Raw genomic sequence first — 57,671 nt, 5'->3', positions numbered from 1 at the left:
CTTGCTTGCGGATCTGCTCGATATCCGCCAGGTCCAGTTGATCGCGGCCCAGCACGATCAGCTCGCCAAGGGGCTGGAGGCGTATTTGCAGCTCACGAGAAACTTGGCCGTATTGACCAGTAATGAGGACTTTCATGGGAAAAGGTCGGCTTCCAGCAGTGGTTTGCCAGCCTGGTCCTTGGCGGACAGTTGTGGCGTATCGGTCAATTGCCAGTCGATAGCCAGCGTCGGGTCATTCCACTGGATACTGCGCTCGGCGCTTGGTTGGTAGTAGTCCGTAGTCTTGTACAGGAATTCGGCGTAGTCGCTCAGCACCACAAAGCCATGGGCAAAACCCTCCGGTACCCACAATTGGCGATGGTTCTGCGCCGACAGGCGTACGCCTACCCATTGACCGAAGTTTGGTGAACTACGCCGAATGTCTACCGCTACGTCTAGTACCTCACCTGCTGTAACCCGAACCAATTTGCCCTGGGTGTGTTCGAGTTGGTAATGCAGACCGCGTAGCACACCTTTTTGCGAGCGCGAATGGTTGTCTTGTACAAACTGGCGTGTTAGCCCGGTGGCTTCTTCGAAGGCGCGTGCGTTGAAGCTTTCGTAAAAAAAACCGCGCTCGTCGCCGAACACTTTAGGTTCGAGGATCAGGACGCCGGGCAGTGAGGTTTCAATAACATTCACTGACTCTCTCCTGCTAATGAGTAGAGGTATTGGCCGTAACCAGTCTTGCCAAAATACTTGGCGCGTTCCAGCAAATGGTCGCGATCGATCCAGCCGTTTTCGTAGGCGATCTCTTCCAGACAGGCCACTTTCAGGCCTTGGCGGTGTTCGATGGTCTGTACATAGGTGGAGGCTTCGAGCAGGCTGTCATGGGTGCCGGTGTCCAGCCAGGCGAAGCCACGGCCGAAGCGCTCGACATGCAGGTCGCCACGCTTGAGGTACGCGTTGTTGACATCGGTGATTTCCAGCTCGCCCCGTGGCGAAGGCTGGACCGCCTTGGCGATCTTGATCACATCGTTGTCGTAGAAATACAAGCCGGTTACCGCATATGACGATTTGGGCTTGGCCGGTTTTTCTTCGATGGACAGTGCTCGACCGTTCTTGTCGAAGTCGACCACGCCGAAGCGCTCCGGGTCCTTGACCCAGTAACCGAACACGGTGGCGCCACTCGGGCGTTCGGCGGCGGTGCGCAGTTGCTCGCCAAAATACTGGCCGTGGAAGATGTTGTCGCCCAGGATCAGGCACACCGGGTCTTCGCCGATAAACGCTTCGCCGATGATAAACGCTTGGGCGAGGCCGTCCGGCGACGGTTGTTCGGCATAGGTAAATGTCACGCCGAACTGGCTGCCGTCGCCCAGCAGGTTGCGGTATTGCGGCAGATCCACCGGGGTGGAAATCACCAGGATGTCCTTGATACCCGCCAGCATCAGCACCGAGATCGGGTAGTAGATCATCGGTTTGTCGTAAACCGGCAACAGTTGCTTGGACACACCCAGGGTAATCGGGTGTAGACGAGTGCCGGAGCCGCCGGCCAATACGATGCCCTTCATCATGCAATCAAATCCTTTGTGTCTGTATTGCCAAGGCGTTCGCCTTGGTAGCTGCCGTCCTGGACCCGGCGGCACCACTCCAGGTTGTCGAGGTACCACTGCACGGTCTTGCGCAGGCCGGTCTCGAAGGTTTCTTCGGGCACCCAGCCCAGTTCGCGCTCGATTTTGCTGGCGTCGATCGCGTAGCGCTGGTCGTGGCCTGGGCGATCCTTGACGAAGGTGATCAGGTCGGTGAATTGAGCGACGCCGGCCGGGCGCTGCGGGGCCAGCTCTTCCAGCAGGCCGCAGATACCACGCACCACATCAATGTTCTTTTGTTCGTTATGGCCGCCGATGTTGTAGGTTTCGCCTACTTCGCCTTCGGTCACGACCTTGAGCAGGGCGCGGGCGTGATCTTCGACGAACAGCCAGTCGCGTACCTGCAAACCATCGCCGTAGACCGGCAGCGGCTTGCCCGCGAGGGCATTGAGGATGACCAGCGGAATCAACTTCTCCGGGAAGTGGAACGGCCCGTAGTTGTTCGAGCAGTTGGTCAACAGCACCGGCAAGCCGTAGGTACGCTGCCAGGCGCGAACCAGATGGTCGGACGCGGCCTTGCTCGCCGAGTACGGCGAGCTGGGCGCGTAGGGCGTGGTTTCGGTGAACAGGTCATCAACGCCGTGCAGGTCGCCATACACTTCGTCGGTGGAAATATGATGAAAGCGAAAGGCGCTCTTGGCCGGCTCAGCCAGTTTCTGCCAGTAAGCGCGGGTTGCCTCCAGCAGGCTGTAGGTGCCGACGATATTGGTCTGGATAAAATCCGATGGACCGTCAATCGAACGGTCGACATGGGACTCGGCAGCCAGGTGCATGATCGCCTGCGGCTCGAACCGCGCCAGTACGGCGCTCACGGTGGCCTGGTCGATGATATCGGCCTGGACGAACTCATAGCGGCTGTTGGACGCGATGCTGGTCAGCGATTCCAGGTTGCCAGCGTAGGTGAGTTTGTCGAGGTTGAGCACTTCGTGCTCGGTGTGCTGAATCAGGTGGCGGATCAGGGCGGAGCCGATAAATCCTGCGCCACCGGTGATAAGAATGCGCATGTCGGAGGGCCTTTTCCTTAGACGGACATTAAGCGAATGAAGCATAGCTTGAGTTGTGCGGCGGGGAGGCGCAAGTCCTGTATCGGCGGGGGTTGCCTAACCCACCCCAACAATGGCGATATACACGTCTAAAAAAAGAGGCCAAGACCATGCTACTCGCCACGTTGATCCACCGCGCCAGCCTACCCTGCCCGCACGTAGGCACCGACCGGGCGGCGCGATTGCTCGAGCAGTATTACGGCCTCACTGGCACTTTGCAGTCACTGGGCAGCCAGCAGGACCTCAACTATAAAGTCGACAGCCCACGTGGCCGGTTTGTTCTGAAAATCTGCCGAGGCGACTACGCCGCCGTGGAATTGCAGGCCCAGCACGCGGCGCTCAACACCCTGCACGGTGTGCGCGTGCCCAAGGTGATCAAGGCGCTCAACGGCGAAGAACTGCTGACGGTGACCCTCGACGGGCAAACCCTGCACCTGCGACTGCTGGACTATATCGACGGCCAGCCCCTGACTCACCTGCCGCATCTGGGCCGCGACGTGTTTGCGGGCTTCGGTGACCTGTGTGGCCGAATGAGCCAGGCACTGGCGTCTTTCACCCATCCAGGCCTGGATCGCACCCTGCAATGGGACCCGCGTCACGCCCTGGACCTGATCATCCACCTGCTGGGCACCCTGGAAGACCTGCCCCACCGCGCCGCCCTGGAACGCGTCGCCGTGCAGGTTGAAACGCACCTGCGACCCCTGGCCGATCGCCTGCCGTGGCAAGCGGTGCACATGGACATCACCGATGACAACGTTGTTTGGCAGCGCGATGCCCAACGCCATTGGCAGATTGAAGGCGTGATCGACTTCGGCGACCTGGTGCACACCTGGCGCATCGCGGACCTGTCGGTGACCTGCGCCGCCTTGTTGCACCACGCCGACGGCGATCCGTTTGCGATCTTGCCGGCGATCCAGGCCTGTCACGCGGTGATGCCATTGCAACACGAAGAATTGCAGGCGCTGTGGCCGTTGATCGTCGCGCGTGCGGCGGTGCTGGTGCTCAGCAGCGAACAGCAGCAGCGTCTGGACCCGGATAACAGCTACCTGCTGAAAAATGCCGAGCATGAATGGGAAATCTTCCATGTCGCCACGTCGGTGCCTTTTGAATTGATGGAGGCGGCGATACTGGGCTGCGTCGGCCACGCGCCGGCCCCCATCGCCAGTCAAGGCTTCGCGCCTTTATTGCCGGGGCTGGTCGGGCGCGAGTTCGCCCTCATCGACCTGGGCGTACTCAGTCCGCATTTCGAAGCGGGTAATTGGGAGGAACCCGGGATTGATCGCCGGTTGTTGGATGAGGCCGCGAAGGTGCACGGGCTCGCGGCCAGCCGTTATGGTCAGTATCGGCTGTCACGCACGCGCCCCGACAGTGCTGTCGAACCCGAGACATTTCCCCTTCATGTCGAACTGCATCTGCCTCACGGCACGGTGCTGGAAGCGCCGTTCGCCGGGACGTTGCATCAGGATGTCGAGGGGCTGGTGAGTGTGCAGGGCGTGGAATCAAGCCTGCGCCTGTGGGGTCTCAAAACGGTGTTGAAGCCTGGCGCGCTATTGGTTGAAGGCCAAGTGATGGGTGAAGTGCAGGCGCCCCTGACGGTGCAGTTGTGCCGTGCTGACCTGACCCCTCCGTTGTTTTGCACGCCGTCGCGTGCCCAGGCCTGGCAAGCGCTGTGCCCATCGCCGGCCACGCTGCTGGGGCTGGCCTGTGATGCCGAGCCGGAGCTGGACCCCGAGGCCCTGCTGGCGCGTCGCGATGCCAGTTTTGCTCGCTCGCAAAAGCACTATTACGTCGATCCACCGCGTATCGAGCGCGGCTGGCGCAACCATTTGATCGACATGCAGGGCCGGTCTTACCTGGACATGCTCAACAACGTGGCTGTGCTCGGTCACGGCCACCCGCGCATGGCCGCGGTGGCAGCACGGCAGTGGTCGTTGCTCAACACCAACTCGCGTTTCCACTACGCAGCGATTGCCGAATTTTCCGAGCGTTTGCTGGCGCTGGCACCGGACGGCATGGACCGGGTGTTCCTGGTCAACAGCGGCACCGAGGCCAACGATTTGGCGATACGCCTCGCCTGGGCCTACAGCGGCGGGCGCGACATGCTCAGCGTGCTGGAGGCGTATCACGGCTGGTCGGTGGCGGCGGATGCGGTGTCCACCTCGATTGCCGACAACCCCCAGGCACTGAGCAGCCGTCCGGATTGGGTGCACCCGGTGACCGCGCCGAATACCTATCGCGGGGAATTCCGCGGGCAGGACAGTGCGCCGGACTACGTACGAAGCGTGGAACATAACCTGGCGAAAATTGCGGCGAACAAACGCCAGTTGGCGGGTTTCATCTGCGAGCCGGTGTACGGCAATGCCGGGGGGATTTCTCTGCCGCCGGGTTACTTGCAACAGGTGTATGGGTTGGTCCGCGCCCAGGGCGGCGTGTGCATCGCCGACGAAGTGCAGGTGGGTTACGGTCGCATGGGCCACTTCTTTTGGGGCTTTGAAGAGCAGGGCGTGGTGCCGGACATCATCACCATGGCCAAGGGCATGGGCAACGGTCAGCCGCTGGGCGCGGTGATCACTCGCCGTGAAATCGCCGAGGCGCTGGAGGCCGAGGGGTATTTCTTCTCGTCGTCGGGGGGCAGCCCGGTCAGTTGCCGTATCGGCATGGCGGTATTGGATGTGATGGAGGAAGAAAAACTGTGGGAAAACGCCCAGGTGGTGGGAGGGCATTTCAAGGCACGCCTGGCAGAACTGATCGACCGTCATCCGCTGGTCGGTGCGGTGCATGGGTCGGGTTTCTATTTGGGCCTGGAGTTGGTGCGCGACCGGCGCACGCTGGAGCCGGCCACCGAAGAAACCACCTTGTTGTGTGATCGCCTGCGGGAGCTGGGGATTTTCATGCAGCCCACCGGTGATTACCTGAACATCCTCAAGATCAAGCCGCCGATGGTCACGTCCAAACGCAGCGTGGATTTCTTTGTCGACATGTTGTCGAAAGTGCTGGATGAGCAATTGTAGTTAGTCGATTGTTATCGACTACTTATCGTCATATTTGTCGATCATCATGTTAATTGGCTTTTAAAGCCGATTTTTATCCGTTATAAAGTCCGCCCATACCCCCATTCGGAGTCCTGATCGCCATGACCACCCTGCACAGCACCCCCCGCGCCGATGGCTTCCATATGCCTGCCGAATGGGCGCCACAGACGCAAACCTGGATGATCTGGCCCGAGCGCCCGGACAACTGGCGCCTGGGCGGCAAGCCTGCGCAGGCGGCGCATGTGGCGGTGGCCAAGGCCATTGCGCGCTTTGAGCCGGTGACCGTGGCGGTTTCCGCCGGTCAGTACGAAAACGCCCGTGCGCGCCTGGATGTGCCGAATATCCGCGTGGTGGAAATGTCCAGTGATGACGCCTGGGTGCGTGATACAGGCCCTACGTTCGTGATCAACAACAGCGGTGAAGTGCGCGGCGTGAACTGGGATTTCAACGCCTGGGGCGGGTTTAACGGTGGCCTCTATGCGCCGTGGAACCGTGACTCGCAGGTCGGCGGCAAGATCCTCGAAATCGAACGCGCACCGCGCTATCGCACCGAAGGTTTTGTGCTGGAAGGCGGTTCGATCCATGTCGACGGCGAAGGCACCCTGATCACCACCGAAGAGTGCCTGCTCAACCGCAATCGCAACCCGCACCTTGACCGCGCCGAGATCGAAGCAGTGCTCAGCGCCAACCTGGCGGTGGATAAGATCATCTGGCTGCCGGATGGCCTGTTCAACGACGAAACCGACGGCCATGTGGATAACTTCTGCTGCTACGTGCGCCCCGGCGAGGTGCTGCTGGCCTGGACCGACGACGCGCAAGACCCCAACTACGCACGTTGCCACGCTGCAATGGACGTACTGCAAAGCAGTACCGACGCCCAGGGCCGCGCGTTCATCGTGCACAAAATGCCGATCCCGGGGCCGCTGTACGCCACCGAGGAAGAGTGCGCCGGTGTCGACCCGGTGGACGGCACTCAGGAGCGCAATCCTACCGTGCGACTGGCCGGTTCCTACGTGAACTTCCTGATCGTCAACGGCGGCATCATCGCGCCAAGCTTCAATGACCCGTTGGACGATGAGGCCAAGGCGATCCTGCAGAACCTGTTCCCACAACACGAAGTGGTGATGGTGCCGGGCCGCGAGCTGTTATTGGGCGGTGGCAATATCCATTGCCTGACCCAGCAGCAGCCAGCCCCGCACAACAACTGAGTGCACGGTTCTGTCATAAACCTTGAGTAAGTTAGCCGCTCACGCAGCAGCCGAGAGCGCGCTAATGAACGCCCAGACCCACCTGATGTACACGCGCACGTTCCACCCCTTGCGGGTCAACGTTGATGCGATCCATGCGCTGGCGCTCTGGTTGAAGGCAAATGGCTCGCGGCAGATCAGGCAGCCGGAGTTGCGCAGTGTGATGAGTGAGCGCTATCCGGCGGGGTTGTTCACCGAGGATGAAGTACAGGCGTTGTGCGATCTGCTGAAAAACTAAGCTGCACTGAGATAAAAATGTGGGAGGGGGCATGCCCCCTCCCACATTTGTTTGCATTGGCCAGCAAATATGTTTCTAAATATGTTTTTCAGGTCGCTGGCGCGTGATTCACGTCGTTTTCAGAACCGCTATAAGTCCTTGCTTAGAATTATTTCGCCTAAATACAGACGATTCGCGAAATTGACACATAGTTCCGGGCGCGACTAGGATTGCGTCCAACGCCTGTGGCTAACCGCCATGACTCATCCAATTAAAAAAGGCTCGCGGCCTGTTAAGTCGTCCGCGGGCCTTCTTTTTTCCGGAAAGAGTCGACACCAGAAAAGCAACATGGAGCCTGGTGTCGTAGCGCGTACTCAACCAGAAATAAGGAATACAAGAAAATGTTGAAGCAACGGATGAGTCTGATCGCTCTGGGGATTTTGAGCGCATCGACAGCAATGGCCAACGACCAGGATCAATCCAAGGGTTTCGTTGAGGACAGCCACCTGAACATCGCTGCACGTAACGCCTACATCAGCCGCGATTACAAAAACGGCAAGCAAGACAAAGCCGAATGGGGTCAAGGCTTCATCGGTAAGTTCGAGTCCGGCTTCACCCAAGGCACCGTCGGTGTGGGTGTGGACGTGATCGGTCAATACGCGATTCGCCTGGACGGTGGCCGTGGCCGCGCTGGCGCGGGTGGTATCGACTTCTTCAAGCCAGACTCCAGCACCACGCGTGCAGATGGCTCGACTCGCAACGGCGACGCGCCACACGATCTGGCCAAGGGCGGCGCAGCCGTCAAATTCCGTGTTTCCAACACTGTGTTGAAATACGGCGACCAGTTCCCGGCCGTGCCGGTCCTGCAATATGACAACTCCCGTCTGTTGTCCGAAACCTACACCGGTACTTCGATCGTTTCCAAAGAGATCGCCGGTCTGCAACTGGACGCTGGTCACTTCACCAAGGAAGCCCGCAAAAGTGCCGAAGGCACTGACAGCGGCCGCCTGAAAAGCATCGACTACATCGGTGGTAGCTACAAATTCACCGAAAGCCTGTCGGCTGCTCTGTACGCTTCCGACATGCAGGACGTGCTGAAGAAGCAATACGTCAACGTCAACTACGTGCTGGCCCTGCCAGAGAAGCAGTCGCTGACGTTTGACTTCAACGGCTACAAAACCAAGCTGGACAAGAGCTTCGCCCTGGAAAACCAAGGTGACGAAGACGCCCGCGACAACAAGATCTGGAGCCTGGGCGCTACATGGGCTGTCGGCCCGCATAGCTTCACCATCGCTCACCAGCGCAGCACCGGCGACACTGGCTACCTGTACGGCGGCTACCGCAACGCTGGCGGCATCGGCGACGGCGGCAACACCATCTTGCTGGCCAACTCCTACTGGTCTGACTTCAACGGCAAGGACGAGCGCTCCTGGCAAGCTGGCTACGGCCTGGACTTCAGTGCCTTCGGCGTGCCTGGCCTGAGCTACAACATCGCTTACGTGCGCGGTACCAACATTGACGACGGCTCGGGCCGTGGCAATGGCACCGAGCGTGAAATCTTCAACCAGTTCAAGTACGTGGTTCAGAGCGGCCCAGCCAAAGACCTGAGCCTGCGCGCTCGTGCGTCGTGGTTGCGCGTCTCCAGCAACGCCAGTGACTACAACGTAGGCGGTAACGAAATCCGTCTGTTCGCCGACTACCCGATCAACGTTTTCTAATTGATCGCACGTCGCGCCTGATCCCAGGCGATAAAAAACCCCGACTGGTTCGGGGTTTTTTTATGGGCCGGTCAGTCGTGCCGGGACTGTTCAGAACCGTCCGCTGATCCCCAGCAACGGCCCCTTCTGCACGATGTCGTAGACGAAACCATCATGGCGATAATTCACGCCCATCGCCCGATACCCGGCCACCGCTGAGAAACCCGGCCAGAACTCCCAGCCTGCCAACGCCGCCAGGTCCCAGTCTTCCCGGGATTGCCCGGCGCCGACCATGCCCCACGATGACAGCCAGAACCGCTCATTCACCCCATAGTGCCCGCGCAACCCCACCATGGCATCCGCCCAGGTCGCGCTGTCGGAGCCGGACTGGCCGCCCGCCAGCCCGCCATGAAAGGTGAGGGTGGTGCTGCTGTACCAGACGCGCATGCCGCCGGCCACATCCAGGCGGCGGTTTTCATCCCCCAGCAGCGTGTAGCCGCCGCCCAGGAACCCGGAGGCGGTCTTGCTTTCGACCTCGAGCTTGTTGGCCAGGATGCCCCCCAGGCGATTGCGGGTGTCGGTGTCGATATACATCAGGTCAGCGAGGAGGCTGTAAGGGCCGCGACGTGCCTCGCCCATCAGCATCACCGACATATCCACCGTCTTGGCGATGTCGGAGAAGTCGGACTTTATAAACTGGGTGCCGGTGCTGCGGTGGCCCACATGCCCACGAATACCGGCGCCCCATACGTAGGGGCCGCCGTTGAAGGTCCAGCCATCGGTGTCTTCGGCCATGGCCAGGGTTGGTATTGCCGCGAATGCGCCCATCAGCATGGCCAGGTGTCGCAGCGGCGAGCGGGGTTTGTCACTGTGCCTCATGATCATTCCCCGATCAGTGCTGGGTCAGCGAGAGCGCCACGCCCTCGGCTGCACAATCTTGCGTCGGTTTCAGGCCGGCTTTATGGGCCGCCTTGACCTCTTCTTTAGCAGCCGCCAGGTCCGCGAGGAACGCCGGGTTGCTATGCAGGCTCGCTACCGTCGCCGCGCCCATGATGCGGCCTGCATCTACGTCGCTCTGCCAATGCGCATCGCAGATCACCCGGCTCTGGCCGAACGACAACCCGCGGGTCATCAGTTCGGTCGCACGCGCCGGCTGAACCTCGGCCAGCAACAAACCCCAGGCCCAACCGGCGGCGGAGTGACCGGACGGCCACGAACCATCCGTGCGCAGCAGCGGCTCCGTATCTGCTCGGCATGTGCCTTCGTTATGGGCCACGAACGGTCGGGTCCGGTTGTAGGCATTTTTCCCGGCATAGGTGGAACCGCCCGCGTCCGTCAGGGTGCGCTGCATCAGCGTGTACAGGTGCGGTGTGGTTTTTTCGGTGATCGGTGTGCCCATTGCGCAGGAGAACGCTTGCGCCGGGCCGGGGAATGACAACTCCGCGTCGCTGGCGGCGAGTTTTTCCCGGGCGGTGCCCCGCAACGACAGTGCCGCGCGCCGTGCTTCTTCATCCCGCGCAAGCGCCGCAGAACCAGGCTTGGGGGGTGCGCCCAGCAGCGCCAGGCGCAGGGGCAAGTCCTTTGAATCCAAATAACCCGGCGCCAGCTTGAAGTGCGGGTCCGTGACCTGGGTGGCCGCTTCGTCGGCAAGTACCAACCCCGAGCAGAGCAAACCGACCAGGCCCAGCTGTTTATGCAGTGTGTTCATCGCGTGTTCCCTGATCAAAACCGGTAGAGGGCATTCAGATAGGCGCCTGCGCCGACGTTTTCACCCGTCAATGGGCTGTTGCGTGCATCGGAAACCAGGGCGTAGGTCTTGATCCCGCCTTCCAGCGCCAGTTGCGGCTGCCATTGCCAGGTCAGGCCCAGCTTCAAGGTCACATCGCGCATGCCGCCGCCGGGGTGGTATTGCTCAAACCCGGTGCGCGCCGCTTGTTGGGCGGTGACGCCGAAGCGCGCCATCATGTCGTTGTCATTGCTCCAGGTGCCGTAGAGGGTCGAGTCCAGGGTCAAGGTCGACGACAGCGCATAGGCGCTGGCGAAACCGGCTTCCAGGTAGCGCGTGCGTCCGAGGTTTTCGCCGCCGTAGTCGCGGTTGTCGGCAGCTTGCAGGCCCCGCACAAACAGGCGACCGGCCGGCAGCATCCAATAGACTTCTGCGCCGACCAGCGCCGTGCTGTCCAGGTTGCCCATGCCTTTGAGGTAATCATCACGACCGCCCAGGGTGTGGATTCTTTCCTTGCGTCCCTGGTCGTAGCCGAGCAGCAACGCCACGCCAAATGGCGCGAGCCCTGGCAAGTCCCAGCGCAGGCCATCGGGGAACGCCGCGGTGAACTGGCCCCAGTTTTCAGTCGGCAACACGGCTTTGAGTTTTAGAGACGGGAACGCGGCGTAGTGTGAAGAACCTTCGTATAGCGGGCCTACGGCAAGGCCGCCGCCGACGGTCACGGACGGTTCACGTGAAGCGTCGGCGTGTGCGGGCATTGTCATTGCCCAGGCAAGTGCCGCACCTGCGATAAGCTTGGGAGCGTTTTTCATTGTTTCTATCCTTGGCTGAATAGCGGAATCAGAGGGCGGCGGGTTGCGGCGTCGGGAAACGCCACGTGCCGTTCAAGATGGCGTCGCTGGGCTGGTACAGCCGGACCGTGTAGTTCCAGCCGGGGGGTGTCGGCAGGCAGTTGGCGATCTTCCCGTCACAACCGCCGAACTGGATGACAATCGAGCCATCCGTACTCTTCCTGGCGGTCAGGTTGTTCAAGGAATAAGCGTCATACGGGTTCTGCTGGAAGTAGCCGTCGGCGTTATAAACACTCACGGACCAGAAGCCATTGACCGGCACGTCGCCGACCTTGAGCCGGTACACGGTTTTGCCATCGTTCGCTGGCGTTACACCGCCCAGGTAGATCGCGTCCTTGGCCGGGTTGCCGCCCCACCCCGTCGCCGTGCCGACCAGGTGATGAACCGGGTTGACCGCGCCCTTGGGACCAAAGGACTGGTTGTAGTTGGGAATCGTCGAACCGAGGATTTCCAGGGCACTGCGCACCTTGGCCTGGCTGGCCTGGTCCCATTTCGGAACGACGAACTCCCCGACCTTGGCCTGGCTGACCATGATTGCATCCTGCAGCCCATGCACCTTCTCTAGATCCTTGCGATCCGAGGGGTCGAAAAACGTGCGCACCGCGACAAACACGTAGCGTGTGCCGATCGCCTCTTTCGTCAGCGTGCGGCGGCCGGCGCCGTACGAAACGAGAGGGACGTAATGATCCTCGTCCACCACCTGCATCGACATGAACCGCCCGCCGGCCTCAGGCAAGGTGACCGTGACCGGGCCGGCATCGAGGTCGAACACCGCGGATGAGTAGAGCGTGTCCCGATTCATCCGCACCACATTCTGCGCGTCGATAGGCACCGCTTCGCGGCTATGGACGAACCGGCCCAGGCTGCCCGTGGCTACCATCTTTCCCAGGTAAAGGTCGGACTCGGCCCGGGCAAAGTTATCCACACCCACCGGTATGGCTGCCTCCGAGGATGATTGCGCGTTCGCACTGCCAAGCGTTGCCAGCGCCAGGGTCAGCACGCAGGCGGTGGATAAATGGGACATTGAAACCTCTTGCTCTTATCAGTTGGCGTTAACTTTTTGACTGTAAAAGAACGCCTCGGCCCAAACTTGCCATTTGGTGCCAAAAGCAAAACAGGATCGTGGGTTAAGAATTAGAGAGGGCAAGACATAACCTGTGGCGAGGGAGCTTGCTCCCGCTGGACTGCGCAGCAGTCCCATTCTTTTAAACGAAGAGCGGGGCCGCTTTGCGGCCCAGCGGGAGCAAGCTCCCTCGCCACGGGGACAGTGTGTAATAGGGCTCCTACAAGGTGCGGTAGCGCGAGGGTGGGGTGCCGGTCCAGCGCTTGAACGCGCGGGTGAAGTGCGCTGGGTCGCTGTAGCCGACCATGTAGGCGATTTCGGTCGCGCTGTATTTGCCGCTGGCGATCAGTTGGAGGGCTTCGCTGCGACGTGTCTCGTCACGCAACGCGTCAAAGTCGATGCCGCAATGTTCAAGGCGCCGTTGCAGCGTTCGAACAGACAGCCCAATCGTTTTCGAAATCGCACTGAGCCTGGACTGTTCCTGGTCGGCGATCTGCTGGGCGAGCACATCAGCGGCGTCACTGGTGGACTTCAAGGCCTGGGTGGTTTTCCAGGCTACATCCCGAACCGGCAGCAGGGGAATTTCAAGCAGCTCACGATCAAATTCGATCATGTTGTACGCCGCGTTCATCTCCAGGTTCGGCCCCAGGAACTCTTCCAGCGCTTCGTCGCCTTTTTCCCTTGGGTTTTTCAGGTGGACCCGGATGGCGCCGGGCGCGCCGGACAGCAGCGGCACTTTGCGCAGCACCGCCAGGGTGCCGAAAATCACTTGCTTGGGATCGAACTCGTGCTGCCCGGTGAAGTGCTGGATCAGTCGCGTCGTACGGCCTTCGGTGATGATCTTCACTTCGCTGCCCTGGTGCAGCAGATCCGTATGCACCGCCGCTGCCGCACACGCCTGGGCGAGGTTGGTCGAGCCCAGGATCAATTCGCCCCATACCCCGGTCGAGCGCACATCGGTCAGGTGGCCCACCACCGCGCCGCCGAAGGGGTCCTGGGCCGCCGCTGCCATCTCGTTGGCGATATGAAAACACGCCGCCCGTGGCACCCACGCCTCAGGGTTCTGGAACACCTGCGGGGCAATACCAAAGCGCCGAAAGAACTCCAGCGGCGACACCCCGCGCAGGCTCAGGTAAGGCGCGATTTGCCGAAGCGTACTGAGTTTGATCGCGGGCGCTGCGTGGGTCATGGGTATTCGCACCGTTCATTTGGATGGAGTGATCGCCCCATCGTTGGTTTTATGTTGTCAAATAACTGGCGCCCACAGGCTGAAAATCGACCGCTTGGCGGCGGACAAGACAAAACGTTGACAGTTCCCTATGGATCCAACATCATCCACGGCGATTTTGATGGCTCTAAGCCATTAAAATGACATTAAATGACGCAAATTCGTCCCATGCTGTGGTGCTTCAAGAAGTAGGGATGTTGCGGCTTGGACCTCGCCAGTCGGGGCTCCCATTAAACACTATCACCTTATTTAGCCGGCTCGGCCCGTTGCGGCTGTGCGCGAGTCTTAGGAAGTAATCTACATGGTCGTTGGACGAATTCTGGTTACAGGCGGTGCAGGTTTTATCGGTTCACACCTGGTCGATGCGTTGCTGGGCAAAGGCTACAAGATTCGCGTGCTGGATAACCTGTCCACCGGCAAGGTGGCCAACCTGCCGGTTGGCAATCCCGACCTGGAACTGGTCGAAGGCGATGTCGCCGACAGCGCCGTTGTGGACCGCGCCATGCGTGATTGCAGCGCCGTCGTGCACTTGGCGGCGGTCGCTTCTGTACAAGCCTCGGTGGACGATCCGGTTGCGACCCACCAAGCCAACTTCGTTGGCACCCTCAACGTGTGCCAAAGCATGCTCAAGGCCGGTGTGGTGCGTGTGGTTTTCGCGTCCAGCGCCGCGACCTACGGCAACAACGGCGAAGGCACAGCGATTGATGAAGATACCCCAAAATCACCGTTGACCCCGTACGCCAGCGACAAGCTGTCCAGTGAGTATTACCTGGACTTCTACCGCCGCGAACACGGCCTGGAACCGGTGATCTTCCGTTTCTTCAATATCTTCGGTCCACGCCAGGACCCGTCCTCGCCGTACTCCGGCGTGATCAGCATATTCACCGAGCGTGCGTTGGCGAAAAAGCCCATCACCGTATTTGGTGACGGCGGTCAAACTCGCGACTTCGTATACGTGCAAGATCTGGTGAGCATTCTGGTGCAGGCGGTCGAGGCCAGTGAACCGGCGCCGGGTGCGATTAACGTCGGGCTCAATCGCGCCACCAGCCTCAACGACTTGATCGCTGAGTTGGGCACTGCCATCGGCACCCCGCTGAACGTGACCTACCAGGCGCCACGTCAAGGCGACATTCGCCATTCGCGTGCCAATAACACCCGTTTGCTCGAGCGCTTTGCACTCCCGGAACCGACTTCCATCGGCCAGGGGTTAGCGCAGCTTTTGCGTAGTTTGTAATTCGCCGGTCACCGTGCCCGGCGTCAACGCGGTATCAGCTCAGTCATATTCAAGAGTGCAATTATGGAAATCGTTTTTCGCAGGACGCGTGTCCGCGCGATCGCCGAGCGCCTGCTAGCGGCGCTTGCCTTGTTCGTCGGTGTGCCAGCCGTCCACGCTGCGGCGTTGTCCCAGCCGACCAGCGTCGCCTTCTGGTACGCCGATAAGCCGCCGCTGCCCGAGCTGTCACAGTTCGACTGGGCCGTGGTCGAGCCGGGCCATATGACCCCGGGTGACGTGAAAACCCTGCGCACCTTGGGCAGCCAGCCGTTTGCCTACCTTTCCATCGGCGAGTTCGACGGCAACAAGGCCGCAGTGGACAAGGCCGGGCTGACCAAAGCGGTTTCCCCTGTACGCAACGACGCCTGGAACAGCCAGGTGATGGACCTCACGTCGACGGCCTGGCGCGAGCACCTGTTCGGTCGCGCCAAGGCGTTGGAAGCCCAGGGCTATGCCGGTCTGTTTCTCGACACCCTCGACAGCTTCCAGTTGATGCCCCAGGCGTCCCGTGAAGCGCAGCGCGTTGGCCTGGCCAGCTTGTTGCGTGAACTGCACAAGCGCCAGCCCAACCTGAAGCTGTTCTTCAACCGGGGTTTTGAAGTGCTGCCCGAACTGGACGGCGTCGCGGCGGCAGTGGCGGTCGAATCCATTCATGCAGGCTGGGACGCGTCCGCCAAGCGCTATCGCCCGGTGTCCGAGTCCGACCGCCAGTGGCTCGAAACCCACCTGCAACCCCTGCGCGCCAAGGGCGTGCCGCTGGTCGCCATCGACTACTTGCCGCCCGAGCGTCGCGAAGAAGCCCGCAAGCTCGCCAAGCGCCTGCGCGACGAAGGTTTCATTCCGTATATCAGCACGCCCGACCTCAATACCCTGGGCATCAGCAGCATCGAAGTGCAGCCACGTCGCATTGCGTTGATCTTCGACCCGCGTGAAGGCGCGCTGGAAGACACGGCCGGCCATAGCAACCTTGGCGGGTTGCTGGAGTATCTCGGCTACCGGGTTGACTATCTGCCCGCCGACAGTGACTTGCCGCAATACGGTTTCAGCGGCTTGTACGCCGGTGTGGTCACGTGGATGACCAGCGGCCCGCCGCAGGACACGCCGGCGTTCAACCGCTTTATCAACGCGCGCCTGGACGAACAAGTCCCGGTGGTGTTTTTCAGCGGCTTGCCGGTTGAGGACAAGCTGTTGCTCAAGCGCCTGGGCCTCAAGCGGGATGTGCCGCCTGCGACTCAGGCGCTGACCATCACTCACCAGGACAAGGCGCTGTTGGGCGCCTTTGAAGCACCGGTAGTACCGCGCTCCCGTGACTTGGCTGCGGTGTCGGTGTTGCCCAATGGGCCGACGCCGGCGTTGTCCCTGAGTGGTGTCAATGGTGCGGTGTTCAACCCCGTGGTCGTGGGCAAGTGGGGCGGTTTGGCGCTGGCGCCTTATCTGCTTGAAATCAACAACGAACGCAGCCGCTGGATTCTTGATCCGTTCGCGTTTCTCCAGGCCAGCCTGCGCCTGCCGGAGCAGCCGCGCCCGGACACCACCACCGAAAACGGCCGGCGCATCGCCACCGTGCATATCGACGGTGATGGCTTTCCCTCCCGTGCCGAAGTCATGGGTACGCCCTACGCCGGTCGCCACACCCTGGACGACTACATCAAGCCCAACCCGTTCCTGACCTCGGTGTCGATCATCGAAGCCGAAATCTCACCCCGTGGCGCCTTCCCGTTCCTGGCCCGCGAGCTTGAGCCGATTGCCCGCGAGATCTTTGCCAACCCTAAAGTCGAAGTGGCCACCCACACCTACAGCCACCCGTTTTTCATGCAGCCGGAAAAAGCCAAGAAGCGCGAAAACTTCAATCCGGAATACGGCTTGAACATGAAGATCCCCGGCTACGACAAAATCGATTTTCGCCGCGAAATCTTCGGCTCGCGTGACTACATCAACCAGAACCTGACCACCCCGGAGAAACCGGTGAAGCTGGTGTTCTGGCCCGGTGACGCGTTGCCATCGTCCGACACCATCAAGCTGGCCTACGACGCCGGCTTGAAAAACGTCAACGGTGCCGAAACCATCATGACCAAGGCCAATCCTTCGCTGACAGGCCTTAACCCGTTGCTGCGCCCCACCCCAGGCGGCTTGCAGTACTACGCGCCGATCATCAACGAAAACCTCTACACCAACCTGTGGAAAGGCCCGTACTACGGTTTCCGTGAGTTGATCGAAACCTTCGAACTCACCGACAGCCCGCGCCGCCTGCGCGGCCTGCACCTCTACTACCACTTTTACTCCAGCACCAAGCAGGCCTCGATCAAGGCCATGCACGAGATCTACGGCTACATGCGCGGGCAACAGCCGATGTCGTTGTGGATGAGTGACTACCTTGACCGCCTGCACGGCCTCTACCAGTCGAGCCTGGCGCGCACCGCTGACGGTGCCTGGCAGATTCGCGGGATGGATGCCCTGCGTACCGTGCGCCTCGACGCGCAAATGGGTTGGCCGGACTTGCTCAAGTCTCAGGGCATTGCCGGTGTGCGCGACTTGCCGCAAGGGCGCTACGTAGCCCTGAGCAGCGACAAGGCGTTGCTGGTGTTGCGTGCCGACCGGGACACCCGGCCGGCGCTGGAAGAAGCCAACCTGCCGTTGCTGGATTGGCGTTACCTGGATGATCGCCGCGTGAGTTTCGCGTTTGCCGGTCAATTCGACCTGACCTTCTCCGTGCGCTCGGCCACCGCCTGCCGTGTGGAAGTGGATGGGCAGCGATTCGCGGGCAAGGCTTCGGCCGGCCTGTGGACTTTTCAATTACCTATGAAGCAGGTGAGTAATGGTCAACTCCTCTGCAACTAAGAACAACCGCCTGCTCAATCCCTGGGCACTGGCGGTCGTCGCGGTTGCCGTGGGAGGTCTGCTGTGGGCGACCTTCCAGCGTGAAGAAGTATTCCAGCCAGACGGACGCGAGCCCGATGCGGTATCGGCCAACTACGCCGAGCTGTTGCTGACGGCGCACCCGGACGACGATCGCCTGCGTTTGCAATTGGTCGATTTGCTGATTCGCCTGGGTGACTACACCAAGGCGCGTGAGCACGTGGACGCCTGGCCCAAGCCGCAGCCGGAAATCCAGGCCTACTACCGCCTGGAACTGGACGCGCTGGTCGCGGCCAATGGCAGCGATTTGATCACGCAGCAGGCGTTGGTCGAGCGTCTGGAAAGCTTCGATCATCGCAAGTTGCCGGTGGCCCAGCTGCAAAGCCTGGCGAAGCTGGCGCTGAACCTGCAAGCCCCGGCGTTTGCCGCCAGTGTGTTCGAAGAGATCGCCGGGCGTGATCCGGCGCAACGCACCGAGGCGCTCAAATCCGCCGCGCAGTGGTATCTGGCAGGCGAGCAGCAAGCGCGTGCGGCGCAGATCTACCTGCAACTCAAGGCGGACGCCAAGGAGCCGGCCGAGCAACGTGAGTACGCCGAACTGGCATTCAACAGCCTGCTGTCGGCCGGCCGCGATGACCAGGCCGCACAGGTGCTGGCGGACGAGCTACCGCGGCTTACCAACGCCAAAAGCGATGTGGCGTGGCTGGAGAAGGGCGTTGATGTGGCGGTTGCGACCAAGCAATTCGAACTCGCCCAGCGCGTGCTCCAGCAGTGGCATGACCTGGAGCCCGACAACCGCAAAATCCTCGTGAAGGAATTCCACGTGCGCCTGGCCATTAATGACCTGGCGGGGGCGTGGGAAACCGGCCAGGAGTTGGTGGTCGATTACCCGGACGACACCGAGTTGCTGGAGCAAATGGCCAAGCTTGGTGAATGGCGCGGCGATAATCAGGCGGCGCTGAGCTACTGGATTCGTCTGCTCAAGCTCAAGGAAGACCCGGCAACCCGCGAGCACGCCTGGCGCCTGGCCAGCCAGCAATTCGACTTTGATCGCTCGATCCCGCTGCTCGCCGAAATCATGCAACAACGCCCGCTCACCGATATCGAGCTGGATGCGCTGATCTATGGTCACGAGTCCCGCGGCACCCCGGCCGAAGCCGAAGACTGGTTGCACAGCTACCTGCGCAAATACCCGTCCCACCGCCTGGCGTGGACCCGCTTGCTGCAAAACCTGGAGAACACCGGGCAGTTCGCGGCCAAGAGCAAGGTCTACAAGGACTACGGCAAACGCTACAAGCTGACCACCGCCGAACTGGTGGATTGGGCCAGCACCGAAATGAAGCTGTTCGACGAACAAGCGGCCTGGGAAGTGGTGAAGTCCGACGACCCGTCCATCGACGACCCGGAATACTGGCGCACCCGTGCAGCCCTCGCCTGGGACCTGGAACGTGATGAAGACCTGCGCGTTTCCCTGGAAAAACTGCTGTCTCTGAACGGCAAGCTGACCAGTGGCGATGAGAGCCAGCTGATCACCCTGTACCGCACCCGTGACCCACAGCGTGCCCTCAAGTTGATGGTCGACAGTTGGCACCGCGCCCAAGACCCACAGCGTTTGGTCGAAGCGTTGCAGTTGGCCCAGGAACTGGAAGAGTGGGACCAAGTGGTCGCCTTGCTGGAAGACGCCAAGCAGTACCCGGATGCCTACCAGCAAGCCCAAGTGCTGGCGGTACGCGGCGCGTTGGCCGTGCAACAGGGCGATACCGCCGAGGCCGAGCGCTTGTACCTGCTGGGCCTGTCGCGCTACCCCGATGACAACCTGTTCCGCGAGCGCCTGACCTGGCTGTATGTCGACCAGGGCAATACGGCCAAGCTCAAGCCACTGCTGACCCAATGGCGCGCCTATGCACGGGAAGACCGCTTGCTGTGGCTGCCGTTTGCCAGCGCGAGCCAACTGTTGGGGCGTGATGCCGAGGCCCTGGCCTGGTATCGCATGTACCTCAAGCTCAGCCCGAACGACTGGCTGGTGCAGGCCGCATATGCGGACGCCCTGGAAACTTCCGGCTACCAGGATGCCGCCCAGCGCCTGCGCTTGAAGTTGCTGCGCAGCCCCGAGGCCGACAACCTGCAACCGTCGTCCCAGCGCTACGGCATTTGGCTGCGCTTGATGTCCAGCAGCTACTCGCCGCAAAAAGCCCAGCATGAACTGATGAAGTGGAAAGACGGTTCGCCGTCGATGAAACAGCTGTGGTTCGAGCGCTTGTTGGCGCGCCTGGATGCAACCAACCAGCAAGCACAGAAAGACGATTGGCTGGCCTGGGCGCGAACCCAAGGCCTCAAGGTCGACCGTTACGAGCAGATCCAGGAAGCCCTGCGCAGCCGCAATAAAGCTCAGGTCGAAACCCTGTTGGCCAGCAGCGACCTGAACCCGGCGCAACGTGCCCAGGCACTCAGCCGTCTGGGTCGCACCAACGAGGCCCTGGAAACCAGCCTGTCCGCATTGGGCGACGACCAGCCGGACTCGGTGAATGAGCAACTGCGCCGCCAGGCCGTGGAGATCCACGAAAGCACACCGCAAGGCGCGCTGTTGTCGTACCAGAAACAAGACTTCGGTGGCCTGTCGTTTGATTCGCCGCGCCTGGAAATCGCCCATAACCTGGGTGACAAATGGTACGCCGACCTTGAAGTGGAGCACGGCAACTACAAGGGCGACGACGTGATCTCATCGAAAATCGGTGACGAGAGCAACGCCGCCCTGACCCTGGTGCGCTCGGTGGAAAACGGCAGTTGGAAACTGTTCGCCGACACCAGCCAGCGCAAGGATGACGACCGCAACGGCCTGGGCCTGTCGCGCATGTGGCAGCTGGGTTCCAGCCACCAGATCGAGACCGGCCTGGACTGGCATCGCAAGAGCGACGACAGCGGGCTGATGCGCGCTTTCGGCCAGCAAGACCGGGCCTGGGTCGGTGGGCGTCATGGCCTGACCGCGCGGGACCAGTTGAGCTGGGAAGTGGCGCAGCGTTCGTTCTCGACCCGTGCGGGCGACTCGCTCGGCACCGGTCACGCGTTGAAACTGGAGCTTAACCACACGCTGGAGTTTGCCGGGCCGAACTGGACCGTGCGCAGTGGCTTGGACTACCAGAAAAACAACGTTAAAGATCGCAACCTGGATTACCTCTCCAGTGACTTTAACGGGCCGATCAAAGTGGTTTCCGATCCGGACGAACTTCAAACGATTCCATCCGGCGACCTGCTGCAAAGCCGCTACGGCCAACTCTACGTCGGCACCTCGTGGCGTCGTGGCATTCCGGGCGCCCTGGTGCGCAGCAAGCCGCAATACACCTGGTTGGTGGACATGACGGCAGGCTGGCAGTGGACCGACCAAACCTTTAACTACGGCATCAACACCGGCATCGGCTTCGAAGTACTGGGTGATGACGAACTGGCCCTCACCTTCGGTTACCAATCTGCGCCACAAGGCGGGGATGGCAAGTCCGGCGGCACACTGGGCATGAGCTACGGCGTGCGTTTCGGGCGCTGATTACAGAATCTACGGGAGAAAAACCTATGCAAGCAATTCGTAACCTGAGCCTGGCCCTGACAGTCCTGTTCGTCGCCGGTTGCTCGAGCTTCACCAGTGACAACAGCCCGAACCTGCCGCGCACTGCGCAGTGGGGCATCGTGCCGATGGTCAACTATTCGCAAACCCCGCAAGCCGGTGAGCGCAGCGAGCAGATCCTGCTCAGCGTGCTCAGCAGCCATGGCCTGAAACCCCGCGTTTACCCGGCCAGCACCCAGGGCGAGCAAGCGCTGATGGACGACAACGAGCGCCTCAACGGTGCGCTGGAATGGGCCCGTGAGCAGAAGCTCGATTACGTGGTGTCCGGCAGCGTCGAAGAGTGGCAGTACAAGAACGGCCTCGACGGCGAGCCGGCCGTGGGCGTGAGCCTGCGGGTACTGGACGCCAAGACCGGCGCCGTACTCTGGAGCAAAAGCGGCGCCCGCGCCGGCTGGTCCCGTGAAAGCCTGGCGGGCAATGCTCAGACGGTTATCGACAAACTTGTTGGCGCCCTTCGGTTCGAGTGAACGCAATGAATTCTCCACACATGGATTACAGCCTGGCGCCTCGCGCCAGCGGGCCGGTGTCTTGGCTGGAAACGCTGCTGGTAACGGGCTTGGCCATCGGCCTAGGCTTCTGGCTGACCCCCGAAGACCCGTTGCAGATGCACGGTGGTTTCCCCTGGCCGATCCTGGCGCCGCTGCTGTTGGGTGTGCGTTACGGTTTTGTGCGCGGCCTGTTCAGTGCCGCCTTGCTCGTGGCGGTGCTGTTCGCGCTGCGCTATAGCGGGCATGCGGGCTACACCCAGCTGGAGCCTTCATTCATTGTGGGCGTGCTGGTGTGCGGCATGCTGGTGGGTGAAGTTCGCGACCTGTGGGTGCGCCGGCTGGAGCGTCTGCAGATGGCCAACGAGTACCGCCAGTACCGTCTCGACGAGTTCACCCGTGCCCACCAGATCCTGCGGGTTTCCCATGACCTGCTGGAGCAACGTGTGGCCGGCAGCGACCAGAGCCTGCGCAGCTCCTTGCTGGGCCTGCGGGAAAAACTGCGCGGCATGCCGGTTGAAGGCGATGCGCTGAGCGAACTGGCTGAGCCCATTGTGGCGATGCTCGGACAATACGGCGCCCTGCGCGTGGCCGGGCTGTACCGCGTCGACGAGAGCGAAAAAAATGTGCTGCCCCAGGCCTTGGCCATGATCGGCGTGATGGGCCCGCTGGGCACCGACGACGGTTTGATCAAGCTCTGTCTGGAACGTGGCGAACTGGTCAGCGTGCGCCAGGAACTGATCGACTCCGGTAACTCGGCGCAGTTCTCATCGTTGCAGGCGTGCATCCCGCTGATCGACGCCGAAGGCCGCCTGCTGGCGATCCTGGCGGTTCGGCACATGCCGTTCTTCGCCTTCCAGGACCGCACGCTGAGCCTGTTGTCGCTGTTGGCCGGCCATATCGCCGACCTGTTGCGCCGCGACCCGCAAGTGCTGCGCCTGCCGGATGCGGATGCCCAGCAATTCACCTTGCAGCTCAAGCGTTCGCTGGTGGATGTGGAACAACACACCTTGCCGGCCGGGTTGTTCGCGTTCGAAATGACCCGCGCCAACGACGAGCTGACGCGCCTGATGGAGCGCAGCCAGCGCGGCCTGGACCTGCACCTGCCGGTGCGCAACAACCGCGATCACCACCTGCTGTTGGTGCTGTTGCCGTTGACCAGCCCGGAAGGCACCCAAGGCTACCTGGCGCGTATCGGCCTGTTGCTGCACGAACACTTCGGCATCGACACCGACCTGGACAGCCTGGGTGTGCGCGTCATGCCGTTCAACCTGGAGCCTGGCTGTGATCGCAACGGGCTGCGTAACTTCCTTTACAACGAGTGTGGCCTGAATGATCAGCAAGTGGCTGTTTAGCGGCGCCGTGTTGTTAGAGGCGGGCAGCTGGGCCAGTTTGTGGCTCGATGCGCCGCAGCTGCACCAATTGCTGGTGTTCACCTTCAGCCATGGCATTGCCTGCCTGATGCTGTGCGGCGCCGTGTGGTTGCTGCTGCCGGCGCGCTACCGTGCGCCGTTGCCGTGGAGCCCGCTGTTTATCTTCAGCCTGGCGTTCTTTGTGCCGGTGATCGGCACCTTGGGCGTAGTGGCGTCGATCTTCCCGGCGCTGTACCTGCCGCGCAAACGCGACAAGCAAGCCTGGCAGGCCGTGGGTATTCCCGACCTGCCGTTCCGCGCACAGGCCCAGACCCGCACGCCGATCTTCGCCGACGGCGGTTTGCAGGATGTGTTGCGCCACGCGCCCAACCCCGACCAGCGTCTGGCCGCGTTGCTGGCGACGCGCCGCATGCCGGGCAAGGACGCGGTGCCGATCCTCAAGCTGGCCTTGGGTGACCCCAGCGATGACGTGCGTCTGTTGGCGTACTCGATGCTCGACAAGCAGGAAAGCGACATCAACCTGCACATCCAGATGGCTCTTGAGCAACTGGCGGGCGTCAGTCCGCGCATGGCGGGCCCGGTGCACAGCATGTTGGCGCGCTGGTATTGGGAATTGGCCTACCTCGGCCTGGCCCAGGGCAGTGTGCTTGAGCACGTCTTGAACCAAGCCAGCGAACACGCCGAGCAAGGCCTGGCGGCGGGCGAGGGCGGTGAGCTGTTGCTGCTGGCCGGGCGCATTGCCCTGGAGCGCGGTGAGAATGAGCGCGCCGAAGCCCTGTTGCATGAGGCCGAGCGCAACGGTCTTGGCGCTGCACAACTGCTGCCCTTCCACGCCGAGCTGGCGTTCGAGGCCGGTCGTTATCACGAAATCCCAGGGTTGCTCGCCAGCCTTCCGGAGAAAACCCGTCAGCGACCGCCGTTCGCTGAACTGGTGAGGAGCTGGAATGAACAATAAGCAAGCGACGCCGACGGCCGATATCTGCCTGCTGCTGGAAGGCACCTGGCCGTATGTGCGCGGCGGTGTATCGAGCTGGATCCACCAGATGATCCTCGGCCTGCCGGAACTGACCTTTTCGGTGATGTTCATCGGTGGCCAGCGTTCGGCGTACACCTCGCGCCGTTACGAAGTGCCGGCCAACGTGCTGCACATCGAAGAAGTGTTCCTTGAGGATGCGACCCACCCGGTCGACTCCCGCAAGGAGCCACGTGAAGCCGACCCGCAACAGCTGGCCGACCTGTACCGCTTCCTGCATCACCCGGACCCGCCCGAGCGGGCGCTGGGCGAGCGCTTGCTCAACTGCATCGCCGAAGGCCACATGACCCTCGACGACGTACTGCGCAGCCGTGCCAGCTGGGAAACCCTCAGCGAAGGCTACCGCCAGCATTGCGCCGACCCGTCGTTCGTCAACTATTTCTGGACCCTGCGCTCGTTGCAGTCGCCCCTGCTGATGCTGGCCGAAGCGTCACGCAAAATGCCCCAGGCGCGGGTGCTGCACTCGATTTCCACCGGTTACGCCGGCCTGCTGGGCTGCATCCTCAAGCACCGCTGGAAGTGCACCTACCTGCTGAGCGAACACGGCATCTACACCAAGGAGCGCAAGATCGACCTGGCCCAGGCCACGTGGATCGCGGAAACCTCCGGCCAGGCACTGAACCGCAGCCTCGACGGCGGTTCGGGGTATATCCGTACCCTGTGGGTGCGCTACTTCGAACGCATCGGCCAGTTGGCCTACAACAGCGCCGACAGCATCATTGCGTTGTACGACGGTAACCGTCAGCGCCAGATCAAGGACGGCGCCGACCCGGCCCGCACGCAGTTGATCGCCAACGGCATCGACCTGTCGCAGTGGGCCAGCGCCATGGAAACCCGCGAGCCGGGCATTGCGCCGGTGGTGGGGCTGATCGGACGCGTGGTGCCGATCAAGGACGTGAAAACCTTCCTGCGCGCCATGCGTGGTGTGATCAGCGCCATGCCCCACGCCGAAGGCTGGATTGTCGGCCCGGAAGAAGAAGACCCGGAATACGTCAGCGAATGCCGCAGCTTGATGGCCAGCCTTGGGCTTGAAGGCCGTGTGCACTTCCTCGGCTTCCAGCGCATCCAGGACATCTTGCCGAAACTGGGCCTGATGGTGCTGACCTCGATCAGCGAGGCACAACCCTTGGTGATCCTCGAAGCCTGGGCCGCCGGCACGCCGGTGATCAGCAGCGACGTCGGTTCGTGCCGCGAGTTGATCGAAGGCGGCAGCGCCGAAGACCGTGACCTGGGCGTGGCGGGCAAAGTGGTGGCGATTGCCGACCCACAAGCCACCTCCGCCGCCATCCTCGAGCTGCTGCGCAGCCCCGAGCGCTGGAAGGCCGCACAGGCCAGCGGCTTGCTGCGCGTCAACCGTTACTACACCGAAGCCTTGATGCTGCAGCGCTACCGCGACCTGTACCAGGCAGCCATGGAGAACAGTTAAATGGCCGGTATTGGCTTCGAACTGCGCAAGATCCTCTCGCGCGACTCATACACCGCCACGCTGCACGCCTACGTGTACGCCGGCCTGATCAGCTCCGGGCCGTGGGTGCTGTCGATCATCAGCGTGATGCTGGTGGGCATCATCAGCCTGGGCCTGCTCTTGCCCAACTCACTGGTGGGGCAGTTCCTCGTCACGGTGACGTACCTGATGGCCAGCTCGTTGATCCTGACGGGTGGCCTGCAGCTGTTCTTCACGCGATTTGTGTCCGACCAGTTGTTCGAACACAACTACGAAAAAATCCTGCCCAACCTGCTCGGCGTGTTGCTGCTGGTCACCGTCGGTGCCGGCGTGCTGGGGGTGATCGTGCTGGCGCTGCTGTTCGACCAGCCGCTGATCTACCGCGTACTGGTGCTGTCGAACTTCGTGGTGCTGTGCAACCTGTGGCTGGTGATCATCTTCCTGTCGGGGATGAAAAAATATAACCGCATCCTCATGGTCATGGTGGTCGGCTACTCGCTGATGGTACTGAGCGCCTACCTGCTCAGCTTCCTGAAAATGCCCGGCCTGTTGCTGGCGTTGTTGATCGGGCACGGCAGCCTGCTGTTCCTGTACCTCTACGACATCCTGCGTGAATACCGCGCCGAGAAGATGATTGCCTTCGACTTCCTCAATCGTCGCAACGTATTCCTCAGCCTGCTGGTGACCGGGTTCTTCTACAACTTCGGCATCTGGGTCGACAAGATCCTGTTCTGGTTCAACCCGGCCACCTCCAACCCGGTAATCGGACCGCTGCGCGCCTCGATCCTGTACGACATGCCGATCTTCATCGCCTACCTCGCGATCATCCCCGGCATGGCGGTGTTCCTGGTGCGCATCGAGACCGACTTCGCCGAATGGTACGACCGCCTGTTCCGCGCCATCCGCGACGGCGAGACCCTGCAACACATCGGCTCGCTGAAAACCGAAATGACCCTGTCGATCCGCCAGGGCCTGCTGGAAATCTGCAAAGTCCAGGGCCTCACCGTGGTGCTGCTGTTCCTCTTCGCCCCACGCCTGCTCGACTGGCTCGGCATCTCCAGCTACTACCTGCCCCTGTTCTACATCGACCTGATCGGCGTGAGCATCCAGGTGGTCTTCATGGCGCTGCTCAACATGTTCTTCTACCTCGACAAACGCCGCGTGGTGTTGGAGTTGTGCGTATTGTTCGCCGTCCTTAACTGCGCGCTGACGCTGCTCAGCATGCACCTGGGGCCGAGCTTCTTTGGGTATGGGTTTACGTTGTCGTTGCTGGTGTGTGTGTTGATGGGGTTGGCGCGGTTGTCGTCGACGCTGGAAGATTTGGAGTATGAGACGTTTATGCTGGCGCGGTGATGGGCTGGTAGGGATGTGAAAAAGGCACTTGCCCGGTTGGGGTAAGTGCCTTTTTTGTTGGCGGGTGTTGGGGTGGTGAGACCTACTGACTTGTAATCAGTTGCTCAAAACGAAAAAACCGGCACAAAGGGCCGGTTTTTTCACCCCAACGGCCAGCGAACTTAATCGCTGCGTACGAGGCTGAGCAGTGGGCTGATATTGGCAGGGTCAGTATTGATGTCAACTGTTTGGCTATTACTCAGCGTTTTCCGGCGACTCCAGCACCTTCACCACATCATCAATTACCGCCTTGCTCATCTCCTGCAAATAATGCGATGCCCAGGCATAACGATCTGTATCGCGCGCCATGGCTGCGTCCTCGGCGAGCAACTCCGCAACGTGGAGCAGATTGGAGACGTGATGCAGGGCTTCGGGCAGGGAAACACCGCTGTTGACGCGGAACAGAGGTTGGTCGGAGTGAAAGGAGAAGGGGGTAACGCCGAGGGTGGTGAGTACAGACGGATTTCTAGCGGTCATCGGTAAAACTCCCATATCGAGTGAGAGCTACCACATTCGTTCTCAGGCGAATGGGTGGCAGCTGTGCGCAGGCTGAGAAACCGGAGATACAGGAACCCGGCAGACCCGAAGGTCTCCCACGCACAGCCGCCATTGCACGAATTATCAGACGAAAAAAAACGCCTGCAAATCGGGTTTTGGGGGCGCTTGGTGCGCCTGCATCTTGCCGGGTTCTCAGGCCCGATCGCTGAATTGGCAGCGACGGGGGGAGAGTAGCGTGGTGGAGGAGGGGGAGCAATCGGGAATGTTGATGTGATGGGTTTTTCCGAAGCGTTGGGACGGTTGAGTAGGCGGCTTATTAAATTATGATTTTTATGGCTGGGTCATAATTATTGCCAGTTCATAATTTGGAATAAAGCTGGGCTCGACTGTGAGAGGTCGTGGCGGCGACCTGTTAGTCCAAGTGAGTGACCATATCCACGCATTGCAGCGGGTGCTGGATCATGCTTCGTTGGCGTTGATGATGAAGTACACGCATTTCAGCCCCGGGTATTTGGCTGGGGTGTCGTTCAAGCTACCAGGAAACGTCGATACGTCAGTCGGTAGGTGCTGACGCTGATCACTTTTGCGACTCGGCAAATTTGCCTGAGGTTGACGGCGAAGCGTTGTCGGAGCTGGTAACTGCATCGTAAATGTCGAGATCGAGTGTGAGGCAAGCAGGCCTCGACATTTTAAATGTGGACACTTTTTGGACGTTTCGGCCAAAACGAGGCTCAAAATTTCTCGCGCTTTCCAAACCCCAGAAACTACAAAGCCCCGCATTACGGAACTTTGAGATATGGTGCGGCACCAAGAGTCGAAAAAGTTCTTAACTATCTGATCCGTCATGCTTTTATTTATATGTGATGATCCGTCTATCTCTAAAACTATCCCGGCACCCGGGCTCGCTAAGCATTGATCGAGAGGGGAAAGCCAGAGTCGACCGATTGCCATCAGTGCTTGGCTGCCTCTCATGCTTTCCTGAGTCTGGGGGCTCGTTCTCCAACTACGGTAAGCGACAACCAACGACTAAAGGATACCGTTGCTAGACGGCCGCTATCGGCCAACAGTGATCGTTCATGACGGCCGCTTCCGACCCATTGCAGCCTTCGCCGAGAGATTCGAATGACCAAAGTCGGCCAGTTGATCTAGAGCTGTGGGTAGGGATTGTGAGTGGCTCGCCAGGAGGTTAGTCTTGCAAACCCAGCACAAGGTGCGTTCAAACGTGCCTCGGTGTCTCTAAGTGAGTTGGCTGATAAAATATATGCGTTCTCCCATCTGTCTTCTTAAGTGTCAAATTACCGGTGCCCCATTCAAAGTCGCGCCGGAGAAAGCTGATCTATGCGCACAGCAACGTGACGATCACAAAATTGACCTTATTATGGTGGACGAGCCCCAATTTGGTTTTAGAGTTCGGAAAGAATCAAATAGCCAAACACCAGAGATTGTTCTGCCCATTGCATCGCTAGAATACCTATGGGCTTTTTCACACCACTGCTGGGTACTAACGCAAGAATACGCAGAATCTCAAAGAGCTGGCGCGGAGCAGTTTGACTGCGTTGGTAACCAGCGACTCAGGGAGTCAGCAGACATTCTCGAATGGGCAAAAGCCAATTTAACTGGAACTGGCACAGAGCCATGGCCCGAGTCAGGCCCTCGTCCGAGAGAGGATTCACACAGCTGCGATGATTCGGCTGTCGCAACAGAACTCTTCCTTTGTGCAGTCGCATGGATTTTACATCATGAAATTGCGCACGTTGTATTGCAGCACCCTTTGATAGATACCGCTTTTTCGGAGCAAGAGGAGCGCGAGGCAGACAAACATGCGACCAAATGGCTACTGGACGGCCTGCCCCAATGCGACCCTAAACTGAAGAAGCGCGCACTTGGCCTCGCCGTCGCTGTTCTATGTCTACAGAGCTTAGAGGTTGGCATTGTTTCGTGTTTACGAAATACGCACCCAGCAGCACATGACCGAATATTCAATAACATCGCGATCTACCAAGTAGGAAATGATGAAGTAATAGACGCAATCTGCACGGTTGTTCTTCAGTACCTTTTTCATGAAGCTGGGGTCAAAGCAAATATCGACGGCGCGACTTTCTCAGAAATTCTTGGAGATCTGCTCTATGATATATCGCGTACAAAAAGCGACAATTAACCGATCATTCAAGTCGGCACCGGTTCCAGGTTCTGTGCATTCGGTCTTCAGCACTTCACTCTTGGCCGACATCGAGAATAGTTGAGAGGCAGATTTTGGCTTAAAGCTGTCGCTCCCGACCGGTTGAATCCACAGCCATTAGCGGACGCTCACAAGCGACAGCTGACGGCCAATAGCGGACGCTCGAGGGTGCGAAATTGCAAACCGAACTTCAGTTCTTCGCCTTAAATAAAAATTTTAGTTGCTCCAGTTTGATAGTTGGGCAGGGTTGGCGATTTTTTTATGGATCTTCCGTGGAATGTGCGGAGCCTCCTCTGCCAATGCATCAAGACGAGAACGGACGTTGTGTATTAGCTCCCAAGTTATTGGCGTCGCTAATCCGATCTGTTCAAACTCTCTTCCAATGGAGTTATATTTAGACCCCGCAGTCCTGTGTTTTTCTGCTTTTTCCTGATAAGCCATTGAGGCGGAAAATGTTGCTAGGACTGCTGCTAAAATACTAAAAAAACCAAGCATTATCTGCAACCATAATGCGGGTTGGTTCTGCAGCGTCGCGAACACAGTGGTACCGGTTATAGCAGACAGCACTGCTGCCGAGCCAGATAATCGCGTGTGCATTTTAGTGTAGTATTCAGCAGATTTGTAATGCCCAACGGCTACTGTACTACACCGTGTATACCATTTTCTCAGCAGCTGTTCGGTGTCAACTGGTAGCTCAAGATCCACTGACATATAACCCCCTACAAAGTAACCTATAAATGGCAAAGCCGGCCTAATCGTATTACACTACTAAAATTAAGATCTGAAGCTTCTCGCATCATTCTAACTTGTAGTACTCAAGTGGCTGCCATCGCTTAACTAGCGTAAAATATTACCGATTCCTAGTTATAGGGAAGCGGGTTAATGAGTATTCCACTCAGAGTATAGGGTCATAGGAAAAATTTCCGTTTTCGATAGCCATTCCTTCCCCTCTCCTCCACCTATCCAATCGATCTGCATACTGCGCACTACCGGGCTTCAATATTGACCCCATCAGATATAAATCAAGATCTACAATTTTTACAGACCTAGAGCTGGGGCAGATCTCTGCCTGTTGATAAAGAAAATCAAAAACATAGGTTTTTCCGCCCAGAATATTTTTGTATTTATCTAGCATTTTATGACTAATAATATTTCGTATTGCTTCTTTGTCCTGTGATGACATTCGCGCACCGAATATTATTCCAGTAACCTGACTGAAATCATAATAAAACAAACGTTGCAAACTGTTATAGGCCGAGCAGCCGGAAATCCACTTGGTGGGCTGACGCAACATTAATCTGCATTCTTGCTCGTACTGCCAGCACTTATTTTTGGTAAGTAATTGCTCTCTAACTTTTTTATGATACTCCAGCCTTGATGATTCTGAGTCGAAGCTATAGCCCGTGTAGATTACTGGTAGCAATGAAAATGCATCTATCGGATGAAGCTGATCTTTGTAATTGATATCTTCGATTTCGAAAGCAGCACTAACAGATGAGAGGTGGTTTGTTGCAACAGCTAGTGAGTCTTTTTTTCTAATTGGACACTGATTTAGGCAGCCATTTATCGGTCTATAAGTCAGACAAAATCCCGTATGACTCGCGGCATAGTGAGACCACATCAACATGTCTGAATTTGTTCTAGATAATGAGATGGAGTATCCCGAGCCAGGGGCATAAAGGTTTAGCAGTGCCAATAGGTGTTCCAGCGAATTTTCAAGCTTGGAGAGCTCCATGAGTGAGAAGTGCCTATTACTGAAAACTCGCTCTATTATTTTTTCTTTATGAGCGTGAAAGTCGATTATTAACTGCTCATAAGAAACTGGACCTATCTTTGTTAAATAAGCCGCAGCAATTTTTGCTTCATGATCATTCTCCCATAGACTTGTTAGTATTCGTGTCCAGTCGCCTGAAAATTCAAATTTTGACTGCATATCGATAGGGTCGTTAAGCTCTTCCTTTGAGGCGAAATACCATTCATCGTAAAGTAAGCCTTTTTGTGAAAGCAAGTTTGACGATCGATACCGATAGACATACATTTTTACTCTCCTATGCTGCCTTTGAATTCTGTATTAGGCCTGAGCTCCATCTGCCATAGTGGAAGCTTGTCGCCTTTGTATCCCTTGGGGATCTCAACCGAAAAAATCTCGGGATCTGCCGCTGTATCTAATGCAATTACTCGCTGCTCGTAAACCGTATGTTGTTTGTAAGCAGTGCTAACCATGGAGCTTAGATGGCCAATGATTCCAAATCCTTGTTGACGCGCATCGTCCACTTCCTCTTGATGTTCAGGCTGATAGTCAAGCTTCACTCCCGCCAACCGTTCGCTATCAAATAGTGCCTCACCTTCAGATTCCGACCACTTTCCAAATTGAATGAGATAGAAGGCAATGTTTTTCTCAGTTCCGTCTGTAATCTCATTCTCGTCGCAATAAAATTTTATATCCGAAATAATAAAATTTGCCTGACCATCGTCTGTGATAAATGCTTCCTTTTCGGGATCGGCAACAAAAACAACTGAAAGAGGCGGCTTCGTGCCAATCATCCTGTCTCCAATGATCGACATCTCATTTTTGGCTATAGCTTCAATAAAGCTGATGCTGCATTTCGCCTTATGCTCTGTAAAAGAGCTCTTGGAAAGTAGCACCCACTGATTGAACTGGGAAAAGAATACCGCAAACTTAAGCGCCGCACCGTTTAGCTGCGCATAATTCTCAAGCTTTTGGATGTAGTCACTTTTAACAGGGAAGGGAGATTTATAATTCTTGAAATGACAGTTTTTGACTTCTACAAAAATTCTCTCCCCACTTTTTAGGACAATTAAATAGTCTGGAGGCTGAAGATCGTCATCATCAGTAAATATCGATCCACTGTCCTCTTGCTTTATAAGCTTGCTCCCACCGAGAGCTCCGGCAACATGAGCAAACATTGCCTCTACTCTTTTACCATGTAGCAGCTTTGCATCTTCGAACGACTTTTTTAGTGAGCTTTTTACGAGCCCCATGAATTCTCTAGCATCCTCATCTTCAGAGACTTTAAATCCATGTTCTCTACCAAGGGCAGTGAAAAGGTCTATCACTTCAAATTTACCAGGGTTTCTCTTAATTCTCTTCATCGCTAAAACTCTATTTAGATGAGTAGACTCTTTGAGCATAACGCTGAATTTATCATCGTAAGAATATCTCTTAAAGACAAGTTCGACGTAGCCTGCCTATGACTCCAAGTCAGAACCCTTACACTTGGCGAATGGCGGGCGGCCAAAGCCCTAGAGTTCCCGTAGTCGCATAATTGCATCTGTGATTGTTTGCGCGTTCGTATCCAAGGTTTCCATCGCCGCAACTGCGTTTTCTGCAACAGCGTCTACGCCATTATCTGAAAGCCATTTCGTGACCTCCTCAATTGCTGCGGCCAAGGCATGTTGGTTGTGCAGCAGCAATATCAGAGCATCTGCCGTGGCGACGTTGGATTCAGAACTGTTTGGCATGGGATCGTCCTTGAGCGAGGTTCCTTGACAGCGTAGTCCAGGGCAGTCGGTTCATCACCAACGCAGCGTTTGCCGCACAGCATTTCTCGCACCAGAACAGTGCGCCAGTCCCATATGGCCTTTTTTTCAGACGCCAAAAACCACAAAGCACCGACTTTCTCTAGTAAAATCAGGGGTTTGTGTTTTCTGAATTTGGCGGTGAAGGAGAGATTCGAACTCCACCAAATTTTTGCCATCATCAATGCTTTTCGGCACTCACGTTAGCGTCCGCTTCTGGCCGATTGCAGTCGGTCGTGATTACCGGGATCAGATCCCCTTCAGAGCTTAAAAAGCCATGACGTTCCTAGACGTCGAGCTAGCAGTCGGGCCGTCAGCACGTAGTAATACCGCGTTGCCTGACTGTGTTCGCTCAAGCGATTCTCAAGAAACCACACCACATGCTTCTTTTGCCAAGTCCAAGGGTTTTCCCGCTGCCAGCGGCCTGCGATTGCAGCCTGAATGATTTTTGCCTGGCGCACATGACGTTGTCGCGTTGCGTGCGAACCGATCAGCACACCAGCCAGGAACAGTTCCATATCGAATGACTTGCTCACGTCCGTCCTCCGATGTAAGCAGCAACCACATCGATCCGACGGTGCCCCAGCTCATAGCTGACTTGCTTCCGCGCCTCACGGTCGAGGTGCGGATTCAGCTGGCAGCATTCACCACCGTTAATAGGTGCGTGATGTTGGGTGATTTGTTCGTAGCGCTCACATGCATACGCCGCTCGTAGCTCATGGAAGCCTTTGAGGTTATATGCATGAATGGTGTCGCGTGCGGGACGGACGATTTCCTGAAGAATGCTCAAGTAGCTTTCGTTCGAAGCAATGAGGTTCCTGTTACCAGCAGGCGACACCTGCTTCGCGAACTCAAGGGCGCCACGAATATGGTCGTCTACTGCAATCCAGCGATGTGCTGATGCACCGGCGCGGCCGCCTTTGGTGCCGTCCTGAATGTTGATCTTGGCTAAGCTTTCAGCCTCGCGGCTCAACCGTGGCAGGTCAGCCAAGATGGCCTCACGCAAACGCATACCGGTGGCTCGTGCCAGCTGCACGATCGCCGCGGCCCTTAGATGTTGACGGCTGCAAAGCGCTTCGACTATTCGCTGTATGTGTTCGAGATCTTGGCCCTGCGGCACCGATTGACGAACCCCGGTTCGTTGCATACCCAACGCCGTGCTCGGACTTGGCACTTTCACATACTGATCACCGCGAAGTGCTGCCATTGTTCTATTAACGCTAGATAGCCGGTTTTGCGCAGTGCAGATAGCTAGGTGGCCGTGCTCAACCAGGCCGCGAAGGTATGCGGCATAGTTCGACAACACCTCGCGGTCAATCTGCTGCGCATCGTTGACCCCGGGGCCCGCTTCGGACCGGCACCACTTCACGAATGCCCGCCACCGGTCACTGTGCGCCTTGACCGTGCCGTAGTGGCCGCTGCCAAACATGTCTTTCAGCGCCCGCGGCCCCGCGTAGCTCAATTGTCTGCCGTAGCCGAAATTACGACCATCGCGTCTACCCACTAATGCCATGTCGCTTACCTCCTACCCGTTTCTCCAGTTCTCGCCCCACGTCATCCCGCCAAGAATGTTGAGTGTTATCAGGGATCAAGGCCCCTGCGGCCTGTGGGGATGTCCTTAACGCTGGACTGGCGGCTCCTTACGACCGGGAGCATGGGCATCTCATGATCTGGCCTCCTGAGCACCGTTACCGGTGGGCGGGTGGAGGCTGCGTTGGCGGACGAAACCATCGCCGCGAGATCCTGAGGCGGGTGAAGGCAGCTATGCGGTGACCGGGGCATGCCTCGCTGTCAGCCAGGTGCAGTCCAATCCATGGCCTGCGGCACCATCATCTACATCGCTGTTGCTGGTGACTTCGGTGTTTGTCACGCCGATTGTCACGAGGAGGATTGCGGCAAAGCCACGTTCTATATGGGCTGCAGCAGTGGTTTGCGTGCCCGTCTCTTTCCTGGAGAAAGAGACGGGCGAAGGGTTGGCGCACACGAAATGGCCAAGCGGATAAATTGCTGCTGGGCAGAAGGGTAGGGTGGTTGCCGCAGTGGCAACGATACTGAGTAGGCATCCATCACATGGGTAGTGACCGTACGAGCTACCGGACGCGAATCGTACTTGGGATGAACCGTCTCACGAGGGGCGTGACCTTTCAGGTTTCTGGCCACATTTTGCTGCCTCGGCAGCGCTTGCAATTTCTGGTTTACACCTGTGGACAAAAGTCGTCAAGCGGCCTGAATTCAGATAATTAGCGCCTGTGGATAAAACTATCCCCCGGTGGACAATGTTGGTTTTCCACAGACGCTAAGCTGTGCCAGCTGTTTTTCTCTACGGTTCGGTCCTTTTAAACGGGGCGGCTTTGCAGCCCGGTTTAAAAGGACCCGCGCGGAGGAGCTTCATGCGGCGCGGCGTGTAACTTCACAGCGGGTTTGTAGCGGTGGGGAGGCGGGCTACTCGGCCCACCTGGCACTGCGAATGCGCGTAACGTTCTCACCCGCCTGCTTGGCAAATTCATGTGGCGTTACATGGTCCTCGCGGTTTGCCTCCAGAAACCGGCTCCACCAAGTCATGATCATCCGGCGCTCCTCAAGGAATTCGGCCTTGTGGATATACGCGGCGCGCACATTGTTGCGTTCCTTGTGGCTCATCTGCCGCTCGATTGCCGTTTCCGACCACAACCCGGACTCGATCAGTGCGCTACACGCCATGGCGCGAAAGCCGTGGCCGCAGATGTCCACTTTGGTGTCGTAGCCCATTGTCCTAAGCGCAGCATTCACCGTGTTCTCGGACATCGGTTTCCATGGCTTGGCGTCGCCGGCAAACACTAGGTCGAATTTGCCGGTGATCGTGTGGATCTGTTCCAGCAAAGCCACTGCTGGTGGCGATAAGGGTACAAGATGGATGTCACCAGCCATCTTTGTACCCCGTGTGGAAAAGGGCACGCCGTCCAGCGCCGGGCGAGTGTCGGGGATTTCCCAGATGCCGCGCTTGAGGTCGAACTCGTTCCACCGTGCGAAGCGCAGTTCGCTGGAGCGCACGAATACGTGCAGCGACAGCATCACCGTCAGGCGGGTAAGGGCACGACCTTTATATGCTTCGATACAAGCTTGTAGCTCCGGTAGTCGCGATAAGGGTAGTGCGGGACGGTGGGTCACTCGTGGCGCCTTGATTGCGCCATCGAGGTCGTGAGCTGGGTTCACCTTGATCAGCCGAAGGCGTTTGGCCTCGCGCATTATGCTTTGCAGGTAGTTCTTGATCCTGAGCGCGACGTCGATGGTGCCACGCTTCGTCACCGCCTCCAGCGGCTGCATGAGGTCGTGGGTATCGAGCTCGACGATTGCCTTGGCGCCGATGATTGGGAATACGTGGGTCTTCAACCGGCTGAGCACAGTTTTGGCGTGGCCCGGCGCCCACTTGGGCACCATGCCGGCATACCAATCGAGCGCGACACTTTCTAAGGTACGCCCATTGATCACGGCTTGAGTCTTGGCTTGTTGCTTGGACTGGATGGGATCAATGCCGTTGGCGAGTTGCTGTTTGAGTTCAAGCCGCTTGCGGCGCGCGTCGGCCAATCCCACTACCGGGTAACTGCCGAGGGCAGTGAGACCTTCGCGGCCATCGGGCTTCACGTACCTGAGCCGCCAGCCTTTGCGCCCGTTGGGCTGTACGAGCAGGTAGAGGCCGTCGCCATCGAAGAGCTTGTACTCGCGCTCCCGAGGTTTGGCTGTACGGCAGGCGGTGTCAGTGAGCGGAGCTGTGGTCCTGGCCATAAGGGTACTTTCCAATATCGAATTGGTAGGTACCCTTAAATCTATCCTTATTCTCGCTGGCTGCACCGGAATCCGACGGAACGCCAAAACGAAAAAACCCGCCAGAAGGCGGGTTTTTCAAGGGTTCCAGAGATTTTGAAAGCCTTCTCTGGAACCTCAAATGGTGCCGGCACCAGGAGTCGAACCCGGGACCTACTGATTACAAGTCAGTTGCTCTACCAACTGAGCTATACCGGCGTGTTAGGGCGACGATTATAGCGATTGGCGAGGTTCTGTAAACCCCTGAATTCTGACTATTTTTGCGAAATGGCAGGTTTTTTCACGACGCCCGCGTTTTCGGTGAAAGCGCGGGCGTTTCTGTTAGCTGCCATCGGCGCAGTTGCTGGCGAATTTGCTGTAGTTGAGCACTTGTTTTTGGCCGTGGGAATCGAGGTAGGTCATGTGGGCATTGACCACGCCGCAGGAGGGGCTCTTGTCTTCGACGGTGGAGAGGACGCGTTGGATGTCCGGGCTCGGCTTGACGTCTGCGTGGGCGTTGAGGGTGAAGGCGAGCAGGCTGGCGGCGATGAAGATGTTCCAGTTGTTGGGGTTCATGGCGGTGTCCTCGGGGAATCAATAGTGGGTGTGGGAGCTATTGAATGCCGGGGAGGTGTCTGGTCTGTGTCGCGCAGCGGCGGGTTTTGTTTCGTAGTGTTTGTGCGCAGGGTTTGCCTACATGGGGATACGTTCGCCCGGATCTCGATTGGAAACACTTATGAGTCAACGATTTTTGGTCATTAATTTGACGATTTGCCGTTTATCTAAAAAATATGTAGTCGGATCATCAAAATAATGACACTTTGCCTGCTGTGTCACAGAATGTGACCACAGAGGCGCCTATAAAAAGACCTGCGACGAGCCTTCTCCTTGTCGACCCCTCACGTCTTTAAGCCGCGTCGAGGGAGTTTGGGTGATGAGTTTCACAGATCGACTGTTGGTGCTGTTCGGTAAGAACGTCACCCGAGATGCCCGAGGGCTGGACGCGCGTTTGCATTTCTTCGGCAGTATTCCCGTTGATGACGGCAGCCCGTTCCCCCCTCAAATGCCCTGCGCGAATGAACATACCCTGCCGGGGGATGCCACGATGCTGCGTCCGAAAGTGGTTGCGTTGGTGTCGGTCAATGGTGGCGTGGGCCGTAGTACCTTGGCCACGGCCTTGAGCAGCGGCCTGCAGCGTCACGGTGAGTCGGTGCTGGCGTTGGACCTGGACCCGCAGAATGCCTTGCGTCATCACTTCGGCGTCAGTGCGGGCGTGTGCGGTGTAGGTCGCACCAGCCTGCGCAACGCGCAATGGGCGCAGATCCAGCAGCCGGGGTTTGCCGGTTGCCAGGTGATCACCTTCGGCGACACCGACTCCCAACAGCGAGAAAACCTGCAACGTTGGCTCAAGCGTGAGCCGGATTGGCTCGCACAACATCTGTCGGCGTTAAACCTCAGCGAGCGCCACACGGTGGTTATCGATACTCCCGCCGGCAATAACGTCTACAGCCAGCAAGCGCTGAACGTGGCCGATGTGGTGCTGATCGTCGCCCAAGCCGATGCCGCTTCCCTGGGCACGCTGGATCAAGTGGACGCAATGCTCGCGCCCTACCTTGAGCGCGAGTACTCGCCTCGTGTGCATTTTTTGATCAACCAGGTCGATGACAGCAAAGCCTTCAATCTGGATATGGTCGAAGCGTTCCAGCAGCGATTGGGTCAGGCGCCTTTGGAGGTGCACCGCGACATGGCTATCAGCGAAGCCTTGGCCTTCGGCACCGACCCGTTGGATAACCGCGTCACCAGCATGGCGATGGACGACATCAACGACCTGTGCCGGCTATTGAAGGCGCCGAAAAAAACCGCCTAACACGCGATTTATACGCTTATCGCCAGATGCTTATGCACAATCGGTTGGATCGGCTTGTCACGAAACATCCATTTTGTGGAGCGCTTCTCATTGGGCTGCAACTGCCTGTTTTTCGTGCGCTTTTAGGGGGTGTGCAAAAAATGATCAGCGTGTGTTTTGGCACCGAGCATAGATAACTACAGGCTCTGTAAAGATTCCATCAACAGAGTTATCCACAGGCTGGCGTGCGACAATTTTGCCCTTTAATTGCGCTCGGCAAGCACCATCAAGTTGCGCGGCGTCAATGCCGCATCGCAGAAGCTGCCGACCTCGACGTTGTAGCCGTTTTCCGCAAGAAACAATGCCCGATCCAGAACCAGCCACAGCTCCAGTGGGCGTCGAAACAGACCACGCAGCAATTCCAGGTTTCTGACCTCGGCCAGGCGCTTCCAGCCGTAGGCCTCCAGCGCTTCCCAATCCTGTACACCTGTGGATAACCCTTTGAGGCGCGCCAGTTCCCGGCAGTAGTCGGCGAACGGTTGGTTCAGCCAACTGGCGGCCAGGGACGGCGTGGGCAGGTATTCATCGCACTGACGCAGTTGGCGTTGCAGTTGATCAAAGCCCAGGCGCCGCGCCATGGACGTATCCCGTTGCAGGCGTATGCGGGTACCGGCAGTGACCGTTTCGCTTAATGGCAGGCCAAGATCATCCAGCGACAGTTGCAGGGTTGAGGCGCGGCCTGCACGGGACAGCGGCTGGTAGCGGTCGGCACTGATGCGGTTGTAGCAGCAGGGCGCCACCGCCAGTTGTTTGCAGCCGACGGTGTTGGCCAGTTGCAGCAGGCGCACATGCAGGTCGCCGCAGGCGTGCAGGGCGACGGGCGTGTGGTCGGGGCTGAGCGTGACGTCGGCCATCACATCTTGCAGACGATGGGTTACGGCCAAGCCGTGGTGGTCGCTCAAGGATTGCCCTGATGCGATCAATGCCGGGTCATATTCCAGGCAGGTCAGTTGTTGCCCGGTTTGCAGCAGGCGCCGGCCAAGGTGGCCCTTGCCGGCGCACCAGTCCAGCCAGTGCGTGGGGGTGTGCGCAAACTGCAGGGCGGCGCCGAAAGCCTCGATCTGTTGCCACTTGCGACCCGGTACATCGACATTCAGGCGATGGTGGGCGGGTGCCAGGTGTTGGGCTGGCAAGTTATCCACAGCGCTGAGCTGGCGAGCCTGCGCGGCAAGCTGTGGAAAAGGTGCGGGAGCGGGCAGGTCGTGCGGGGTGTTGTGGCTGGTTTCGGCGTCATCCAGCGAGCGTTGGCGCAACCAGTGTGCAAGCTCGGGATGCCGGGTTTCCCAGGCGAGCTGGCGATGGGTAAAGGGCCGTGGTTTCCACAGCCCTCGGTGTTCGATCAGGAAGGCATCCAGCGCCTCGAAGCGCGCTTTAGCGTCCCTGGCACGCATCGACGCGCAGCCAGCGTTCCAGCAGTTTGAAGCCGCGTACCAGGATGTAAGCCATCAACAGGTAGAACAGGCCGGCAGCGAAGAAGATCTCCACGGGCAAGTAAGTGCGGGCAATGATCGTACGCGCCATGCCGGTCAATTCCAGCAACGTCACCGTACTGGCCAGGGCGCTGGCCTTGAGCATCAGGATCACTTCGTTGCTGTAGGCCGGCAGGCCGATGCGCGAGGCACGGGGCAGGATGATGTAGAACAGCGTCTTGGGTTTGGACATGCCCAGGGCGCGTGCCGCTTCGATCTCGCCCGGGGGGATGGCCTGGATCGCGCCGCGCAGGATTTCGGCGATGTAGGCGGCGGTGTGCAGGGTCATGGTGGCCGTGGCGCACCAGAACGGATCGCGCAGGTACGGCCACATGAAGCTCTCGCGTACGGCATCGAACTGCGCCAGGCCGTAGTAGACCAGGAACAACTGCACCAGCAGTGGCGTGCCACGGAAGAAGAAAATGTAGGCGTAGGGCAACGCGCTGACGTACCAGCGCCGCGAAGAGCGGGCGATGCCCAACGGAATCGCCAGCAGCAGGCCGGCGATCACGGCGATGGCCACCAGCTCCAGGGTCAGGGTCGCGCCCTGGGCCAGTTTGGGCAGCCACTTGATGATGACGGCCCAGTTCAGGCCGAGGTCGAAATGCGACAGCCAGCTGTAGTCACCGCTCATTGGGTGCTCCTTGCAAAGCCGCGGGCGGCGCGTTTTTCCAGGAAGTGCATGCCGGTCATGGCCAGTACGGTAAGGCCCAGGTACATGAAGGCAGCGACCATAAAGAAGGTGAACGGCTGCTTGGTCACCGTCACGCCAATCTGTGCGTGGCGCATGATTTCTTCCAGGCCAATGACCGATACCAGCGCGGTGTCCTTCATCAAAATCATGAACAGGTTACCCAGCCCTGGCAGCGCAATGCGCCACATCTGCGGCATGATCAAGCGGGTGAAAATCCGAAACTTCGACAACCCCAACGCTACACCGGCTTCGCGGTGGCCCTTGGGAATGGCGAGAATCGCGCCACGGAATACTTCGGTGGCGTAGGCACCAAAGCACAGGCCCAGGGCGATCACCCCGGCGGCAAAGGCGCTGAGGGAAAGGTCGGGGTTGCCGAAGAACTCACCGAGGGCACGCATCAGGTTGACCGTGCCGAAATAAATCAGCAGCACCCACAGCAATTCGGGAATGCCGCGAACGATGGTCGAATAAGCGCCACCCAGCCATTGCAGCGGCTTGTATGGCGAAGTCTTGGCCAAGGCGCCGGCCAGGCCGAGCACCAGCCCCAGGCACAGGGCCGTGAGCGCCAGTTTGACGGTCATCAGCGCGCCAGCGGCAAGCGCGGGGCCGAATCCGTAGAGATCGAAATTCATGGTGTTTTCATATCGCGGCAGGCATTACAAAAAGCCGGCGCGCTCAGGTGAGCGCGCCGGGCATACCGTTCAGATCATTCGATGCTGAAAGGGAAGTACTTGTCGTTGATCTTCTTGTAGGTGCCGTCTGCCTTGATCTCTGCCAGGGCTTTGTTCAGGCGCTCGCGCAGTGGGTCGCCTTTACGCACGGCGATACCGATCTTGTCGCTTTCTACAACCGGGTCGCCCTTGAACTCGTAGGCCGAACCGTCTTTGCTCTTGAGCCATTCGTACTGCACGTACTTGTCGGCGAGGATGCCGTCGAGGCGGCCGGAGGTCAGGTCGAGGTAGGCGTTTTCCTGGGTGTCATACAGCTTGGCCGTGGTGTCCGGCAGCTTGTCTTCCAGGTAGGTGCCGGCCAGGGTCGCACGTTGTGCACCGATGACCTTGCCGTCGAGGTAGGCCGCGTCGGTCTTGAAGTCCTTGGTGGCTTTAGGCGCGATGAACTGCAGCTTGTTGGAGTAGTACGGGTCGGTGAAGTCGACGGCCTGCTTGCGCTCATCGGTGATCGACAGCGAGGACACCAGGAAGTCGAACTTCTTGGCGTTCAGGGCCGGGATGATGCCGTCCCAGTCGGACACGTACACTTCGCATTTTTCGACTTTCATCTTGGCGCACAGGGCGTCGCCGATGTCTTTGTCGAAGCCGACAACGTTGCCGCTGGCGTCTTTATTGTTGAACGGCGGGTAGGCCGCTTCGATCCCCATTTTCAAGGTTTCTGCCATGGCCGTGGCGCTGAACGCCATCGAGACGGCCGCGGCCAGAAGGAATTTTTTATAGTTCTGCATGCATGTTGCTCCGTTAGCGGTTGCTGGACATGAATTGTTTGCAGCGCGCCGAAAGCGGGTTTTCAAACACCTGCTGTGGCGATCCTTGCTCTTCGACCAGGCCTTGGTGGAGGAACACCACTTCACTGGACACTTGGCGGGCGAAGCCCATTTCATGGGTGACCAGCAGCATGGTGCGACCTTCTTCGGCCAGCGCGCGGATCACATTAAGTACTTCCTGAACCATTTCCGGGTCAAGCGCGGAAGTGGGCTCGTCGAACAGGATGACCTTGGGCTGCATCGCCAGGGTGCGGGCGATGGCGGCGCGTTGTTGCTGGCCGCCGGACAATTGCGCAGGGTAGGCGTGGCGCTTGTCGGCGATGCCGACCTTGGCCAGCAGGCCTTCTGCCACTTCGATGGCTTCGGCCTTGCTCTGGCCAAGCACACGGCGAGGAGCCTCGATGATGTTGTCGAGGATGCTCATGTGCGGCCACAGGTTAAAGTTTTGAAACACAAAACCGATTTCGCTGCGCAGGCGGTTGATCTGCTTGCCGTCGGCGGCCATCAGCTCGCCGTTTTTCGCGGCCTTGAGCTTGAGTTCTTCGCCGGCCACCAGGATCTGGCCCTGGTGGGGGTTTTCCAGCAGGTTGATGCAGCGCAGGAAGGTGGACTTGCCGGAACCGGAGGAGCCCAGGATCGAGATCACATCGCCGTCGCGAGCGGTCAGCGAGATACCTTTGAGTACCTCCAGCTCACCATAGCGTTTATGCAAGTTGCGGATTTCAAGCGCGGGCGTGGCCTCGGCCATGTGGGGTCCTCATTGTGTTCGTTGCGTTCGTCGCTGTTGGGCCGCCTTCCTGGCGAGGCGCCAAGCTAGCATAGCGTTTATCTGGCAGCCAACAGCGCGGCGGGCGGTAAACGGGCGGTGTGCGGCAGGGTGTCGCATCGGCACAGCAGGGTGTCGCGCCATCAACAACCGAACAACCGTTTCAACCCGGAAAACCGCAGGCTTCGCGTAAAAAAGGGCGCGATGGTGCCAGCTTTGGCCGGGTGTTGGAAGGGTCAATGGGGCAAACGGTGCATATCAGCCCTTATATGGGGCGTCACGCACTTTTTGTGTGTGTTTTTGGTGCGCGCTTTCATCTGTAAAGTGGGTCGCTCGGTAACGCTATAGCGGAATGCCAGTAATCTCAACGACTTGCAAAGCCTATCGGTTAGCGCTGCAGCCCGCGTCAATGGCGGGCCTGTAACATTTTGGCGCAAATCTTGCGTAAAAAATAAAGAACGCCCTGTTGGTTTCTTTTCACGAGAAGGATCCCGGGCCGGGCGGACCGTTTTCGCAATTCCTCGTAAAGGTGTGTCAATGAGTAGTACGCAAAGCTCCAATGACCTCGAACAGGGGCTCAAACCGCGTCACGTCACCATGCTGTCGATTGCCGGCGTTATTGGTGCCGGTTTGTTTGTTGGCTCCGGCCACGCGATTGCTGCCGCCGGGCCGGCCGTACTGTTGGCTTACGCCGCTGCGGGTACGCTGGTGGTATTGGTGATGCGCATGCTGGCCGAAATGGCCGTGGCGTCGCCGGACACCGGTTCGTTTTCCACCTATGCCGACCGCGCTATCGGTCACTGGGCCGGTTTCACCATCGGTTGGTTGTACTGGTGGTTCTGGGTGCTGGTGATTCCGTTGGAAGCCAACGCCGCCGCTACCATCCTGCATGCCTGGTTCCCGGATGTGGCGATTTGGGTGTTTACCCTGGTCATCACCTTGTTGCTGACCGCGACCAACCTGTTCAGCGTGAAGAACTACGGTGAGTTCGAGTTCTGGTTTGCGCTGATCAAGGTCGTGGCAATCGTGGGCTTCGTGATCCTGGGTCTGGCCGCGATTTTCGGCTTCTTGCCGACCAGCCAGGTCAGCGGCGTGTCCCACCTGTTCGACACCCAGGGCTTCATGCCCAACGGCATGGGCGCGGTATTGGCGGCGATCCTGACCACCATGTTCTCGTTCATGGGCACCGAGATCGTGACCATTGCGGCGGCTGAGTCGAAGAACCCTGGCCAGCAAATCACCAAGGCCACCAACTCGGTGATCTGGCGGATTGGCTTGTTCTACCTGCTGTCGATCTTCATCGTGGTGTCCCTGGTGCCATGGAACGATCCGACCCTGGCGGCGGTAGGTTCCTACCAGACCGTGCTGGAGCGCATGGGCATCCCGAATGCCAAACTGATCGTCGACCTGGTGGTATTGGTTGCTGTGACCAGTTGCCTGAACTCGGCGCTGTACACCGCGTCGCGCATGCTGTTCTCCCTGGGTCGTCGTGGTGACGCACCCGCTGTGGCCAAGCGTACCAACAAGGCGGGTACACCTTACTGGGCGGTGATGCTGTCTACAGGTGCTGCGTTCCTGGCGGTATTTGCCAACTACGTGGCGCCAGCGGCAGTGTTTGAATTCCTGCTGGCCAGCTCCGGCGCCATCGCGCTGCTGGTGTACCTGGTGATCGCGGTATCGCAACTGCGCATGCGCCAGAAGCGCACGGCGGCGGGCGAGAAGATTGTCTTCAAGATGTGGCTGTTCCCTGGCCTGACCTATGCGGTGATGGTGTTCATCGTAGGTACGCTGACCATCATGCTGTTCCAGGAAGCGCACCGCGTCGAGATTATCGCGACCGGTATCCTGAGCTTGCTGGTGGTGGCTGCCGGGTTGATGGTGTCGAGCCGTCGCAAGGCGCAGAAAGTAGGCGCTCCAGTACTCAACTGACGCACCGCGGTAAAAAAATGTGGGAGGGGCGGTGCGACGATTCGACTTGCCCCCGATTGCAGTGTGTCAGCCAGCCCTTCTGGTACTGATACACCGCCATCGGGGGCAAGCCCCCTCCCACATTGGGTTTTGTGTCAGTCCGCTGAGCTGGTTAGGGCCTGGGACGCCGCCACGTAATCCGCCTGGAACTGCGGCGATTCAATCCACGCCAGCGCAGCCGCTTCATCATCACTGTCCGTGGCCCACTGCCGGTACTCGATCAGCGCTGCGAGGATAAAGTCCGTGGCTTCCTCTTCGCCTTCCTGCTCCAGCACCAGCGCCAGTAACGGGTGCGCCAGGAACGCCGCACACAACGCCTGCTGGCTGGTCTCGCCCGCAGTGCGCATCTCGACGAACAGCTCGGTCAGGTCCACTGACTCAAGGTCAATGCGGCTGTCATCCCCGGCAAATGCATCGGGTTTGGTGGCGACGGCGCGTTGGGTGCGGTTCTGCTTGGCCTTGGTCTTGGCGCGTTGGGCGCGTTTTTGCTGCTTGTTCGGCGAGGCCATGGGCTCAACGTCCTAGGTTGTGGATCTGGGTGGCGTATTGAAGCGCAGGTTGGGGGAAATCCCAAGGGTATCCGTCGTCAATTGGCCGCTTTGCAGCCACGCCAACGCAATTGGCCACAGTCGGTCCTGGTACTCGCTACGGAAAAAAGCGAAATGTCCGATCTGTTTTTCTCCGATGTCTTCGGGGGCGATGCGCACATGGGTGCGATCACTGTTTGAGTAGTAAGCCAATAACCGCTCAATGGCCGGCACTGTCCCGAAGGGGTCGTCAGTAATACTGATTGCCAGCAATTGCGCCGTTACACGGCTGAAGGGCAACTCGCCCAGGGCTCGTCCGCTGGGTCGCGTTTCATAGGTGGGCGTAGGTGTGCTCCAGTCCCGCACCACGCCTGCGGGTGTGTCTTCCAGCCAGCCCAGGCGCTGGCCGGGGAAATACCCGAACAGTGCGGTTACAAGCGGCATCACCACATGCCATTTGGCAAGCATCCGCCAACGGCCGCTGGCCTGGTAATCGCGCCAGTACGCAAATTGGGCGCCTACCGTCACGATCCGCCGAATCACCGCGCCCGACGCCCCAAGCCCCGCCGCGCAGCCGCCGAAGCTGTGGCCGACCACATCAATCGGCTGCCCCGGAAACTCCCGCTGTGCCCGCCGCAAGATCGCCTCGAAATCCAGCACGCCCCAATCCGACCATGAGGCCTTGAAGCCTCGCAGCGAGCCATTGCGGGACTCACCGATGCCGCGATAGTCATAGGTGATGACGTCAAGGCCGTTGGCAAACAGGTAGTCGGCGAAGCGCGAGTAATAGCGACAGCGCAAGGACGTGGCAGCGTTGATGATGACGACCGGGCGCTCAAGGTCGGTGCGCGGGTGGCGCCAGGTGAAGCCGCTGATAGGGTGGCCGTCGGTTGCGGGCTCTTTGAAGGGTTCGCTTCTGCTGCGCTCGGATAGGGTGGAGGGCATTCGCGGCGGGGTGTCGTTCAAGTTCATTCTTTCTCTGTCTTCTTTTTTATTTTTGGTAACAGTTCGTCAGTTTGCCAGCACTTGTGTGCGCTTAAGTGGGGTCACTAATCTTCGGCACCCACTGATAAAGCCATACATCCGAGAGGAACGACAGCACACCATGGACCGATTAGACTGGCAGGCATCCATTACGGAGGTCTCTATGAGCATCCCACTGTCGCCCATCGTTTCAGAGTTTGAAACAGAAGAGCAGGCCGCCAGCTATGACCGCTGGTTTCGTGCCAAGGTGCAGGCTTCTATTGATGATCCTCGTCCGAGCATTCCGCATGATGAGGCTATGGCCGAAGTCGAGAGGATGCTGGAAGAGAGGCGCAAGGCTCGCCGTGCTGATCGTTAAATGGAGGCCTGAGGCTCTCGTGGCCTTGACCGATATCATCGATTACGTCGAGCGGTACAACCCCGTTGCCGCTGCAACGCTTCACCGAACCATTGTCGGAGCCACTGAAGGGTTGTCTTCAATGCCCTATGGATTCAAATACGACCGTTTGGCTGGTACTAGAGAGATGGTTGTTCATCCAAACTATTTAGTGGTTTATCGAGTGCTGGAGTATGTCGATGTTCTGATGGTGCCGCACACCCGTCAGGAGTACCCCTCGGACAGGTTCGAATCTTATTTATCGACCTCGCGTCAGTAGATGCATAGGCTTGCACCCTTGCTATCAGCTTGGGCGCCTTTATGACCCGCGACACCCTCGAACACAACCAAATCCCCATCTACTTCGCCGTCGTCCTCCTGGCCGCCGCCTTCGGCCTGCTCGTGCCGTCGCTGGCTCACGGCCTCGGTGTGCTGGTCACGCCCGCCATCGCCGTGTTGATGTACGCGATGTTCCTGCAAATCCCGTTTCTGGAACTGCGCCAAGGCTTGACCCATAAACGCTTCCTGTCGGCACTGCTACTGGCCAACTTTGTCCTGGTGCCACTGTTGGTGTGGGCCTTGACCCGTGGCCTGGTGGAGCGCCCGGCGCTGTTGGTGGGGGCGTTGCTGGTGTTGCTGACGCCGTGCATCGATTACGTGGTGGTGTTTACCCATATTGGCAAAGGCGATTCGCGGTTGATGCTGGCGGCGACGCCGGTGCTGTTGCTGCTGCAATTGGCGCTGCTGCCGGTGTACCTGGGGTTGATGCTGGAGGCGCAATCGGATGGGGTGGTGGAGGCGGGGCCGTTTGTCGAGGCGTTCCTGCTGTTGATCGTGGTGCCGATGGTGCTGGCGGTGCTGACCACTTCACTGGCGAAGCGCTCAAGGGTTGTCAGTCTGTGGAGCGACGCCTGGGCCTGGTTGCCAGTGCCGGCCATGGCGTTGGTGCTGTGGGTGGTGATCGGTTCACAGATTACTTCGGTGGTGCGTGACATCAGCCTGTTGCTGCCAGTGATCCCGGTGTATGTGGGCTACCTGGTGTTGGCGCCGCTGATGGGGATGTTGGCGTCGCGGTTGTTCTCGCTGCCGGCGGTGACGGCGCGGGCGGTGACGTTCAGCGCGTCGACGCGCAATTCATTGGTGGTGCTGCCCCTGGCGCTGGCGTTGCCCGAGGATGTTCGCGGGTTGGCCGCTACGGTGGTGATCCTGCAAACCCTGGTCGAGCTGGTCGGCGAGTTGATCTACATCCGCTTGATCCCTGCCTTGGTGTGGCCCGCAGGTCGATAAGTGTGTGAATGTTCGGACCTGTTCAGGCGCTATTCAGCAAGGCGTTGGGCACCATAGATCGGCGCCCTTTACCTGACAGGTCAACCGATGGATCACCGCAACCGTTTTCGCCTGGAGTCCCTGGGGATTTTCCTGATTGCCTTGCTGTTGTTCACCTTGGGTATCTGGGATCAGCAGCCCCAAGGGTTTGACGGGCGCTGGGCGCTGTTCCTGCAAGAAATGTTTCGCCACGGCGCGAGCTTTTTTCCCACGACCTATGGCCAGCCCTATGCGGACTACCCGGGCACCGCTACTTTCCTGAGCTATCTGTGCGCGCTGTTGTTTGGCGCGCCCAATCACCTGGCTAATGTGCTGCCTACGGCTCTCGCGTCGGCTGGCGTCGTTGCGGTGATCTATCGCTTGCTCGTGCCTTCGAGTCGGCAATGGGCGCTGCTGACGGTGCTGCTGACGCTGCTTACTGCACAGTTGCTGGATAAGTCGCGCTCGGTGTGCCTGGACCAGATGGTGTCGCTGTTGTGTGTGGGCAGTTTCTACCTGCTGCACACCGGCGAGCGTTTGGGCTCGCGGCTGCGCCAGCTCGCGGTGTTCCCGTTGTTCATCCTCGGCTTTGCGATTCGTGGGCCGTTGGGCTTGATCGAAGTCTGCGGCGTGGTGTGCGTGTACTGGGCGCTAAGCCGTCCGGGGCAGCGAGTCAGGCAGGTACTGATCCATGGCGTGGTCGGCCTGCTGTTGTTGGCGGCGTGCTGGTGGCTGTTGGTGAAGCTGGCGCGGATCAGTGGTGGCGACGCCTTTGCCGATGAGGTGTTCAGGATGCAAGTCGGCGGGCGCCTCGATGAAAGCGGCGAGCCGTTTTATTTCTACTTCCAACTGAGTGTGTACCGATACTTCCCGGTGGTGCCCCTGGCGTTGGCAACGCTGATCGCACTGCGTCATCGCTGGTCCCAACGGTTTGTGAATGAAGACGTGCAGATGGTGGCGCGGCTCGGAGCCTGCGGCTTGATGATCTTGCTCGGGCTGTCGGTGCCGCACTTCAAGCGCGCCTATTACATCTTGCCCATGGTGCCGATGTTTGCCGCTGTCGCCGCCTATGGGCTGCTCCAGGCGCAAGGCTGGCTCGTTGGCGTGCGCCGGTGCTACGAAGGGCTTGTCGTGGCGCTACCGGCGTTGTGTGTGGTTGTAGTCTTTGTCTGTCGGCATGGATGGCAAAAGCACGGGTATTGGCCGGACATTTCGTTGCCGTTGTTGATTGGTGCGCTGGTGATCCTGCAAGTGGCGGCCCTCATCGCCTGGCGCCGCGCTCGGTGGCTGGTGGGGCTTAGTGTGATTGCCCTGGTTGCGCAATACCTGGTGCTGGTAACGGTCGTGGATCCTGCCAAGGATCTGCAATTCGATACCCGGACATTCGTCGGCCAGGTAGAAGTGCTGCGCGCAACGCAGCCCGGCCCGCTAGTGTTCGTGAATCTTGGCCGCGACACCTGGGCGGTGCGCTACATGATGAACCTGGATCACGATGAGCAGCCGCTGTTTGTTGGGCGCAGCGAGGTTGAGCGATTGGCGGCGTTGCCACGGCCTGCATGGGTGATCGTGGCGCGCAAGGAGGCGGCACTGCTGGCGGGGACGCCGCTGGAGCATCAGGTGCCGGTATTCAGTGGGCGGTTGAATGATAATCCGCTGATGGTGTTTTTGCTTCGATAGGTGAGATAAGCAGGTTTCTTAGGGCCTATCCAGCTGCTCAGGGATAAAACCCTCCTCCCGTAAAGCGCTGATAACGCCTCTGATCAGATAGTTGTTTGAAAATCCGACTGTGTACTGTCGAGCGCCTGGATTGATGGGGAGCAGCATGCCTTGATCAACCAGTTTTTTTATCTGGTAGGTTCTTTGTGGGGCGGAGAGCGTGGGCAGGATAGCGGCGATATCACCTGACTTGACCACTTTTTGTTGAATGGCCGTTATCAGGATTTTTTCCTCCAGTGACGTTATCCACTCGCGGCTCTTTGCCATTGCGACGGTGGGCATGAGGATGTGCTTGGTCAGGTATGCGTAATCGGTAAGCTTGCTGACTTTCTCCAATTCATCCCTGATGCCCGCGAGAACATAGGTGCACCAAACCTCCAGGCCCTCCTTGGTGCCTGTATCGGCTGTAGACAGCATCTCGTAATACTTTTCTCGGTCTATACAGAACACAGCAGTGGGGTTGAGTACTCGGCCCCCGGTACTGACATTGAAGCCGTACTTCATCAGCAGGGCATAGGTTAGAAGGCGCACGACTCGACCGTTGCCATTACCAAACGGGTGAATCCAGCCGAATCGATGATGAGCCAGGGCTACCTTCATCAAATCGTATTTGGGGGCATCCGGTCTATTCACGAAGTTGACCAGTTCTTGCATGTACCCCGGTACCATCACTGCGTCAGGAGGGAGGTGGTCTGACTGGGCGATACGCACACCTGCTTTGCGGTAGGCTCCGGGTGTGAGATCCCCTTCTCGTTGTAATCCATGGACAGTGATCGAGTGAATTTCACGAATAGCCAATTCGGTCAGGTCCGAGCCAGGCTGGACGATGCTTTCAACATAATCCATGGCCTTTTCGATGTTCGCGATCTCCCGTAATTGATCGGAGCCCTCCGCCGTTCCGTCCACTTTGCTTTCGATGTAATCGGCCAATGTGGTGTGGTTACCCTCGATGCGGGCAGAGCCCAGGCTTTCCAAGGCGTGGAATAGGTCTTTAAGTTGGAAGAAGACGGCGGGAGGTGTGTCGCCACCCAATTGTAGGCGACGCAGATGCTCCAGTTCCCCGAGCACGTCAACCAAGCCTGAGTCAAACGATGGGTTCAAAAGCTGTAGATCGTGGTGTCGAAAGTCGGCCATAGGGGAAGACATCTCAAATGGAAGAAAAGGTTATCTCAAATTATTTTTGTTTTTATCCAGACAATACGGGGGATTGGTTCCCATATGGGTACCAAGCTATCTCAAAATAGCTGCTGAATTAAGTGTACGTATGTACATGTGGGGGGGAGATCAGCGCCAGCTCTGTGGTTTTTCTGGGCTGTGGTTGTGAGTGACTAAATCCCAGGCAACAAAAAACCCGCACTAGGCGGGTTTTTTGTGTGTTTCAGATGATGTTCGCACCACCTAAAACTAATGAGTGGTGCCCAGAGACGGAATCGAACCGCCGACACGGGGATTTTCAATCCCCTGCTCTACCGACTGAGCTATCTGGGCAACGGGGCGCATTAAACGGGTTTTTCAGGGGGTCGTCAAGCAAGTTTTCAAAAAATATTTAATTATTACCGTCGCTTACGTGCCGACCCCGGTTTTTGATCAATTATTGAGCAGGTGGCACGTAGCCGTCGGCCTTGGCGTAATCTTCGCCGGAAAAGAACTTGTCCATTTCGCCCGCCAGGTATTTACGGTCTTCGGCGTTCATCATGTTCAGGCGTTTTTCGTTGATCAGCAGGGTTTGGTGTTTCAGCCAGTCGGCCCATGCTTTGGCGGAGACGTGATCAAAAATGTCCTGGCCCTTGGCACCTGGGTACGGAGGGCGTTCCAGGGCTGGCAGTTCTTCTTTGTACTTGCGGCACATTACGGTGCGGGTCATGACGACACTCCTGCATTCAATACGTCGGCCGCGCGCTTCAGCAGCTTCTTGACCGGGGCGGCAAGGCCCAGGCGCGGCGGGGTGGCGAGGTTATACCAGAGCCAGTCGGCCTCGGCCACGTGATGGGCGGATTCCTCGACCTGCACCAGCCAGGGTTCGATGGCCAACTGGAAATGGCTGAAGGTGTGGACCAGCCCCGGCAGTTCCTGTTGCTTGCCCAGTGCCAGCGCGTGTTGGTGGGCGAGGTGTTCAAGGTCTTGCAGGTCGTCCAGCTCAGGCAAGCTCCACAGACCGCCCCACAATCCCGTGGACGGGCGGCGATATAGCAAAATCGCGCCTTCGGCATTTGCCAGCATTGGCATCAGCGTGCGCTTCTGGGGGATGGTCTTGCGCGGCTTGGGGATCGGGTAGCGTGTTTCCAGGCCGAGCATATGGGCCTCGCAGCCTTTTTCCAGCGGGCACAGCAGGCAGCTGGGTTTGCTGCGGGTGCAAAGCGTGGCGCCCATGTCCATCATTGCCTGGGTGTAGGCGTTGACGCGGTCGTGGGGCGTGAAGCGCTCTGCGGTCGCCCACAGCTGCTTGGCGACCTTGGGTTCGCCAGGGTAGCCCTCTTGGGCGGTAAAGCGTGCCAGCACGCGTTTGACGTTGCCGTCGAGGATCGGTGCGCGCAGGCCCATGCTCAGGCTCGCGATTGCACCGGCGGTGGACAGGCCAATGCCCGGCAGTTCGGTGAGTTTTTCCACGTCCTTGGGAAACTCGCCGCCGTATTCGGCCACGATAATCTTCGCGGTCTTTTGCAGGTTGCGCGCCCGGGTGTAGTAACCCAGGCCGGTCCACAGGTGCAGCACTTCATCTTCCGGTGCGGCGGCCAGGGCTTCGACTGTCGGCAACGACGCCATGAACCGGTCGAAGTAATTGAGCACGGTGCTCACCTGGGTCTGTTGCAGCATGATCTCCGAGACCCACACCCGGTAAGGCGTGATGCCCTGTTGCCAGGGCAGGTCATGGCGACCGTGGCGGTCGTACCAGTCGAGCACCGCCGTTGAAAACTGCTCGTTTCTCATCGTTTGAACAGGCCTTTCAAAGCGTCTTTGAGCTGTGGGTTGACCTTGTCGAGCTTCTCTTCGAGTTTCTCGCTGAGCTTGTTGCCGGCGGCCTTGATGGCCACCTGGCTCAAGCCATCCTTGTCCAGGCGGCACGCCTTGGCGCCCAGTTCCAGCGGGCCACGGCAGCGCAACGGCACTTCGATGTTCTGGAAGTTGGAACCCACCTGGCAGGCCGGGTCCGGTACTTCGCGCTGGTCGCCTTCGACGATGATGCCGACGCGGTAATCCATGCCCAGCACACGCAGGTCGACGTCACCATTGCCATTGACCGTGAGGCCTGGGATGCGCACTTTCAGGTCCGGGTTGCTGGCGACGCCGTTACGGAAGGTCAGGTTGCCCTTCAATTCCTGGAACGGCGTGTCCTTGCCTTGCGGCGTTGTGCTCAAGGTCTTGCGGTTGAGCAGGGCGATGCCGGTGCACAGTTGCTGTTCAAGGTTGGCGTTGAGCAGCACACCATTGTTGATCACAAAACTGGCGGTGCCGTTGAGGCTGTCGATCAGGGCTTTTTGGCTGTTGCCACGGCCCGTGAGGTTGCTGTTGAGGGTGATCTGGCCCTTCACCGGCGGCGTTTGCCCCTGGGCTTGCAGGATACGTTCGACCGGCACTTGCTTGATCTGGCTTTGCAGCGCCAGCACCGGGATGTCCTGGCGCACATCCAGGGTGCCATTGGCCTGGAAGGTGCCGTTGTAGAGGCCACCGCTGAGGGTGTCGAGCTTGAGTTGGCCGTCGATGCCGGAGGCTTTCAGCGCGGCATTCTGGATCGGCAGCTTGCTCAGGGTCAGTTCGCCGAAGGCCAGGTCGGCATTCACGTCCAGCGAGCGCAGGCGGGTCAGTGGCAGCAGTTTGTCGGTGCTCCAGGCGCCTTTGGTCGGTGCGTCCGGCAGCGGGGTGGTACCACCGGCGGCCATGGCCCCGGCTTCGCTGTTCTGCACCTCGGCCTGGCGTGCCGCCGTTGCGCCTTTGGCGGATTCGGACTTGGCCGGCAGGTAGTTGTCGGCGTTGAACGTGTCGCCCTTGAGCTGGACCCGCAGGGACTGCTTGGCAAAATCATCCACAGCCAGGCGACCGGTAAAGGTGCTGCCGTCGAGTTTCAGGTTCAGGTCTTCCAAGGCCACGCTGTTCTGCGTACCGGTGAGACGGCTGACCAACTCGACTTTGCTCAGGCTGCCCTCGGCCATGGTTGGCAGCGGATGGCCGACGCTGTCGAGGAACTTGGCCAGGTCGAACTGGGCGATGGACAGGGCGCCGCTCAGTTGCGGGGTCTTGTCCAGGCCGTTGACCTTCAGCTCGCCCAACGCACGCAATTGGTTGGCCGAGAGTTTCAGGTTGGTCCATTCGGCGATGTTCGCCGCCTGGTCCACCAGCAACTGGCCCTGGGTGGAGAAGGTCACGGTCTTGCCTTGCAGCGGCTCGCCCGTGGCTTCGCCGCTGATCTTCATGTCTTCGAACTGGTAGCGCTTGAGGGCGCGCTGGATGCGCAGGTTGCCGTTGAGCTCGGTCTTGACGCGCATCACCGGCTGGTTGCTGCCGAAGAAAGCAGTGAGTTTCACCGGAATGCTCGCGCCTTCATGCACGGCGCCGGCGCTCAACTGGATGCTCTCGGCGCTGAACTGCTTGCCGGTTTGCTCGTCGTTGTATTCGACGCGGGCGTTGTTGATAGTCAGGCTGTCGATGTCCAGGCGGATCGGCTTGGATGGCTTTTCCGGCTCGTCGGCGGGTTGCTCCACTGGAGCCGCCGGGGCGCCGGCAGTGGTCTGGGTGACGTTCTTGCCGATGTCTTCCCAGTTGCCGTGGCCCTGCTTGTCGCGGTTCAGGCGCAGGTTCAGGCCTTCGACACGCACGTCGCTCATCTGCACTTCGCGGCGCAGCAGTGGCAGCACGCGCACCGACAGGCCGAGCATTTGCAAGTCGGCGAACGGTTGGGTCGGGTTGGTCAGGGTTGCCACACTGGCTTCGTGCAGCTCAAGGCCAAGCCAGGGGAACAGGCTCCAGCCGATGTCGCCATTGAGCGTCAGCTCGATGTGGGCCTTGTCGCGGGCAATCTGGCGAATCTCGTCTTTGTAGTCGTTGGGATCGAAGAGGTGGGTCAGGGCAAAACCCAGAGCCACAATGATCAGCAACAGCCCGAGAAGTACCAGACCCAGGATTTTGCCGAACGCTTTCATGGGCGAGTCCTTGTATGTCGATTTCAAAATTTAGCCGCAGAGTATAACGCTGGTAACCGTACGTCAGTTCGCAGATCGTTACATTGTATCCAGGCCCAGCAAAACGGGAATTTGACGTCAGATAAAACAGATATTCCGAAAAAGGTGATATCAGTTTGGTTTTTCTGTCATGCGCAGGTGCTAATCTGCGCGGGTTCGTCTGCCTTCTGCGACATAGCGTCGCGCTTAAATGGAGCTTTACTCAAGACAACGGCCAACGCTCTGCGTGCAAGGCCGAGGGAGAGAGCGCCTGACGGACACATACTAATAACTGGGGGAAACACCAATGAGCACTAGCACTGCGGCTGGTAGTACTGCCGCGCCTGCGTTCCTGTCCAAGGAGCGCATTATCGCCAAGCCCGGGTTCAACCGCTGGCTGGTTCCACCGGCCGCCCTGGCCATCCACCTGTGTATCGGCATGGCCTACGGCTTCTCGGTGTTCTGGTTGCCGCTGTCCAAGGCACTGGGGATCACCGCGCCGGTCGCCTGCGCGCCGGACATGAGCTTCATCGCGCAAGTCTTCTCGTCCCAATGCGACTGGCCCATCTCCATGCTGGGCTGGATCTACACCCTGTTCTTCATCTTCCTGGGCTGCTCGGCGGCGATCTGGGGCGGCTGGCTGGAACACGCCGGGCCGCGCAAGGCCGGCGTTGTATCAGCACTGTGCTGGTGCGGTGGCCTGCTGATCTCGGCGTTGGGTATCTATACCCACCAGATCTGGCTGATGTGGATCGGTTCCGGGGTCATTGGCGGTATCGGCCTGGGCCTGGGCTATATCTCGCCCGTGTCGACCCTGATCAAGTGGTTCCCGGACAAGCGCGGCATGGCTACCGGCATGGCGATCATGGGCTTTGGCGGCGGCGCAATGGTGGGCGCCCCGCTGGCGGCAGCCTTGATGGGCCACTTCGCCTCGCCGACCAGCGTGGGCGTATGGCAGAGCTTCCTGGTGATGGCTGCGATCTACTTCGTGTTCATGATCGGCGGCGCCCTGTCCTACCGCGTTCCGCCGACCGGCTGGAAGCCTGAGGGTTGGACCGCGCCGGCGAAAAAAGCCAGCAATGCGATGATCACCCACCGTCACGTCCACGTGAACGTGGCCTGGAAAACCCCGCAGTTCCGCCTGGTCTGGCTGGTGCTGTGCCTGAACGTATCCGCGGGTATCGGCATCCTCGGCATGGCTTCGCCGCTGTTGCAGGAAGTGTTCGGTGGCAAGCTGCTGGGTGTGGATGTGCCGTTCGGTCAACTGGACGCCGGTCAACTGGCCTCCATCGCTGCGATCGCGGCGGGCTTCACCGGCCTGCTGAGCCTGTTCAACATCGGTGGCCGGTTCTTCTGGGCGTCGTTCTCCGACTACCTGGGCCGTAAAAACACCTACTTCGTGTTCTTCGCCCTGGGCTTTGCCCTGTACGCGCTGATCCCGAACCTGGGGCACCTGGGTAACGTGGCGCTGTTTGTGGCGGCGTTCTGCATCATCCTGTCGATGTACGGCGGTGGTTTTGCGACGGTTCCGGCTTACCTGGCCGACCTGTTCGGCACGCAGATGGTGGGCGCGATCCACGGTCGCCTGTTGACTGCCTGGGCAGCGGCGGGTGTGTTGGGTCCGGTGCTGGTGAACTACCTGCGCGAATACCAGCTGAGCATCGGCGTTGAACGCGCCGCCGCCTACGACATCACCCTGTACATCCTCGCCGGCCTGCTGGTGCTGGGTTTCATCTGCAACATGCTGGTGCGTCCGGTGGCCGACAAGTACTTCATGACCGACGCCGAACTGGCGGCTGAGCAAGCGCTGGGTCATAACAAAGGTGCCGATGCCACGACTTCGCTGGAGTGGAAAGCGGCTTCCGGTACTGTGCCATTGGCCATTGCGGCCTGGTTGGTGGTGGGTATTCCGTTGGCGTGGGGTGTGTGGGTGACTCTGCAGAAGACGGCAGTACTGTTCCACTAAGCACCGCAAAACCCCTGTGGGAGGGGGCAAGCCCTAATGCCAGTCAGTTAAGAAATGACAGGAGCAACACCGCCTCTGTAGTGAGCGGGCTTGCCCCGCGCTGGGTGGCGAAGCCGCCCCCAATCCATCCACCGCGGTCTGTCTG

General features: G+C 59.0%; 49 protein-coding genes and 2 tRNA genes (1 of these 51 running past the window's edge). 20 read left to right on the top strand and 31 right to left on the bottom strand.

Going from position 1 to position 57,671, the window contains the following annotated elements; all coding sequences use genetic code 11:
- The 4 genes in view from rfbD to rfbB are tightly spaced (each overlapping or abutting the next) and all read right to left on the bottom strand, a layout consistent with a single transcriptional unit that may run on beyond the window.
- Nucleotides 1-136: the 5' end (the start) of a dTDP-4-dehydrorhamnose reductase gene (gene rfbD, locus DYL61_RS17960; RefSeq protein WP_135309437.1), read on the bottom strand. Its footprint begins 734 nt before the window's first position; only the first 136 of its 870 coding nucleotides appear in the window; it begins with the start codon at nt 134-136; its stop codon lies beyond the left edge, outside the window.
- Entirely contained in the window at nt 133-678 is a 546-nt protein-coding gene (rfbC, locus tag DYL61_RS17955; RefSeq protein ID WP_135309436.1) for a dTDP-4-dehydrorhamnose 3,5-epimerase, read from the bottom strand. The genes rfbD and rfbC overlap by 4 nt, the downstream gene beginning before the upstream one ends.
- On the bottom strand, nt 675-1,550 hold the full coding sequence (gene rfbA / locus DYL61_RS17950; protein WP_135309435.1) for a glucose-1-phosphate thymidylyltransferase RfbA: 876 nt from the start codon (nt 1,548-1,550) through the stop codon (nt 675-677). Before rfbA ends, rfbC begins: the two co-directional genes overlap by 4 nt.
- A complete protein-coding gene (gene rfbB / locus DYL61_RS17945) occupies nt 1,547-2,629 on the bottom strand; it encodes a dTDP-glucose 4,6-dehydratase (RefSeq protein ID WP_105697658.1) in 1,083 nt (360 codons plus the stop codon). Before rfbB ends, rfbA begins: the two co-directional genes overlap by 4 nt.
- Before the next feature lie 149 nt (nt 2,630-2,778).
- On the opposite strand from rfbB, the gene DYL61_RS17940 reads away from it, so the two are divergent.
- The 4 genes from DYL61_RS17940 to DYL61_RS17925 all read left to right on the top strand — a co-directional run bounded on the left by DYL61_RS17940 (nt 2,779) and on the right by DYL61_RS17925 (nt 8,882).
- Complete coding sequence (locus tag DYL61_RS17940) at nt 2,779-5,679, top strand: aminotransferase (protein WP_135309434.1); 2,901 nt, start codon at nt 2,779-2,781, stop codon at nt 5,677-5,679.
- Nucleotides 5,680-5,801: 122 nt separating this feature from the next.
- Nucleotides 5,802-6,908 carry an agmatine deiminase gene (aguA, locus tag DYL61_RS17935; protein WP_135309433.1) on the top strand — a complete coding sequence of 369 codons (1,107 nt, stop codon included), beginning with the start codon at nt 5,802-5,804 and terminating at the stop codon, nt 6,906-6,908.
- A 64-nt stretch (nt 6,909-6,972) separates the two neighbouring features.
- Nucleotides 6,973-7,185 (top strand): hypothetical protein, encoded by a 213-nt coding sequence (locus DYL61_RS17930; RefSeq protein WP_105697661.1) that lies wholly within the window; start codon nt 6,973-6,975, stop codon nt 7,183-7,185.
- A gap of 380 nt (nt 7,186-7,565) precedes the next feature.
- On the top strand, nt 7,566-8,882 hold the full coding sequence (locus tag DYL61_RS17925; protein ID WP_135309432.1) for an OprD family porin: 1,317 nt from the start codon (nt 7,566-7,568) through the stop codon (nt 8,880-8,882).
- A gap of 90 nt (nt 8,883-8,972) precedes the next feature.
- Here the strand turns inward: DYL61_RS17925 and DYL61_RS17920 are convergent, their stop codons facing one another.
- The 5 genes from DYL61_RS17920 to DYL61_RS17900 form a co-directional block, all read right to left on the bottom strand.
- Complete coding sequence (locus DYL61_RS17920; protein WP_135309431.1) at nt 8,973-9,740, bottom strand: hypothetical protein; 768 nt, start codon at nt 9,738-9,740, stop codon at nt 8,973-8,975.
- Between the two features lie 13 nt (nt 9,741-9,753).
- Nucleotides 9,754-10,569 carry an acid phosphatase gene (locus DYL61_RS17915; protein WP_135309430.1) on the bottom strand — a complete coding sequence of 272 codons (816 nt, stop codon included), beginning with the start codon at nt 10,567-10,569 and terminating at the stop codon, nt 9,754-9,756.
- Nucleotides 10,570-10,583: 14 nt separating this feature from the next.
- Complete coding sequence (locus DYL61_RS17910; RefSeq protein WP_135309429.1) at nt 10,584-11,399, bottom strand: MipA/OmpV family protein; 816 nt, start codon at nt 11,397-11,399, stop codon at nt 10,584-10,586.
- 28 nt (nt 11,400-11,427) lie between these two features.
- Complete coding sequence (locus tag DYL61_RS17905) at nt 11,428-12,462, bottom strand: DUF1254 domain-containing protein (RefSeq protein WP_135309428.1); 1,035 nt, start codon at nt 12,460-12,462, stop codon at nt 11,428-11,430.
- Between the two features lie 259 nt (nt 12,463-12,721).
- The gene (locus DYL61_RS17900; protein ID WP_135309427.1) at nt 12,722-13,690 is read right to left on the bottom strand and encodes an AraC family transcriptional regulator; all 969 of its coding nucleotides are present in this window, start codon (nt 13,688-13,690) and stop codon (nt 12,722-12,724) included.
- Nucleotides 13,691-14,030: 340 nt separating this feature from the next.
- Between DYL61_RS17900 and DYL61_RS17895 the strand changes: the two genes are divergently transcribed.
- The 8 genes from DYL61_RS17895 (at nt 14,031) to pelG (ending at nt 27,162) form a co-directional block, all read left to right on the top strand.
- Nucleotides 14,031-14,963: an NAD-dependent epimerase/dehydratase family protein gene (locus tag DYL61_RS17895; RefSeq protein ID WP_135309426.1), complete on the top strand. Its 933-nt coding sequence runs from the start codon at nt 14,031-14,033 to the stop codon at nt 14,961-14,963.
- A gap of 63 nt (nt 14,964-15,026) precedes the next feature.
- A complete protein-coding gene (locus tag DYL61_RS17890) occupies nt 15,027-17,840 on the top strand; it encodes a bifunctional glycoside hydrolase/polysaccharide deacetylase family protein (protein WP_135309425.1) in 2,814 nt (937 codons plus the stop codon).
- Complete coding sequence (locus DYL61_RS17885) at nt 17,818-21,396, top strand: tetratricopeptide repeat protein (RefSeq protein ID WP_135309424.1); 3,579 nt, start codon at nt 17,818-17,820, stop codon at nt 21,394-21,396. Before DYL61_RS17890 ends, DYL61_RS17885 begins: the two co-directional genes overlap by 23 nt.
- Nucleotides 21,397-21,422: 26 nt before the next feature.
- Nucleotides 21,423-21,941 carry a penicillin-binding protein activator LpoB gene (locus tag DYL61_RS17880; protein WP_105697671.1) on the top strand — a complete coding sequence of 173 codons (519 nt, stop codon included), beginning with the start codon at nt 21,423-21,425 and terminating at the stop codon, nt 21,939-21,941.
- Between the two features lie 5 nt (nt 21,942-21,946).
- The gene (locus DYL61_RS17875; RefSeq protein WP_238704581.1) at nt 21,947-23,314 is read left to right on the top strand and encodes a PelD GGDEF domain-containing protein; all 1,368 of its coding nucleotides are present in this window, start codon (nt 21,947-21,949) and stop codon (nt 23,312-23,314) included.
- The gene (locus DYL61_RS17870; RefSeq protein WP_105697673.1) at nt 23,292-24,287 is read left to right on the top strand and encodes a HEAT repeat domain-containing protein; all 996 of its coding nucleotides are present in this window, start codon (nt 23,292-23,294) and stop codon (nt 24,285-24,287) included. Before DYL61_RS17875 ends, DYL61_RS17870 begins: the two co-directional genes overlap by 23 nt.
- Nucleotides 24,277-25,791: a GT4 family glycosyltransferase PelF gene (gene pelF, locus DYL61_RS17865; RefSeq protein ID WP_135309423.1), complete on the top strand. Its 1,515-nt coding sequence runs from the start codon at nt 24,277-24,279 to the stop codon at nt 25,789-25,791. Before DYL61_RS17870 ends, pelF begins: the two co-directional genes overlap by 11 nt.
- Nucleotides 25,792-27,162 (top strand): exopolysaccharide Pel transporter PelG, encoded by a 1,371-nt coding sequence (pelG, locus tag DYL61_RS17860; RefSeq protein ID WP_135309422.1) that lies wholly within the window; start codon nt 25,792-25,794, stop codon nt 27,160-27,162.
- A 234-nt stretch (nt 27,163-27,396) separates the two neighbouring features.
- Here the strand turns inward: pelG and DYL61_RS17855 are convergent, their stop codons facing one another.
- Entirely contained in the window at nt 27,397-27,678 is a 282-nt protein-coding gene (locus DYL61_RS17855) for a DUF3077 domain-containing protein (protein WP_135309421.1), read from the bottom strand.
- Nucleotides 27,679-28,960: 1,282 nt separating this feature from the next.
- Between DYL61_RS17855 and DYL61_RS17845 the strand changes: the two genes are divergently transcribed.
- Nucleotides 28,961-29,857: a phage exclusion protein Lit family protein gene (locus DYL61_RS17845; RefSeq protein ID WP_135309419.1), complete on the top strand. Its 897-nt coding sequence runs from the start codon at nt 28,961-28,963 to the stop codon at nt 29,855-29,857.
- A 237-nt stretch (nt 29,858-30,094) separates the two neighbouring features.
- Here the strand turns inward: DYL61_RS17845 and DYL61_RS17840 are convergent, their stop codons facing one another.
- The 9 genes from DYL61_RS17840 to DYL61_RS17795 form a co-directional block, all read right to left on the bottom strand.
- Nucleotides 30,095-30,589 carry an SLATT domain-containing protein gene (locus DYL61_RS17840; RefSeq protein WP_135309418.1) on the bottom strand — a complete coding sequence of 165 codons (495 nt, stop codon included), beginning with the start codon at nt 30,587-30,589 and terminating at the stop codon, nt 30,095-30,097.
- Between the two features lie 184 nt (nt 30,590-30,773).
- A complete protein-coding gene (locus DYL61_RS17835) occupies nt 30,774-31,916 on the bottom strand; it encodes a DUF2971 domain-containing protein (RefSeq protein ID WP_135309417.1) in 1,143 nt (380 codons plus the stop codon).
- Between the two features lie 2 nt (nt 31,917-31,918).
- The gene (locus DYL61_RS17830; RefSeq protein WP_135309416.1) at nt 31,919-32,992 is read right to left on the bottom strand and encodes a hypothetical protein; all 1,074 of its coding nucleotides are present in this window, start codon (nt 32,990-32,992) and stop codon (nt 31,919-31,921) included.
- A gap of 150 nt (nt 32,993-33,142) precedes the next feature.
- Complete coding sequence (locus DYL61_RS17825) at nt 33,143-33,361, bottom strand: hypothetical protein (RefSeq protein ID WP_135309415.1); 219 nt, start codon at nt 33,359-33,361, stop codon at nt 33,143-33,145.
- Between the two features lie 317 nt (nt 33,362-33,678).
- Nucleotides 33,679-33,954, bottom strand: coding sequence for a hypothetical protein (locus DYL61_RS17820; RefSeq protein ID WP_135309414.1), 276 nt, complete (start codon nt 33,952-33,954; stop codon nt 33,679-33,681).
- The gene (locus tag DYL61_RS17815; protein WP_135309413.1) at nt 33,951-34,931 is read right to left on the bottom strand and encodes an integrase domain-containing protein; all 981 of its coding nucleotides are present in this window, start codon (nt 34,929-34,931) and stop codon (nt 33,951-33,953) included. The genes DYL61_RS17820 and DYL61_RS17815 overlap by 4 nt, the downstream gene beginning before the upstream one ends.
- A 929-nt stretch (nt 34,932-35,860) precedes the next feature.
- A complete protein-coding gene (locus tag DYL61_RS17805) occupies nt 35,861-37,180 on the bottom strand; it encodes a tyrosine-type recombinase/integrase (RefSeq protein WP_135309412.1) in 1,320 nt (439 codons plus the stop codon).
- A 161-nt stretch (nt 37,181-37,341) separates the two neighbouring features.
- Nucleotides 37,342-37,417 (bottom strand) — tRNA-Thr (locus DYL61_RS17800).
- Between the two features lie 123 nt (nt 37,418-37,540).
- The gene (locus DYL61_RS17795) at nt 37,541-37,774 is read right to left on the bottom strand and encodes a DUF2790 domain-containing protein (RefSeq protein ID WP_105697681.1); all 234 of its coding nucleotides are present in this window, start codon (nt 37,772-37,774) and stop codon (nt 37,541-37,543) included.
- A 358-nt stretch (nt 37,775-38,132) separates the two neighbouring features.
- Between DYL61_RS17795 and bcsQ the strand changes: the two genes are divergently transcribed.
- Nucleotides 38,133-39,065, top strand: coding sequence for a cellulose biosynthesis protein BcsQ (gene bcsQ / locus DYL61_RS17790; protein ID WP_135309411.1), 933 nt, complete (start codon nt 38,133-38,135; stop codon nt 39,063-39,065).
- A gap of 242 nt (nt 39,066-39,307) precedes the next feature.
- Here the strand turns inward: bcsQ and DYL61_RS17785 are convergent, their stop codons facing one another.
- The 5 genes from DYL61_RS17785 to DYL61_RS17765 all read right to left on the bottom strand — a co-directional run bounded on the left by DYL61_RS17785 (nt 39,308) and on the right by DYL61_RS17765 (nt 43,513).
- Complete coding sequence (locus tag DYL61_RS17785; RefSeq protein ID WP_135309410.1) at nt 39,308-40,495, bottom strand: methyltransferase; 1,188 nt, start codon at nt 40,493-40,495, stop codon at nt 39,308-39,310.
- On the bottom strand, nt 40,476-41,165 hold the full coding sequence (locus tag DYL61_RS17780) for an ABC transporter permease (protein ID WP_026013808.1): 690 nt from the start codon (nt 41,163-41,165) through the stop codon (nt 40,476-40,478). Before DYL61_RS17780 ends, DYL61_RS17785 begins: the two co-directional genes overlap by 20 nt.
- A 38-nt stretch (nt 41,166-41,203) precedes the next feature.
- Nucleotides 41,204-41,899: an ABC transporter permease gene (locus DYL61_RS17775; RefSeq protein ID WP_053253867.1), complete on the bottom strand. Its 696-nt coding sequence runs from the start codon at nt 41,897-41,899 to the stop codon at nt 41,204-41,206.
- Nucleotides 41,900-41,973: 74 nt separating this feature from the next.
- Entirely contained in the window at nt 41,974-42,726 is a 753-nt protein-coding gene (locus DYL61_RS17770) for an ABC transporter substrate-binding protein (protein WP_105697684.1), read from the bottom strand.
- Between the two features lie 13 nt (nt 42,727-42,739).
- On the bottom strand, nt 42,740-43,513 hold the full coding sequence (locus DYL61_RS17765; protein ID WP_105697685.1) for an ABC transporter ATP-binding protein: 774 nt from the start codon (nt 43,511-43,513) through the stop codon (nt 42,740-42,742).
- Nucleotides 43,514-44,068: 555 nt separating this feature from the next.
- Between DYL61_RS17765 and gabP the strand changes: the two genes are divergently transcribed.
- Nucleotides 44,069-45,460 carry a GABA permease gene (gene gabP / locus DYL61_RS17760; RefSeq protein ID WP_135309409.1) on the top strand — a complete coding sequence of 464 codons (1,392 nt, stop codon included), beginning with the start codon at nt 44,069-44,071 and terminating at the stop codon, nt 45,458-45,460.
- A 134-nt stretch (nt 45,461-45,594) separates the two neighbouring features.
- Here gabP and DYL61_RS17755 read toward each other — a convergent pair whose 3' ends face one another.
- Complete coding sequence (locus tag DYL61_RS17755) at nt 45,595-46,008, bottom strand: hypothetical protein (protein WP_135309408.1); 414 nt, start codon at nt 46,006-46,008, stop codon at nt 45,595-45,597.
- A gap of 12 nt (nt 46,009-46,020) precedes the next feature.
- A complete protein-coding gene (locus DYL61_RS17750; protein ID WP_135309407.1) occupies nt 46,021-46,998 on the bottom strand; it encodes an alpha/beta hydrolase family protein in 978 nt (325 codons plus the stop codon).
- A 175-nt stretch (nt 46,999-47,173) separates the two neighbouring features.
- Here DYL61_RS17750 and relB point away from each other — a divergent pair, with 175 nt between their 5' ends.
- The 4 genes from relB (at nt 47,174) to DYL61_RS17730 (ending at nt 50,368) form a co-directional block, all read left to right on the top strand.
- Entirely contained in the window at nt 47,174-47,368 is a 195-nt protein-coding gene (gene relB / locus DYL61_RS17745) for a type II toxin-antitoxin system RelB family antitoxin (RefSeq protein WP_135309406.1), read from the top strand.
- 19 nt (nt 47,369-47,387) lie between these two features.
- Nucleotides 47,388-47,666, top strand: coding sequence for a type II toxin-antitoxin system RelE/ParE family toxin (locus tag DYL61_RS17740; RefSeq protein WP_238704580.1), 279 nt, complete (start codon nt 47,388-47,390; stop codon nt 47,664-47,666).
- Nucleotides 47,667-47,707: 41 nt separating this feature from the next.
- Nucleotides 47,708-48,673 carry an arsenic resistance protein gene (locus tag DYL61_RS17735; RefSeq protein ID WP_135309404.1) on the top strand — a complete coding sequence of 322 codons (966 nt, stop codon included), beginning with the start codon at nt 47,708-47,710 and terminating at the stop codon, nt 48,671-48,673.
- Between the two features lie 87 nt (nt 48,674-48,760).
- Complete coding sequence (locus DYL61_RS17730) at nt 48,761-50,368, top strand: ArnT family glycosyltransferase (protein WP_135309403.1); 1,608 nt, start codon at nt 48,761-48,763, stop codon at nt 50,366-50,368.
- A gap of 18 nt (nt 50,369-50,386) precedes the next feature.
- Here the strand turns inward: DYL61_RS17730 and DYL61_RS17725 are convergent, their stop codons facing one another.
- From DYL61_RS17725 to DYL61_RS17705, 5 genes are all read right to left on the bottom strand, one after another.
- Nucleotides 50,387-51,541 (bottom strand): Fic family protein, encoded by a 1,155-nt coding sequence (locus DYL61_RS17725; RefSeq protein ID WP_135309402.1) that lies wholly within the window; start codon nt 51,539-51,541, stop codon nt 50,387-50,389.
- Nucleotides 51,542-51,819: 278 nt separating this feature from the next.
- A tRNA-Phe gene (locus tag DYL61_RS17720) sits at nt 51,820-51,895 on the bottom strand.
- Nucleotides 51,896-51,998: 103 nt separating this feature from the next.
- Nucleotides 51,999-52,271: an oxidative damage protection protein gene (locus tag DYL61_RS17715; RefSeq protein ID WP_105697692.1), complete on the bottom strand. Its 273-nt coding sequence runs from the start codon at nt 52,269-52,271 to the stop codon at nt 51,999-52,001.
- Nucleotides 52,268-53,335, bottom strand: coding sequence for an A/G-specific adenine glycosylase (gene mutY / locus DYL61_RS17710; protein WP_135309401.1), 1,068 nt, complete (start codon nt 53,333-53,335; stop codon nt 52,268-52,270). Before mutY ends, DYL61_RS17715 begins: the two co-directional genes overlap by 4 nt.
- Entirely contained in the window at nt 53,332-55,542 is a 2,211-nt protein-coding gene (locus tag DYL61_RS17705) for an AsmA family protein (protein ID WP_135309400.1), read from the bottom strand. Before DYL61_RS17705 ends, mutY begins: the two co-directional genes overlap by 4 nt.
- A 325-nt stretch (nt 55,543-55,867) precedes the next feature.
- On the opposite strand from DYL61_RS17705, the gene DYL61_RS17700 reads away from it, so the two are divergent.
- Nucleotides 55,868-57,526, top strand: coding sequence for an OFA family MFS transporter (locus DYL61_RS17700; protein WP_135309399.1), 1,659 nt, complete (start codon nt 55,868-55,870; stop codon nt 57,524-57,526).
- Nucleotides 57,527-57,671: the final 145 nt, after the last annotated feature.

Origin of the sequence: Pseudomonas nabeulensis (assembly GCF_004682045.1) — a bacterium.
Taxonomy (GTDB): Bacteria; Pseudomonadota; Gammaproteobacteria; order Pseudomonadales; family Pseudomonadaceae; genus Aquipseudomonas; species Aquipseudomonas nabeulensis.
This window is presented reverse-complemented; position numbering and strand designations above follow the sequence as displayed.

Coding starts and splice junctions, on each gene's coding strand:
- pelF (WP_135309423.1), top strand. CDS start 24,277: ATGAACAATAAGCAAGCGACGCCGACGGCCGATATCTGCCTGCTGCTG.
- DYL61_RS17940 (WP_135309434.1), top strand. CDS start 2,779: ATGCTACTCGCCACGTTGATCCACCGCGCCAGCCTACCCTGCCCGCAC.
- DYL61_RS17855 (WP_135309421.1), bottom strand. CDS start 27,678: ATGACCGCTAGAAATCCGTCTGTACTCACCACCCTCGGCGTTACCCCC.
- DYL61_RS17925 (WP_135309432.1), top strand. CDS start 7,566: ATGTTGAAGCAACGGATGAGTCTGATCGCTCTGGGGATTTTGAGCGCA.
- DYL61_RS17705 (WP_135309400.1), bottom strand. CDS start 55,542: ATGAAAGCGTTCGGCAAAATCCTGGGTCTGGTACTTCTCGGGCTGTTG.
- DYL61_RS17920 (WP_135309431.1), bottom strand. CDS start 9,740: ATGAGGCACAGTGACAAACCCCGCTCGCCGCTGCGACACCTGGCCATG.
- DYL61_RS17755 (WP_135309408.1), bottom strand. CDS start 46,008: ATGGCCTCGCCGAACAAGCAGCAAAAACGCGCCCAACGCGCCAAGACC.
- DYL61_RS17715 (WP_105697692.1), bottom strand. CDS start 52,271: ATGACCCGCACCGTAATGTGCCGCAAGTACAAAGAAGAACTGCCAGCC.
- DYL61_RS17835 (WP_135309417.1), bottom strand. CDS start 31,916: ATGTATGTCTATCGGTATCGATCGTCAAACTTGCTTTCACAAAAAGGC.
- bcsQ (WP_135309411.1), top strand. CDS start 38,133: ATGAGTTTCACAGATCGACTGTTGGTGCTGTTCGGTAAGAACGTCACC.
- rfbA (WP_135309435.1), bottom strand. CDS start 1,550: ATGATGAAGGGCATCGTATTGGCCGGCGGCTCCGGCACTCGTCTACAC.
- DYL61_RS17795 (WP_105697681.1), bottom strand. CDS start 37,774: ATGAACCCCAACAACTGGAACATCTTCATCGCCGCCAGCCTGCTCGCC.
- DYL61_RS17870 (WP_105697673.1), top strand. CDS start 23,292: ATGATCAGCAAGTGGCTGTTTAGCGGCGCCGTGTTGTTAGAGGCGGGC.
- rfbB (WP_105697658.1), bottom strand. CDS start 2,629: ATGCGCATTCTTATCACCGGTGGCGCAGGATTTATCGGCTCCGCCCTG.
- DYL61_RS17770 (WP_105697684.1), bottom strand. CDS start 42,726: ATGCAGAACTATAAAAAATTCCTTCTGGCCGCGGCCGTCTCGATGGCG.
- gabP (WP_135309409.1), top strand. CDS start 44,069: ATGAGTAGTACGCAAAGCTCCAATGACCTCGAACAGGGGCTCAAACCG.
- DYL61_RS17725 (WP_135309402.1), bottom strand. CDS start 51,541: ATGGCCGACTTTCGACACCACGATCTACAGCTTTTGAACCCATCGTTT.
- DYL61_RS17805 (WP_135309412.1), bottom strand. CDS start 37,180: ATGGCCAGGACCACAGCTCCGCTCACTGACACCGCCTGCCGTACAGCC.
- DYL61_RS17815 (WP_135309413.1), bottom strand. CDS start 34,931: ATGGCATTAGTGGGTAGACGCGATGGTCGTAATTTCGGCTACGGCAGA.
- DYL61_RS17785 (WP_135309410.1), bottom strand. CDS start 40,495: ATGCGTGCCAGGGACGCTAAAGCGCGCTTCGAGGCGCTGGATGCCTTC.
- pelG (WP_135309422.1), top strand. CDS start 25,792: ATGGCCGGTATTGGCTTCGAACTGCGCAAGATCCTCTCGCGCGACTCA.
- DYL61_RS17735 (WP_135309404.1), top strand. CDS start 47,708: ATGACCCGCGACACCCTCGAACACAACCAAATCCCCATCTACTTCGCC.
- mutY (WP_135309401.1), bottom strand. CDS start 53,335: ATGAGAAACGAGCAGTTTTCAACGGCGGTGCTCGACTGGTACGACCGC.
- aguA (WP_135309433.1), top strand. CDS start 5,802: ATGACCACCCTGCACAGCACCCCCCGCGCCGATGGCTTCCATATGCCT.
- DYL61_RS17775 (WP_053253867.1), bottom strand. CDS start 41,899: ATGAATTTCGATCTCTACGGATTCGGCCCCGCGCTTGCCGCTGGCGCG.
- DYL61_RS17730 (WP_135309403.1), top strand. CDS start 48,761: ATGGATCACCGCAACCGTTTTCGCCTGGAGTCCCTGGGGATTTTCCTG.
- DYL61_RS17840 (WP_135309418.1), bottom strand. CDS start 30,589: ATGTCAGTGGATCTTGAGCTACCAGTTGACACCGAACAGCTGCTGAGA.
- DYL61_RS17750 (WP_135309407.1), bottom strand. CDS start 46,998: ATGAACTTGAACGACACCCCGCCGCGAATGCCCTCCACCCTATCCGAG.
- DYL61_RS17890 (WP_135309425.1), top strand. CDS start 15,027: ATGGAAATCGTTTTTCGCAGGACGCGTGTCCGCGCGATCGCCGAGCGC.
- DYL61_RS17845 (WP_135309419.1), top strand. CDS start 28,961: ATGCGTTCTCCCATCTGTCTTCTTAAGTGTCAAATTACCGGTGCCCCA.
- DYL61_RS17765 (WP_105697685.1), bottom strand. CDS start 43,513: ATGGCCGAGGCCACGCCCGCGCTTGAAATCCGCAACTTGCATAAACGC.
- DYL61_RS17915 (WP_135309430.1), bottom strand. CDS start 10,569: ATGAACACACTGCATAAACAGCTGGGCCTGGTCGGTTTGCTCTGCTCG.
- relB (WP_135309406.1), top strand. CDS start 47,174: ATGAGCATCCCACTGTCGCCCATCGTTTCAGAGTTTGAAACAGAAGAG.
- DYL61_RS17830 (WP_135309416.1), bottom strand. CDS start 32,992: ATGAAGAGAATTAAGAGAAACCCTGGTAAATTTGAAGTGATAGACCTT.
- DYL61_RS17825 (WP_135309415.1), bottom strand. CDS start 33,361: ATGCCAAACAGTTCTGAATCCAACGTCGCCACGGCAGATGCTCTGATA.
- DYL61_RS17880 (WP_105697671.1), top strand. CDS start 21,423: ATGCAAGCAATTCGTAACCTGAGCCTGGCCCTGACAGTCCTGTTCGTC.
- DYL61_RS17910 (WP_135309429.1), bottom strand. CDS start 11,399: ATGAAAAACGCTCCCAAGCTTATCGCAGGTGCGGCACTTGCCTGGGCA.
- DYL61_RS17700 (WP_135309399.1), top strand. CDS start 55,868: ATGAGCACTAGCACTGCGGCTGGTAGTACTGCCGCGCCTGCGTTCCTG.
- DYL61_RS17930 (WP_105697661.1), top strand. CDS start 6,973: ATGAACGCCCAGACCCACCTGATGTACACGCGCACGTTCCACCCCTTG.
- DYL61_RS17885 (WP_135309424.1), top strand. CDS start 17,818: ATGGTCAACTCCTCTGCAACTAAGAACAACCGCCTGCTCAATCCCTGG.
- DYL61_RS17895 (WP_135309426.1), top strand. CDS start 14,031: ATGGTCGTTGGACGAATTCTGGTTACAGGCGGTGCAGGTTTTATCGGT.
- DYL61_RS17905 (WP_135309428.1), bottom strand. CDS start 12,462: ATGTCCCATTTATCCACCGCCTGCGTGCTGACCCTGGCGCTGGCAACG.
- DYL61_RS17875 (WP_238704581.1), top strand. CDS start 21,947: ATGAATTCTCCACACATGGATTACAGCCTGGCGCCTCGCGCCAGCGGG.
- DYL61_RS17900 (WP_135309427.1), bottom strand. CDS start 13,690: ATGACCCACGCAGCGCCCGCGATCAAACTCAGTACGCTTCGGCAAATC.